This is a genomic window from Collinsella sp. TF11-5AC, assembly GCF_003436775.1.
Taxonomy (GTDB): Bacteria; Actinomycetota; Coriobacteriia; order Coriobacteriales; family Coriobacteriaceae; genus Collinsella.
The window spans coordinates 1-57,671 of the sequence record NZ_QSQO01000009.1; the positions used below are offsets into that span (position 1 = coordinate 1).

Sequence of the window (57,671 nt, forward strand, 5' to 3'; positions counted from 1 at the left end):
CGAACAGCCGATCGTGTCAAATTTGGTCTAACAGAGCCAAAGAAATTGTGAAGCCATTGAAAGGGTTAGTTATGCTGGCGTTTATGAATATGAGGTTCCTGAAACGAGGAGTGCCTTTCAGTCGGCAATTATTGCTTTGAAATATGTTGCTATTGCGGGACGTTGCCTTAATCGACAGCAGGTAAAACTAAAGGAGCCGCTTAAGGCGACTGTTAGAGAACAAATCTACTACGCAACTGGCGCTGCTCTCAATTTGCTTTTAGAAGCGGTTGATGATTCCTATGACGAAATGGTCGAAGATGTTGTTGGCCAGCTAGATTCTCCGGAAGAGGCTAGGCCAAAAATTAGAAAGTTATTATCTATGGTAGCGCTGTCGGGTTGTATCGGACAGCTGGACACGGTAGCGTCTAATGCCTGTGGACCTCTTAGTGTTCTGGGTTTCTCCAAGATTATTGACGAAAGCGATTTTTACTCGCTATTTATGCTCGCGCTATATCTGCGGTCGAACTCCGAGAAGGAGTTTTGCAACGTAGCAAAGAAATCCATTAAGACTGCGCGGGAGCATGTCGCGTGGCCTTTTATTGTGGCGATTACGGTTTTGTCTGCTGGATATATTGTCGAGCATCCTCATATGAGCAAATCTGCACGTCAATCTCTTGTTGATACTGTGTTCAATGGTAATCAGAAAGCAAAGGCGAAATTCCTGAAGTCTGCTCAGGCTTAGATAGTGATGATATGGCTTTGCGTTTGCTTGCCAGTTTACCGAAAGCGGTGATTCCATGTTCAAGGCCAAGTTTTTCTGCTCTGCTATAGGTAATCAGGTTAATGAAGATTACGTTGCAGTTGGGTCGACATATGCTGTGCTACTCGATGGAGCCTCTGGCATCACCGGCACGCGTGTGCTGCCGCATCATTCTGGTTCGGACGCTCAGTGGTTCAGTCATTTTGTTGGCGTCCGCATTTGTGAGTATTTAGACATGTCTCGTGGAATTGTCGATTCCATACGCCTCGCGGTGGAAGATTCGTGTGACTTTATCGGCAAACACGGTTTGACGGACAACGAGGAACTGTTTCCCTCCTCCACGTTGGTGGTGGTCTCTGTTTCAGGCGATTTGGTCGATATTGTCTCCCTAGGTGACTCTCCAGCGTTCATCGGTTTTAAAGACGGCTCGCTCGTGACTATGTCTGATGAGCGGATTGCGGAGCTCGACTAAACAGCAGTGGACGTGATGGTCGATCGCTCGCGTGGCAGAGCAATGACTGGGGTGCAGAAGCGTGCTGCCGTCAACGATATATTGCTTGCGAACCGTCAGCTCAAGAATAAGCCCGATGGCTATTGGATTCTTGATCCGTCTGGGGTTGCCTTGGAGCATCTCAATGTGATGCAGTATCCTGTCGAGGATGTTGATTATGTTTGCGCTATGTCCGACGGGCTGGAGCGCGCATTTGATCTGTTTGGGTTGGCCGATCCTGCGGCGTTTCTCGCTACGGCGACTCGCGAGTCGTTTGATGAGCTCCTTGTACGTCTGCGCGCTGAAGAAAACCTGGACCCAGACTTTGATCATTATCCACGGCTTAAGCTGCACGATGACGCATCGTGCTTTATGTTGCGGCTGTAGGGGATGAGGCTGGCCGCATTTGACTGGCAATTTAAAAGTAATTACTTCTGGTGTATACGTACAAATTAGCAACGAAATGGCTAGAACTGGCCAACCAAGATACGGCAATCAACCTCGGTTGGCCACATAACTAGTTGACTAATTTATGAAAGGAGTTTATTCAAAATCAACTTCAACCTGGCTCTCCTCATAAATATTAAGCTCGTTTTCGACTCTAATGCGGTTGACCTGCCAGCCCAGTGCGTTGCACTGCTGAATGAAAGAGTCGATGCGATTGACTCCGTCGAGCTCGCGAACGGTGATTACGACGGCAAACCTTTGCGGTTCATGGGACCCATCTTGATATCGTGAGGTCTTGCGTATCTTCAAACCCCAGAGAGGGTTTTCATAAGCCTTTTTTGGCCTGCTTCGATTGGTTAGGGAGTCAGATATTGACTTCGTATTGTCCCACTTCTGAAGGCTCTTTCTGGCAGTTTCTTCGTCAGTGTAGTCTTCTTTCTCTCCCTGCGTGTTTGCTTTGAGGGAACTGAGCTTGCCTTTGTTCAACCTTCCAAAATGTAAATCAAGCTCCGTGCAGGTATAGTCAACGCCTTGATCGCGATTGCATTTTGGAAAGTAACAAAGGGTTGCCCGTGCGACAGAAGGATGAGTGTTTCTGACGGCTGGAATCGGTATCTTGTAGTTGTATGTTTCGTAATCGGTGACGGTTCCCGTAATGAGGAACTTAATTTCATCGTTTCTGCTTTTAATTACATCGTTAATATGAATCGGCACTACTCCATAGCCAAGAGAGTTCATATCCGAAGGCTGATTCCAAGATTTTGACGAATCGATCAAGAGTGCCTTCGCTGACTCGCAGCTAAGGTGCATTTTGTAGATGAGATAAGCTGCTTTTCTTGCGACAAGGGGCGCTGCGAGGGATGTGCCCATTTCCTTTTTTGGTCTGTCGCTCCCATAGCAGTTGAGCGGTTCGTCTATATCTCCACCATAGTATGAAACATCGGGCTTATGCTGAAAATGGAGCACAGGACCTCTCCGAGTATATGAAGCGGGAGTTTTATCACGCCTTACCGAGTTGACTACGAGAGCGTTGACGGAGTCCGCTGGAGACCCTATTCGATCTGTTGAGCCATCGTGATTGTTTGTGCCGGCAACGACAAACAGAACATCATATTCTGCCTGCAATTTATCCAGTAGGGCGGCTTCGGGTGATATTGAATTGTGGTCGATGGATTCATCAGATCCAAGAGACAGATTCCAAACCTTGATGCCTGGGTTTTCACTCAAAATTTTACGCAGCATCGTCATAATGGTGAATGAGCTGTAGTTTCCGCCAGTTGCTACTCCAAAATGCTTGACCCTAAAATTGCCGCATCCGTCTTCCAGCCATGGGTTGCATCTCGGTCCATCGATAATTAGTGAATCGACAGATGTCCCATGAGAGGTGTCGGAAGGTCTTATTTCAACATCCTCAGGGAGCATCGACTTGTATTCAACCCAATTGTGGAAGTAAGGCAAACTTTTTTGTTCGTACGCAGTATCGATAACACCGATCACGGGTTCGGTTGAAGGAAATAGCGGTAGATTGCTTTCCCGCATTACCGTTTCAGAGCTGGCCCGTATTGGGGTATAGGAGGATAAATCGTTTATGCTCATTGCTACAAGGTATGGAGCCTTGCTTGTTAGCTCGTAGTATTGCTCTTCTGAAAGTTGTACGGTGTTATCGAGGATATCGGCTGCGGCAACGTTGAGATCGAGTTTTTGCAGCAGTGTTTTGATATCAACTTCTGTTCGGTAAAGAGTTACTAACGAGTTCGTTGGAGCCGTCGACGTTGTCTTGGTATGAACGGTGGGTGCATCGCTAATATATATTTTCTCGACATAGTGGCAGTCTCGTATTAGCTGAGAAAAGGCGCTTTTACTGATAATGGTCGAGTAGTCTCGTTTCCATTTTTTTGATTCAACTGAATCCTTTTCATCCCAAAGACTGCTCAATTTGTTCTTGTCAATGGATCCTGAGAAGTGGTTATCCACAATGCGGGCAGCTTCCCTCAGCTCATTTATCGTTGAAATTATAGTCTCTTTAGGCACGTAATGAGTCATTACGTGCCTTGCGCGGGGAGTATCGATATCTAGATAGCGAGCGCCCCTAATGGTTGCCTCGGGTTCTTGGCCTATCCCGCCCTTGAGGAGACGTCGGACTCTGTTGCTCTTTGCGACGATCTGCCTGTATTCGATTGATACAAGTATGCTCTTAATTAAAAATTCGCCACTCCATTCTTCAAGGAGCGTTTCTAGAGATGTGCCTAGCCGTTTGATTTTCGTAGAAGTGACCTTAGCTTTTGCGGGAAGCGACGGAGCTCCCGGCCCAGACGCGCCCTTTGTTTCGAAGGCACCTGAGAGACGAAGCAAATCATTCATGATTATCCTTTCAGGTTTCTGGCGATGGTGCTCCTGGATATTCCTGTCAATGCTTCAATTTCCCGAAGCGTAAACCCCTGTTTTCTTAGAACTTCAATGTCGACCTTATCCATGTCGTTTAGTTGGAGATACAGCCTGGTTAGATAGTCGGTCTCGACGGTTGGATCGGAAAAGGCGATTGAGGTTTTTATGATGTTCTTCAATTCTCCGGGATTGGGAATTGAGATACAGGTATCAAATATTTTTTTCAAAGTCCGAGAATCATATTTTATGAAGTCGTAGCGTTTGCTTTGTGACTTAATGATCAGCAGGGCTATTTCTGCCAAGTCCTCATGGCTGTATTTGTCAAAGTTAATTTGTGCGTCAAATCGGCGCAAGAGTGCCTTGTCAAGCTTGTCGTGAAGATTCGTTGTTGCAATTATGTTTGCGCAACCGTCAAGCCCATCGAGCTCTTTAAGAAGAGAACTTGTCGCTCGTCCCATTTCACGAACATCGTTTTGCCCAATCCTATCGAGAGCGAGCGCATCGATTTCGTCAAATAGAAACAGAGATTCCGAGCCGGTGTCTTTGATCTCGCTAAAGACCCTGTTGATGTTCTTGGACGTTTCGCCCAATTTGCTATCGATAATGAGATTGAAGTCAACAGAAAAAAGCTTCTTTCCCAGTATTCTTGCGATCTGTTTGACTGTTTCGGTTTTACCGGTTCCAGGGGCGCCGTAGAAAAGGACGGTATTGATTCCCATGTTTCTGTTTAGGGCGTTTATCAGTCCATGTATTTCTTGGGAGATGCATTCGGGAAGGGGTAGAGGATCGTTGTTTATAACGACCTGCTGTAGGTACTCATAAGGCTGCTCAAGCGTTTGAGGTATAAATGTCCTCGTCTGAGCGAGAAGACTCATTATATAGCCCGCGAGATCTCCATAGCCGGTATCTTCGAATTCCTTGGCGATACGCGAGGCGGTTTCATTGAAAGCGACTTCGTTGTCCTCTGAATGGAAGCGGATTAAATCAATTATATCGGCACGTTTCATGGCCTCTCCTTTCTAGGAGAATTATAACATGAGACAGAATGAGACAAACGTATAAAATATTGAATTGACTTTGAGAACCTCATACGTTATGGTACAGATGTTCGTAGCGATTCGTTGAAAGGAGGGAAGTATGCCTGTCCATCACGGCGGTAAAGTCGGTGCGGCTGCCAAAAAGCTTGCAAGCTCCAGCTCTAGCTCAAAGCAGAAGTCTTTGGCAGCAAAGACTTTGGTCAAGCACCAAATCGCGAAGCATCGCTAAGCAATGCGATATCTCTTCGAAGGAGGTGAAGGAATGTACGTGACAATTACTATCCCCAAATACCGCGTTACCAAGACCGGACGTCTGGTAAAGGTGGGGAGTACTACCAAAAAGGTTCACGTGAAGAACCGTTAGTGGTCAGGCCCTAGAGGCTGACTAAGGCCTGACAAATAAATGACTGCGACCAGTCACTTTTATCTTAAGGGGTATTCGGGCTTCTTTCAAGCTCGGGTACCCCTTAGGTGTTTCTCGCTTGTGTGCTTGTGTGCACACCTGTCCTTTATAACGATAGGCCTCTCATGAGTAATAATAAACACGTTGAAGAACGAGTGGGTGAGGGCTTGTGGGGCAGAAGTGAGTAATCGCCCTCATCGACAACGTCAATATTGCGCTTAAGAACCGTCCACTCGCATCTAGAATATTGGTGTTCGGCACCGCGATATTCTCATCGGCATCGCCCGCTGGTGCGTTCCGGCTGTCCATGCGGCCGAGACCAAGGAGGTACAGCATGGCGAGAAGGATATGAGCCAAGATGCCACTCAGATTCTGTGCGTCCGGCCCGTCGCAGAACACGATAGCCCGCGCGGCGCCAGGGAGGTGCTCAACAAAACCGCAGGTCACGATAGTTTTAAACAGCGGTTAGGTCGACCGATCTCAGGTTTTCACCAAACTTTTGGAAACGCCGAACGGAAGTATGCGGCAAATTTCGGTACCCTCGAGCACACCGCTTTTTTCATGAAAAGAAACCGCTGGTAGAAGCGTTGCCGCTTTCCAGTGTGGTCGGCATGTCTAGTATTTGCAGCATACTTCTGGTTTGAGCGGCTCTCGCAGTAGGTTTTCATGGTTCGGATGGGCTTTGGTTACACGACTTTTCCCGCAGTGACGTAATTGATGCAGGTCTCCTATCTCTTGCCGTAATATAATTACGGCAAGAGATAGGAGACTCTCATGCTTAAGCGTTTTACTGTTGATGGCTATAGGAATTTTTCGACTCGGGTTTTATTTAATTTTGCTGCTTCTCGTGATTACCAGTTTGCAGAAAATAACGTTAAAAACGGAACCGTGAAAACCGCACTTTTGATCGGCAGAAATGCGTCTGGTAAATCGAATTTCGGTTCAGCTTTATTCGACATTACACTCGGCTTTCCAGAGGCATTCGATTATTCTGACCAGGATGATCGTCTGTTTTTGAATGCTGATTGTGGGCGAGGCACGGCACAGTTCACTTATGTCTTTGAATTTGACGGTCGCGAAATCAATTACAGCTATGAGAAGACTTCTCCGACTACTTGGCTTCATGAGAGCCTATCGATTGATGAGAGTCTCATTTTCGATTTCAATAACGCACGCGGCGTTTTCGAAGAGAACCATCTTGAACGAATTGGTGCTGCTGGGATCAATTTTGAATTCTCCGATACTTCGTTGAGCCTTCTTTCATATATAACGAGCAGTCTTCCAACTAATGTTTTAGGCGTCTTGGCGGAGTTGCGACGATTTGTCTCGCGCATGAGGCTGATTCGCATGGACTTTTTTCGATTAAAAGGGTTTGAAACAAGAAGGGTGATCGACAAGATCATACGCGAGAACAAAGTTGCGGAATTCGAGTCATTTATTCGCAATTTTGGAGTCGATGAGTCTCTGATCGTTATTAAAGAGTCCGACGGCTCGCCTGTTCTGTATTTCAATCACCCTATTCGATGCATCCCGTTTGTCGAGGCATGTTCTAGCGGTACAAGAACCCTGGTTAAGTTGTTCTCTGAGCTTGAGCTTAACGAGTCGGCCAGTTTTTTGTTCATAGATGAGTTTGACGCTTTTTGTCACTTTGAGATGGCAGAGAGCCTTTTGAAGTTCTTTGCTTCAAAGGCATCGTGTCAGATTCTGTGCTCGACCCACAATACCTCGCTTGTTAAGAATGGCGTAATGAGGCCTGACTGCGTTTATCAAATCTCTGCAAAAGGGGGCATTCGAACTTTGGCCGATTCCACCGATCGCGAGTTGAGGCTTGGCAACAACATTGAGAAGCTCCTCCGTGCCGGAGAGTTTGACTAGTCATGAACAATGCGTCCGTAAAGAACGTCCTGCTCATTGTCGAAGGTGCTAAACGCGAGCCGCAGCTGATGGAGCGCATGTTTGATTCTTTTAGCCTCGCAGATGATCATCAAATTGTTCATGTCGAGATTAATGTTCATGACTTTCTAGACAAGCTCTTTCAAGAATACGGTTGCGATTTTGAGGCCGTTGATCTTAGGTCCTTTGTTGCCGAGCTTCTTCCGGATAAAGATGATGCGACAGAGCTTCTCGAATCCAGTTTTACTGACACCTTGCCCATATTTGACTTAGATCCTCAGGACAATCGGCACGATTTTAAGCGGCTTGAGCTAATGCAAGACTATTACTGCGATAGTACTGATATGGGTCAACTATATCTAAGCTATCCATCGGTTGAAGCATATCGTGATTTTGATCCCCTGAAGTATCGCTCTCTGGATGACGCCCTTGTTCCTTCAAATGTGATTTTTGGTCAGCGATCTTATAAGGACTGGGTTGCCAGGAGGGGAGATTCGCTTGCGGATATTGGGCGTATTGATGGTTTTACATTTGCTTGCATTATTGCCGTCCATGCCCTGAGGTCGCTTTGGTTAACTAATGAGCAGGTGATGCCAATTGCAAATGAGCCTCTGGCTGACTTAGCTGCGACCGTGGCGGGAATCAATCATTCTGAACTTCTGCTCAATGAGATTGATCGTCTGAACAATGATTCATTTTGCGCATGCTGCACCTGCCTTTTCTTTATTGCAAATTGGCCTAAGAGGCTTAACGACGTTTGGAACAAAGCGATTAAGAGGGGTTTGGGTATTCGATTGGTTTAAAGAGGGTCGTACCGTGCGTTGGGAGCCCGTCGACGAGGTTCGTAACGTGCGCATTGTTGGCGATGTCTCGTCGGTCGAGGTGTTTGTGAACGATGGTGCGCTTGTGTTCTCGACGCGCATCTATCCCGAGGCCTATGGCGTGACCGTTGACGCTTCGGGTGCGAGTGTGACCTATCACACGCTCGATATCTAGGCGATTCGTTGCCTATCGGCGCTATACTGCAGCCGTTGCCCACGATGCGGGGAACACCCGCATCGTGGGTTTTTGCTTATGAAGGGACGGTGCCGCGTGGACGTACAGCAGCTAGAAGAGGCCTGGGCTTTGAGGGCCGGCGCGCGTGAGGCGCGATTGGTTGCGGCCTCGCATGTGCCGGCGGCGCTGTCTCTGTTGGGGGTTGTACGTCCCGGCGATCGCCTGGTTGTGTTTGCCGATGACTTTGCCGATGCGTTTGCGCGCGGCTTTGATGGATGCGGCGTGGCTATGGTGGGGGAGCCGTCGGTTGCGGCGTTTACTGCTGCGTCCGAGGGCTTTGATGCTTCGTTTGAGGTCGAGGGGCCGCACCTGTGGTGGTTCGTCAACTCTATTGGCGGGTTTGGATTGCGCGTGCCCGATCTGCGCGCGTTAGGACGTGCCGCGCGTGAGGCTCATGCGCTGCTCGTGGTGGATAGCACCGTGGCTGGTGTCTTTGGGTGCGATCCGTTGCGCTTGGGTGCCGTGCTGTCGCTCGAGGCACTTGACCGCGTGTGCGCCGGTGAGGCTCCGCACAAGTTGGTTGCCATATCGGTCGCGCGCTCGCAGCTCAAGCGCCATCGTGTGGATGCTGCTGCCGAGTGCGCGCATGCTCTGCTTGAGGGCTGTGGCTTGGTCAAACTTGATTTGCCTGCTGATGAGGCCGGTGTGCTGGAGCGCGGGCTGGACTCGCTCGATGCCCGCATGCAGGCACATTTCGACCGCGCACGTGCGCTGGCCGAGTACTTGGCTGCCAATGAGATGGTGCACGCCGTGCGCTATCCTGGACTGAGCTCGCATCCCGACCATGCGGTTGCAACTGGAATCCTCGAGCACGGCTTTGGTCCGGCAGTTGAGTTTGACCTTATCGAGCGCAGTGCGGGCGATTTGTTCGATGCTTTGCCGGGGGAGTTTCGCACATCGCCCGCCGGCGGCGCAACGACGCGACTCTCTGCTCCGCGCGGCAAGCAGGGGAGCACCATTCGCCTCTTCGCTGGTACCGACGACCCCCTGGTTGTAGCGTCCACCCTGGACAACGCGCTCCGAAAGTAACTAATCGGGGTGTGTGTCACGAAAACGGCCTATTTACTACGTTTAAGCCATAGGGGTCGACCATACCCGCCTATTTCGAAAATTGCCAAGCTGTCTACCAGCGGTTTTATTTTCATAATGTCCGGTATGGTCGAGGGTATTCAGCTAAACGTAGTAGATGGGCCCGTTTTGTGGCACGAGCCTCAATCCGAGGGCACGGTGGACAACAATTCAGTCCCAAAAGGACTACTCTGCATTGATGCTGGCGATGAGGTCGCTGGCTTTGGTGGCGATGACGTTGTTGATGTCGGTCTGCAGCTCCTCGTAGACCGCTATGGCTCGCTCGCCGGCGGGGGTGAGGGTGGATCCGCGGGCGCCGTCGCGCTCGATGAGCTTGCAGCCCAGCTGCCCTTCAGCCTCGTTTACGATGCGCCATGCCTTGGAATACGCCATGCCCATGCTCTTGGCGGCACGGTTGAGCGAGTGTTCGTGGGCAATACCCTGCAGCAGCAAGACGCAGCCGTGGCCGAACACGCCCGGCAGGTCTTTGTCGCACGCTTGAATGACCAACTTTGCCGTCGTCTTGTACTTCATACGCTCCACGTCTCCCCGCTAAAGTGTTTGCTGGGCAAACGCAAAGCCTGCGTCAAACCCTCGTGTGCTCTTCTTAAATCATGCATTGTAGCAGTCAAAGTGCGTTAAGATACTTCCCCAGTATTGGGCGCCCAAGGTTGGGCTGGGTCCTATGAGGCCTGCAGCCGACCGGTCGCATGGAAAAAGGAGAAACATGGCTACGTTCTTTCCCGGTGAGTCCCACACGTTTTCGGAGTATCTGCTGGTCCCTGGCTATTCGTCCTCGCAGTGCATCCCCAACAACGTCTCTCTTAAGACGCCGCTAACCCGCTTTAAGCGCGGTGAGAAGCCGGCAATCACCCTGAACATCCCCATGGTTTCCGCCATCATGCAGTCCGTCTCGGGCGTCGACATGGGTGTCGCGCTCGCTACCGAGGGTGGCCTGTCCTTCATCTACGGTTCTCAGACCCCCGAGTCCGAGGCTGCTATGGTTAAGGCCGTTAAGGATCACAAGGCCGGCTTTGTTCAGTCCGATTCCACGCTGACCCCCGACATGACCATGGAGCAGGTCATCGAGCTCAAGGAGAAGACCGGTCACTCCACCATGCCGGTTACCGATGACGGCACCCCCAAGGGCAAGCTCCTGGGCATCGTCACCAGCCGTGACTATCGTCCCAGCCGCGATGACCACCAGAAGAAGGTCTCCGAGTTCATGACCCCGCGTGAGCAGCTCATCGTGGGCGACAAGAACATCAGCCTCAAGGTTGCCAACGACGTCATCTGGGACAACAAGCTCAACGCCCTGCCCATCGTTGACGACAACGATCACCTCATGGGCATCGTCTTCCGCAAGGACTACGACAGCCACAAGACCAACCCCAACGAGCTGCTCGATAACGACAAGCGCTACATGGTCGGCGCCGGTATCAATACCCGCGATTATGCCGAGCGCGTGCCGCTGCTCATCGAGGCTGGTGCCGATGTCCTGTGCATCGACTCTTCCGAGGGCTTCAGCGAATGGCAGAAGCGCACCATCGAGTGGATCCGCGCCAACTACGGCGAGGACGTCAAGGTCGGTGCCGGCAACGTCGTCGACGCTGAGGGCTTCCGCTTCCTGGCCGACTGCGGTGCCGACTTCATCAAGGTCGGTATCGGCGGCGGTTCCATCTGCATTACCCGCGAGACCAAGGGTATCGGTCGTGGCCAGGCCACCGCGCTGATTGACGTCTGCCGCGCTCGCGACGAGTACTACGAGGAGACTGGCGTCTACGTGCCCGTGTGCTCCGACGGCGGTATCGTCTACGACTACCACATGACGCTCGCCCTTGCCATGGGTGCCGACTTTATGATGCTGGGCCGTTACTTCGCCCGCTTCGACGAGAGCCCGACCGAGCGCGTCAACGTGAACGGTCAGTACATGAAGGAGTACTGGGGCGAGGGTTCTGCGCGTGCCCGCAACTGGCAGCGCTACGACCTGGGCGGCGCCGCGAAGCTCAGCTTCGTCGAGGGCGTTGACTCCTATGTTCCCTACGCCGGCTCCCTCAAGGACGGCGTGGGCGGCACGCTCTACAAGGTCAAGTCCACGATGTGCAACTGCGGGGCCCTCTCGATCCCCGAGCTCCAGGAAAAGGCACGCCTGACCCTGGTCAGCTCCACCTCCATCGTCGAAGGCGGAGCCCACGACGTTGTCGTCAAGGACTCCCAGCAGTCTGTGTCTTATCGATAAGCGGCTTTCCCAGGCACCGCATCTTGCCGTTCAAACCGTCGCTTGCGTACCTAAGTACGCGGCGCTCCTCTTTCACGGCAACCTGCGGCACCTGGAAAACCCGTTGTTTCTAGAACGGGTTGCACATAAAGGTTGAGTTTCAACCACGTTATTTAGATAAAGCGAGATGCCTGCAAGTCGCAGGCATCTCGCTTGTTGTATTTGCTATCATCAGTCGAGTCAACCTTAGGGTCGGGCGGCTTAGCTTTGTTCGCTACAAGTTCCGCACGCAAAGAAGAGCACTTGATGTGCTCTTCGTCTTGCGCAGGACTGTCCGCAGTAGCGAATAAAGCTAAGCCGACCGACCCCATTAAAGATTAAAGGAGCTGATATGTGCGATTGCACAGATCATAAGGATGAGATCCCTGCCTACGACGCGCAGGCCATTGAGTCCAAGTGGATGAAGGCCTGGGAGGACTCCAACCTCTTTGCCGTCGACACCGACGCCAGTAAGCCTAAGAAGTATGTGCTCGAGATGTTCCCGTATCCGTCGGGCGACCTGCACATGGGCCACGCGCGCAACTATACCATCGGCGATGCCATGGCCCGTCAGGCCCGCATGCGCGGCTACGACGTGCTGCACCCCATCGGCTTTGACGCCTTTGGCCTGCCCGCCGAGAACGCCGCCATCAAACACAACACGCAGGCTGCCGCCTGGACGTATAAGAACATGGACCAGGCGCTCGCCACGATGAAGCGCATGGGCTTCTCCTACGATCTGGATCGCATGGTCAAGACCTGCAGTCCCGATTATTACCGTTGGGGTCAGTGGATCTTTGAGAAGTTGTGGGAAAAGGGCCTGGTCTACCGTAAGAAGAACCCGGTCAACTGGTGTCCCACTTGTAAGACCGTTCTGGCCAACGAGCAGGTCACCGAGGGTAAGTGCTGGCGCTGCGGCACCGAGCCCGAGAAGCGCGACCTGGAGCAGTGGTACTTCAAGATTACCGATTACTCCCAGGAGCTGCTCGACGACCTGGAGAAGCTCCCCGGCTGGCCCGAGCGCGTCAAGCAGATGCAGGCCAACTGGATCGGTCGTTCCGAGGGCGCCGAGGTCGACTTTACCCTGTGCGACCAGGATGGCGAGCCCATCGAGGGCGACGAGGGTAAGATCACCGTCTTCACCACGCGAGCCGACACGCTCTTCGGTGTCTCCTTCTTTGTCCTGGCTCCCGAGTACGCGCGTCTGCACGAGCTCGTCGAGGGTACGGAGTACGAGGAGGCCGTGACCAAGATCGTCGAGGACTCCAAGCATATCTCCGCCGTCGAGCGTGCCCAGGGCACCCTCGAGAAGCACGGTGCCTTTACCGGCCGCTACGTGGTGAACCCGGTCAACGGCGAGAAGGTCCCCGTGTGGGTTGCCGACTACGTCGTGGCCGACTACGGCACCGGCGCCGTCATGGCCGTTCCCTGCGGCGACCAGCGCGACTTTGAGTTCGCCCGCAAGTACGACCTGCCGATCGTGCCGATCATCCTGGACGATGACGACCGTGCTGCCGTCGAGGCCAACGGCGAGACCATCGATACCTTCCATGCCGAGACCGTCGACTGGGATTGCGCCCACGCTGCCGAGGGCACGCTCGTCCAGTCCGGCAAGTACACCGGAATGCGCGGTGGCAAGCACTCCGAGGGCGAGGCTGCAATCGTGGCCGACCTCGAGGCCATGGGCTGCGGTCGTCGCAAGGTCGAGTTCCGTCTGCGCGACTGGCTCATCAGCCGCCAGCGCTATTGGGGCAACCCCATCCCGGCTATCCACTGCGAGCACTGCGGCATCGTGCCCGTGCCCGAGGATCAGCTGCCGGTGACGCTGCCCGAGAACCTGGACCTGGGTGCCGGCGAGACCCTCGCCGAGTGCAAGGAGTTCTACGAGACCACCTGCCCGGTCTGCGGCCGCCCGGCCAAGCGCGAGACCGATACTATGGACACCTTCACCTGCTCCAGCTGGTATTACCTGCGCTATACCGACCCGCACAACACCGAGCTGCCTTTCTCCCGCGAGGCCGCCGACCGTTGGATGCCCGTCGATAACTACATCGGCGGCATCGAGCACGCCATTCTGCATCTGCTCTACAGCCGCTTCTTTACCAAGGCGCTGCGCGACCTGGGTCTGCTGAGCGTGGACGAGCCCTTCACCAACCTGCTGTGCCAGGGCATGGTCAAGGACGAGAACGGCGACACCATGTCCAAGTCAAAGGGCAATGTCGTGCCCCCGAGCTCGGTCATCGAGCCCTACGGCGCCGACACCATGCGTTTGGCGATCCTGTTTATCGCCCCGCCCGAGAAGGACTTCGACTGGGACCCCAAGGCCGTCGAGGGCGCCAACCGCTTCATCAAGCGCGCCTGGCGTATCGTGTGGCAGCTCGTCCAGTCCGGCGACGCCAACGTGGCCTTCGACAAGTCCGCGCTCGACGAGGTTGCGATGAAGCTCTATCGCGAGCGTCACCGCACCATCGCCAAGTGCACCGAGGACTTCGATCGCGGCCAGTTCAACACCGCGATCTCGGCCGTCATGGAGCTCGTCAACGCGGCGAGCGCCTACCTCAACGCCACCGAGGGTACTGACCGCGACAAGGCTCTGTGCTACGGCGTGGCCAAGGACATCGTGAGCGTCCTGGCGCCCATCTGCCCGTTCTGGGCCGACGAGCTGTGGCACGAGGCGCTCGGCTGCGAGGGCAACGCCTACACCGCCGCCTGGCCCGAGTTCGACTTGGCCGAGTCCATCGAGGACACGGTGCAGATCGTCGTTCAGGTGCTCGGCAAGGTCCGCGGCCGCATCGACGTGGCCCGCGATGCCTCCAATGAGGAGATGCAGGCTGCCGCCGAGGCTGCCGTCGCCAAGTGGCTCGAGGGCAAGACGGTCGTCAAGGCCATCTGCGTGCCCGGCAAGCTGGTCAACCTGGTGGTCAAGTAAGCGCTGCGCGCTTAGCTGACACATAAAAGACGAGGGGCGATCCGGTTGGGTTGTCCCTCGTCTTGTGTTTTATGCCCTGCTTTGTCATTGCGTCGCACCCTCTTCTATGGGATGTGTACTAGGTCCCTAAAGTAAACGTTGCCCGTTGCCTCTTCGAACATCCAAATGTTGAGGTAGACGTCGTTGAGGTCGTTGTTCGCATTAAAGTCCGGATCGTCGAAGGTGCCCACAAAGGTGAGCATGGCGCGCGTTTCCTCGCCCGCTGCGACCTGCTGGCGCATGCGCACATCGCGGACCACGCCGTTGACGTAGGCATAGGAGTCCACATCGCCAAACATCATGTCGACACCGGTGTTGTTGGTCACCGTAAAGACGAGCGCGGCGTCGCCGTAGCCGTCGGCGTCCTTGCCCACGCAGGTAACATGGACGTTCTCGTCTGCCTCAAGGTCGATGGGGAACTGTTCTTGAGGGTCGGGACCTAAGCCCTGGGGATCGTCGATGTCATCGTCTATTTTGTCGAAGCTTACCGGGGGTTCGGTTTTCTCGATGGTTTTGGTGCTGCCGAGTTCCGGTTCGCATGGTCCGGTTTTACCATCGATGTTGTTGCAGCCCGTCAGAGCGAACGAACAGGCAGCTACGACGAGCGCGGTCGCGCAGAGGGTGCCTAGGCGTTCCATGGATCCTCCTTGCCGTAGAGATACTGGAAGGTTGTGTGGTCAATGCGTGCGGCAGGCTTTCTCGCTACAGAATGCCTCTCAGCTCTAGTCTGGCCGATGTGCGCCCAGGGATGGAATGCCCATAGGGCCCGATTCGGTCGGCACGCTGGGACGCATGGCCCGTTTTGGGACTGTTGAGGGCGCGCCGCATGGGGTTCCTCGGTCAATTGTCCTATTCTTGTGGAGAACCTGTGCGCACGCTGACCTGCAGATTCGTACTGTGCTTGCGCGTTTCCGCAGCTATTGGTATAGTTTGCTTGCAAATGAAGTTGTAATTGAAAGAAGTGGGGTTTCGGCCCCGCTTCTTTTTTGTATGGATGGAGGTGCCGCAATGGTCAAGACCAAGACCGAGCAGGCGATCATCGACGCGCTCGAGGCCGTCGCTCCCCAGCACGATGTCGACATCGTCGACGTCGAGCTCGTGGGCGCCACCAAGGCCCCCTGCGTGCGCGTGCGTATCGAGGGTGCCGAGGGTCAGAGCCTGTCTCTCAACGACGTCACGGCCAACACCAAGTGGGTCGGCGATGTGATTGAGGAGCTCGACCCTATCTCTTCGAGCTATACGCTTGAGGTGTCGAGCCCAGGCATGGCGCGCCCGCTGCGCCGCCCGTGCGACTTTGCCCGCTTTGTGGGCGAGAACTGTGAGCTCACCTCCACCGCCACTGAGGGCCGTCGCAAGTACGCCGGCAAGATTGCCGCTGCGACCGAGACCGACGTGACCCTCGAGCTCGAGGACGGCGAGTCCGTCACCCTCGATTTCTCTGATGTTAAAAAGTGCAAGTTGAAGCCCACCTACGACTTCAAGCCCGCGAAGGAAGGAAAGTAAGATGGCAGCATCCGACATGATGTCCGCCCTGATGGAGCTTTGCCAGGAGAAGCACATCGACCAGCTCTATCTGATCGACCGCCTGGAGCAGTCGCTCGCCAAGAGCTATGCCGAGATCCTGCATCTTGAGTGGGGCGCCAAGGTGACCATCGACCGCACCACCGGCAAGATCTACGTCTACCGCCTGGAGCCGATCGACGATTCCATGGACGAGGAGGGCAACTTCACCGAGTTCGAGGAGATCGACGTCACCCCCAAGAACACGAGCCGCATCGCCGCCCAGCACGCCAAGGCCGAGATCAACGCCATCGTGCGCAACTCCGCTCGCGAGCAGATCTACGAGGAGTTCTCCGGCCGCATCGGTGACCTCATCAGCGGCACCGTGCTGCAGTCCACGCCCGACTTCACGATCGTCAAGATCCGCGAGGGCGTCGAGGCCGAGCTGCCGCACTTCGACCAGCGCCGTTACGAGAACGAGCGCAACGAGCGCCCGATGGGCGAGCGCTACCTGCACAACCAGCACATCAAGGCCGTGATCATCGACGTACGCGACCCCAACTCCAACCTGCAACCGGTTCGCGGCGAGCACAGCCGTCCGCCGATTGTCATCTCCCGCACCCACCCCGAGCTCATGCGTCGTCTGTTTGAGCAGGAGGTGCCCGAGATCTATGAGGGCACCGTCCAGATCAAGTCGATCGCCCGCGAGCCCGGCCAGCGTTCCAAGGTAGCCGTCCACTCGCTCGACGACCGTCTGGATCCCGTGGGCGCCTGCGTCGGCCCCAAGGGCAGCCGTGTTCGCGCTGTCGTGGGCGAGCTCCGTGGCGAGCGCGTCGACGTCATCCTGTGGGATGCCGATCCTGCCGTCTACGTCGCCAACGCCCTGTCGCCTGCCAAGGTCACCCGCGTCCTCATCGACGAGGAGAAGGCCTACGCCGGCGTCATCGTGCCCGACGACCAGCTGTCCCTCGCCATCGGCAAGGAGGGCCAGAACGCCCGCCTCGCCGCGCGCCTGACCGGCTGGCACATCGACATCAAGTCCGAGACGCTTGCCGCCGACATCCTCAAGAACGTTCCCGTTCACGAGGAGCCCGCCGCCGACCTGATCGGTGACGAGGAGGACGAGGACGTCCGCCGCTGCGAGTACGTGTCCGAGGACGGCGTCCAGTGCCGCAACCAGGCTCGTCCCGGCTCCCGTTTCTGCGGTGTCCACGACACCGACGCCTTCGATGATGCGGAGGACCTGATCTAGCGCGCGGTCGCGCCGGGCGGGTCCCGGCGCGTCTCCCACGCTCGTTCAGTCTCTAGGCACCCAAGGTGCCAGAAAGGGTAGGTGAAGTCATATGGCAAAAGTCCGTGTGTCCACCCTGGCCAAAGAGTTCGGCATGACCTCCAAGGAACTGATGGGTCATCTCGCCGAAATGAAGATTCCCGCTAAGTCCGCGTCCTCCACTTTGGAGGACGCCTATGTCGCCATGGTCCGCAAGCAGCTCGCCTCGGTGATCGAGGCCCGCGCTCAGGAAGTCGAGGCCGCCAAGCAGGCCGAGGAGCAGGCAGCTGCCGCCGAGGAGGCCGCTCGCGCCGCCGAGGCCGAGCGCGAGCGCATCGCCGCCGAGAAGGCACGCGAGGAGGAACGCCGCCAGTTTGCCGCAGCCCAGGCTGCCGAGGAGGCTGCCCGCGCCGAGGCCGAGGCCAAGAAGAAGGCCGAGCAGGAGCGCCTTGCTCGCGAGAAGGAGGAGGCTGCCCGCGAGGCCCAGCGCCGCGCCGTTCCCGCTTCCGACTCCGGTTCGCGCTTCCGTTCGCTGCTCGACCAGATCGCCGCACAGGAGACCGTGCTCAAGGAGAAGAAGGACGCCGAGGACAAGGCCAAGGCCGAGCGCGCCGCCGAGCGCGGTAACCGTCGTGGCGGCAACAATGACCGCCGCGGTGGCCGCCGTAACGATCGTAACGCCTCCGACAACAACTCCGAGCGCAACGCCTCCGAGAGCCGTCCGCACAGCCATCGCACCAACGCCAGCAACAACGTCGCTGCCGGCATGGACTTCCCCAACCCCGATAAGCAGGGCAAGGGCAAGAAGCGCAAGGGCGGTCACAACAACGAAGAGGACCACTACAGCCGCATGGCTCGTGAGGCCGAGGAGTACAGCCGCGAGAAGGTGCTCGAGGAGGCTCGTGCTGCCGTCGAGGAGGCCTCTCGTGAGTCCACCGGTCGCCGCAAGAAGCGCAAGGAGAAGCGTGAGCGCGAGGCTGCCAAGGCTCAGGAGGAGCGCAAGATCGAGGAGGCATTGGCCCAGGGCGTGAACCCCGAGGAGCTCGACGCCATCAAGGTTTCCCAGGGCGTTACCGTCCAGGAGCTCGCCGAGGCGCTCGACGTTCCGGCCAACGACATCATCAAGCGCCTGTTCCTGCTGGGTACGCCGCTCACCATGACGCAGTCCATGTCCGACGACCTCGTCGAGCTCGTTGCCGACGACCTGGGTCGTCAGATCAAGATCATCACCCCCGAGGAGGAGAACACCTTCTCGTTCTACGACGATCCCGCCGACCTTAAGCCGCGCGCACCGGTCGTCACCGTCATGGGCCACGTCGACCACGGCAAGACGTCGCTGCTCGACGCCATCCGTCACACCGGCGTTGCTGCCGGCGAGGCGGGCGGCATTACGCAGGCCATCGGTGCTTCGCAGGTCATGATCAACGACCGCAAGATCACCTTCATCGATACCCCCGGTCACGCCACCTTTACGGCTATGCGTGCCCGTGGCGCCAAGGTGACCGACATCGTCATTCTGATCGTGGCTGCCGACGACGGTGTCATGCCCCAGACGGTCGAGTCGATCAACCACGCCAAGGCCGCCGGCGTACCCATCGTCGTTGCCGTCAACAAGATCGATAAGCCCGGCGCCAACCCCGACCGTGTGCGTCAGGAGCTCACCGAGTACGGCGTCATCCCCGAGGAGTGGGGCGGACAGAACATGTTCGTCAACATCTCGGCCAAGCAGAAGATCGGTATCGACGATCTGCTCGAGACCGTGCTGCTCCAGGCAGATGTGCTCGAGCTCAAGGCCAACCCGGACACCTTTGCCTCCGGCAACGTCCTTGAGGCCAAGCTCGACAAGGGCCGCGGCTCGGTCGCTACTGTGCTCGTGACCCGCGGTACCCTGCACGTGGGCGATACGCTTGTCGCCGGCCTCACCTACGGCCGCGTCCGCGCCATGCTCGACCCCAAGGGCCGCGCCGTCACCGAGGCCGGTCCCTCCGACGCCGTTGAGATCCTGGGCCTGCAGTCCGTGCCTAACGCCGGTGACGAGTTCCGTGTGTTCGAGGACGAGCGCGAGGCTCGCGCCCTTGCCGACGAGCGTTCGCTCAAGGCCCGTATCGAGGAGCAGAGCCGCGTCAAGCACGTCACGCTCGAGAACCTCTTCGAGACCATTGCCGACGCCGAAGTCAAGGAGCTCAACCTGATCATCAAGGCCGACGTCCAGGGTTCCATCGAGGCCCTTCAGGATTCGCTCGACAAGATGGATCAGTCCGAGGTTCGCATCAACACGATCCACTCCGCCGTTGGTGCCATCAACGAGACCGACGTCGTCCTGGCCGACGCCTCCAACGCCATCATCATCGGCTTTGGCGTCCGTCCCGACGGTAAGGCCCGCTCCGCCGCCGAGCGTGAGGGCGTCGAGATCCGTTGCTACGACGTCATCTACAAGTGCCTCGAGGAACTCGACGCTGCCCGTATCGGCATGCTTAAGCCCACCGAGGTCGAGGTCTCCACGGGTACCGCGACCGTCCTGGACACCTTCAAGGTGCCCAAAGTCGGTATCGCCGCCGGTGTCCGCGTCGAAGAGGGCGAGATCGCCGCGACCGATTCCGTGCGTCTGGTGCGCGACGGCATCGTGGTCTTCAACGGCAAGATCGCCTCGATGCGCCACTACAAGGACGAGGCCAAGAGCCTCAAGAGCGGTTCCGAGGGCGGCATTGGCCTGGAGAACTTCCAGGACATCAAGCCCGGCGACCAGATCGAGGGTTACCGCATCGACCAGGTTGCCCGTACCGAGTAGGGGGTAGCGCTATGAAGCAAACGCAGGCAACCCGCCGTCTGGGCGAGCAGCTTCGCGAGAAGCTCGGTTATATCCTGCTCTTTGAGGTTTCCGATCCGCGTCTCGACCTGGTTACTTTGACCGCGGTCGAGGTCGCGGTGGACCGTTCGTTCGCGCGTGTGTTCGTGTCGTGCGATGCGAGCCGCTACGACGAGGTCATGGAGGCGCTCGCAAGCGCTAAGGGCCGTATTCGCAGCCTGTTGGCTCGCTCGCTCGATTGGCGTGTTACGCCCGAGCTCGATTTTCGCATCGATCGCTCAACCGATGAGGCCGAGCGCATCACGCGTGCGCTGGAAAACGTTCCCGCCACGCTTGCGATCGAAAAGGACGAGGACGGCTATCCGATAGCGGATGCCGCCCAGGAGGCAGCTTTAGATGACTAATTCCGCCGACCTCGCCTCGTGCGAGTCTGCAGATATTCAGCGACGCATCCTCGAGCTCATCGAGGGTGCGTCCTCCATTGCGATTTCGGGACACACTTCTCCCGATGGCGACGCCCTGGGCTCCGTGTTGGGTCTGGGCCTCTCGCTTATGAAGTTTTTCCCTAACAAGGACATTGCCCTGCTGCTGGCAGACGATGATCCGGTTCCGCGCATCTACCGCTTTATGGAAGGCTCCGATCGCCTGGTACCGGCATCTGCGTATGCCGGCAATCCTGACCTGTTCATCTCGGTGGACGTGCCGGTCGTCGAGCGTCTCAATAATTCCGCCGAGGTGCTTCGTCGCTCCAAGCATGTGGTGTGCTTCGATCACCATCCGGCGCGCGAGGAGTTTGCCGAGCTCAGCCTGAGGCGCGTCGAAGCTGCAGCCTGCGCCATGATCATCGACCGCTTCTTGGACAATTGCGGCATTGTCGCACGTGATGGCGTTGCGACCTGCCTGCTGTGTGGCTTGGTTACCGATACCGGCCGTTTTCAGTACCAAAACGCCGATGCAGCCGCGTTCCATGCAGCCTCGCGTCTGGTTGCCCACGGTGCCGATCCGGCGCGTGTGGCACTCGAGGTTTACCAGAGCATGCGCGTTGAGTTTTTGCACCTCAAGTCCATCGTTATGGGCCGCATTAAGACAGTGGCCCACGGGCGCGTCGCGTATAGCTACGCGTACCAGAGTGACCTTGAGGCCTGCGGTGTCACCTCGGATGAGTGCGACGGTCTGGTTGACGTGGTGCGCTCGGTGATGGGCGTCGAGGTCTGTCTGTTCCTGAAGGGCATTGAGGGCGATACCAAGGTGCGCGGCAACCTGCGCTCCAAGGGCGACCTCAACGTGTCCGAGATCGCTGCTACCTTTGGCGGAGGCGGACATCCCGCTGCCGCCGGTTTCTCCAACAACGGAACGATTCTCGAGACGCTTACCGTGGCACTTCCCATGCTGGCCGAGCTGGTGGGGGAGGATCCCGCTTCGGTGACCGTCGAGCTTTAACTTTTTGGATGGTACATGGCTCGTCGTACGCCTTCTCAACTGAATATGCTGCTCGCCGTCGATAAGCCGGTGGGCTGCACGTCCCACGATGTGGTTTCGAAATGCCGGCGCGCCCTCCATGAGCGGCGCGTCGGCCATGCCGGCACGCTCGACCCCATGGCATCGGGTGTCATGGTGGTGGGTGTGGGCCAGGCCACCCGTCTGCTGGGCATGCTAACCCTCGATACCAAAAGCTATGTCGCCGACATTTCGTTTGGCGCCGAGACCAATACCGATGATGCGGAGGGCCAGGCGGTCCGCACGGTGGCTGTTGCCAACGAGCTCCGCTATCCTGCCTATGCCCGTGAGCGCTTGGCCGCTATGCTGGGTCCGCAGATGCAGGTGCCGCCGGCGTTTTCGGCTATCTCGGTCAATGGCGTTCGCGCCTACAAGTCTGCTCGCGAGGGCAATGCGGTGGACCTACCTCCGCGCCCCGTCGAGGTCTATGCCGCCGACCTGATCGCCGTGGGAGGCGAAGGTGATACGTGTGTGTGGACCGTGGCGTTCTCTGTGAGCAAGGGTACCTATATCCGTGCGCTCGCTCGCGATTTGGGCCGCGCCTGCGAGAGCGCCGCGCACATTTCCGCGCTGCGCCGCACGGCCTCCGGTGTTGTTTCCATTGGCGCTTGTCATGCGGTCGAGGAGCTTTCTCCCGAGTCCGCGCCTGGCTTTGCCCTGGATCCCATTGCGGCCCTGGGCGCCACGCGTGTTGACTTGCCGGGCAATCTTGCCGACGACCTGCTCTGTGGCCGACGCATTCCCGTTGAGCGTGCGCTTGCCGATTTCGATACCGCGAAGGCGCCTTTTGCGTTGGTGCTCGATGGGGGACTCAAGGCGCTCGCCCGCATTGAGAGTGGCCGCTTTGTCATGGAGCACGTGTTTCCGCAGGCAATCGGCGGTGTTCGATGATGTTGTCCGCTCGCGAGCTCGCGCGTATCTTTTTCGAGGGCGAGTCGGACGAGGCTCGCATCGTTACTGCCGATGCGTTTGATGAGTGCGAGCACTTGGGTGCCGCATCGATTGCCATCGGCGTGTTCGATGGTGTGCACCGTGGACACCAGGAACTCATCGAAGCGCTTGTCCGTGATGCCCGTGCCCATGGCTGCAAGGCGGTCGTGGTCACTTTCGATCCCGACCCGGACGTCGTGGTGAGCCCTTCGCCCGCTCAAAAATTGATGACGACGGCCGACCGTCTGCATGCCCTGGCTCAAACCGGGGTCGATGCAGTGGTGGCCGTTCCCTTTACGCCTGAGGTTGCGGCACTCGACCATGTCGGTTTTCTCGCACTGCTGTCACGCGTGGTCGACATTCGTTCGATTCGCGTTGGCAGCGACTTTAGGCTGGGTCGTGGCGGTGCTTCTGGTGTTGACGAGATGCGCACCTGGGGTGCCAAGCGCGGCGTTGACGTATACGGGCACGACCTGCTTTGCGAGGGCGGTGAGGCCATTTGCGCCACCCGCATTCGTCATGAGCTGGGACAGGGCCATGTGGAGCTTGCTGCTGAGTTACTCGGCCGCCCGTATATGGTGCGCGGCGGTGTTATTCGCGGCCGTCACGAGGGTTCTGGCATGGGCTTTCCCACGGCAAACCTACATGTTCCCGACGGCATTCAGGTGCCTGCCGATGGCGTGTATGAGGGCCTGGTGCTGGTCAACGACATCGTGTGGCCCGCTGCCGTCAACGTCGGACTGCCGCCGACGTATGCCGACGATGCGGCTTCTGCGCATCTCGAGGCTAATTTAATTGGTTATACGGGCGACCTGTACGGCGCTTCCGTTTCGCTGGCGTTTACGCGCTGGCTGCGTCCGTCGCGCGTGTTCGATTCGCTGGATGAGTTGATCGCGACCGTCGAGGGTAATATCGAAGATATTCGTCACAACTTGGGCGAGCAGGGGGTGAGCGTCCGTGATTAGCGATGAGGAAAAAGACCAGGTACGCGCTGCGTCCGACTTAGTCGCCATCGTGCAGGAAACGGTTGAGCTCAAGCCCCGCGGTCATGAGTTTTGGGGTTGCTGCCCTTTTCATGGCGAAAAGACTCCGTCCTTCCACATTATTCCCGCCACGCAGGTGTGGCATTGCTTTGGCTGCGGCGAGGGTGGCGACGTCTTCACCTATATCATGAAGCGCGAGAACCTGAGCTTTCCCGAGTCAATCCGTTATTTGGCCGATCGCGCGGGTATTGAGCTGCACGACACCGGAGACCGCCGCGAGCGCGGTACCAAGCGTGCCCGCATCTACGATCTGTGCGCCGAGACCGCCCAGTTCTATCACACCATGCTTATGCGCGGTAAGGACGGCCGTCCGCGCGAGTACTTTGCCAGCCGCGGCATGGGTGGCGACGTCTGCCGCCGCTACTGCCTGGGCTTTGCACCGGGCCGCAGCGCGCTGGTGTCGCACCTGTCCCAGGCGGGTTTTACCCCGCAGGAGATGATCGATGCCAACGTTGCCGTGAGCCGCGGGCGCGGGCAGCTTGCCGACCGCTTCTACGACCGCGTGATGTTCCCCATCTTTGACGAGCAGGGTCACAACATTGCCTTTGGTGGTCGCATCATGGGTGACGGCCAACCCAAGTACCTCAATACCGCCGAGACGAGCGTGTTTCATAAAAAGCGAAACCTCTACGGCTTTAATTGGGCCAAGGAGTTTATCGTCGCGCAGGATACCGCCATCGTGGTGGAGGGCTATACCGACTGCATCGCCTGTTGGGAGGCGGGGATTAAAAACGTTGTCGCCACGCTGGGCACCGCGCTCACGGAGCATCACGTCAAGACGCTCACCCGCTTTGCTAAGCGCATCGTGTATATGTTTGACGGCGATGCCGCCGGTCAAAAGGCCGCTCGCCGTGCGATTCAGTTTATCGAGCAGGATTCGATGGACCTGCGCTGCGTGGTGCTGCCCGACGGCAACGACCCCATGGAGTTCATCACGGCGCATGGTGGACAGGAGCTTCAGGCGCGCATCGACGCTGCCGAGCCGCTCATGGACTTTGTCTACCGTTCGCTGCAGGAGTCGAGTGACATCACCACGCCGGGCGGTCGTGCCAAGGCGCTGGAAGATGCGCTGACGCTTATCTATCCGCTGCGCGATAGCTATATGATCGACACATACTTTATCCAGATTGCCGATCTGCTGGGCTTGGATCTGGAGACGGTTCGCGCGAGTTCGGGTCGCGTGTTTCGCGATGTCGCCAAGCGCGAAGATGCGGAACGACGTCGTGAGCAGAACTATGAACGCCAGCGGGCGCAAGCCGAGCGCTCTGGTAGCGCGGGCGGTCGGACGTCTGGTTCGCAGGGGGCATCTCGCGGTGCTTGGGCATCGGGCGCGACGCCGCCGGTGTCCGCGCCGGTCGAGGAGGAGCCGTACGACCATGTCCCGCTCGATGCCTACGGCGCCGCGCCCGTGGAGCTCGTCGACGATCTGCCGCCGATCGATGTGCCTGATGATATGGGTGCTGTGCCTGTGACTGATGGTTCGGGCGCTCCGGCTGCGGCGGCGCCGATGGTTCTTACTGATCTTGAGCGCAAGTCCTTGGCAGGGGAGCGCGAGCTGTTGACGATGCTCACGAGCTACCCCGACCTGTTCCGCACGTATGCCGACCGCATCTGCTCTATCGAGTGGGTTGACCCACGTCACGAGTCCATCGCATGGGCCGTTCTGGCAACGCCGCCGGGAACCGATCCTGCAGCCTGCATGGATGCGGCGCGCTCGGTGTGTCCCGAGGCGGCAACGCTTGTGAGTGCCGGGCGCATCTCGGCGACGAGCAAGCACCCCACCGAGACGAACATCGTGTTTATGCTTGATACGCTCGAGCTCTACACCATCAAGCGCCGCATGCGTGCCGCACAGGCCAAGCTGCGCCAGGACCGTTCGCTCGATGATGAAGCCCGTCGCGCGCTGACCGTGCAGGCCGCGCAGGATTCGCAGCGTCAACGCGAGCTGCAAAAGTCGATCGGCGGCGTGGCGGACCCGTTCCGTTTGATCGGTCTGGAGGCCGCAGGCACCGAACAGGCCTAGATGTTGTGGTCAACCAGCGTATTCTCGCCTATATCCAGTCCTCTTTTTGGGTATAGACGTCTATGTGTGTGCTAAAGTATTGAGTCCTGTGGACTATGAAGGGAGAATCTGTGCCAAAAAAGACTGAGAGCACGGGTACTGGGCTGGAATCCTACGTTGCAAAGCTCATGGGCAACGGCTCAAACAGGACTTCGGTAACCGAGGACGAGATTCAGGTCGCCCTGAAGGATATCGATGTTTCTGACGAGCAGCTCACCGCGGTGTATTCCGCGCTGCGCAACAGCGGCATCCAGATTATCTCCGCGAGCGGTAACGACGACGCCCCCATGGACGTCGACGATGACGATAACGATACCGATACCGACGATTTCGATGACGACGACGAGCACGATTCCGGCTCGCTCGACGATCACGAGCTCAAGATGGCCCGTCAGGCCGATGCCGAGATGGGTTCTTCCAAGAGCAAGAAGAAGCGCACCGTGCGCACGTCCCGTTCACGCTCCCGCGTGCGTGGCATCGATGCCTCCACGGTGATGCTGACCGGCGATCCGGTTCGTATGTACCTCAAGGAGATCGGCAAGGTCGACCTGCTGACCGCCTCCGAAGAGGTCGATCTGGCCATGAAGATCGAGGCCGGTCTTGAGGCCACCGAGAAACTCGAGGCCGCCGATGCCGGTGAGCTCGAGCTCACGCGTGCCGAGATGCGTCGTCTTACGCGCATTGAGAACGTCGGCCTCGAAGCTAAGCAGGCACTCATCAGCGCAAACCTGCGTCTGGTCGTCTCCATCGCCAAGCGTTATGTCGGCCGCGGCATGCTGTTCCTTGACCTGATCCAGGAGGGTAACCTCGGTCTGATTCGCGCCGTCGAGAAGTTCGACTACCAGAAGGGCTTCAAGTTCTCCACGTACGCCACGTGGTGGATCCGTCAGGCCATTACGCGCGCTATCGCCGACCAGGCCCGTACCATCCGTATTCCCGTGCATATGGTCGAGACTATCAACAAGCTCGTCCGCGTGCAGCGCCAGCTCCTTCAGGACCTGGGTCGCGACCCGACCCCCGAGGAGATCGGTGCCGAGATGGACATGAGCGCCGACCGCGTCCGCGAGATCCAGAAGATCTCGCAGGAGCCCGTGTCGCTTGAGACCCCCATCGGCGAGGAAGAGGATTCCCAGCTGGGCGACTTTATCGAGGACTCCCAGGCTATCGTTCCGCCCGATGCCGCCAGCTTCTCCATGCTGCAGGAGCAGCTCACTCAGGTGCTCGACTCGCTTGCCGATCGTGAGCGCAAGGTTATCGAGCTGCGCTTTGGCCTTGTCGACGGGCATCCCCGCACGCTCGAGGAAGTCGGCCGCGAGTTTGGCGTCACGCGCGAGCGTATCCGCCAGATCGAGTCCAAGACCTTGGCCAAGCTCCGCCACCCGAGTCGCAGCAGCAAGCTCAAAGACTATATCGAAAGCTAGTCAAGCAAGAAGCGCCCTCAAGCACATCCGCTTGGGGCGCTTTCATGTAGTCATTGGGACGTTCTTGAATGACTAGTCGTTTAAGAACGTCCCAATGACTAGGTCGGAAAATTTCTTAAAAAAGTTCTTGCCCTTCGCCCAATCGTCCGTATAATAAACTTCGTTGCTTGAGAGCACGCACCTATTCCTCGGTAGCTCAATGGTAGAGCACGCGGCTGTTAACCGCGCTGTTGTAGGTTCGAGTCCTACCCGGGGAGCCAGAATTTCTCAGTCCATTTCGCTGGGCTTTTTAATTCCTCGGTAGCTCAATGGTAGAGCACGCGGCTGTTAACCGCGCTGTTGTAGGTTCGAGTCCTACCCGGGGAGCCAGGTTGTAGAACCCGTCGCTTATGCGGCGGGTTTTTTCATGCCGCGACCACTTGACTCAAACGTTGCCATATCAACATTTCGTGTCGAGGATGTAATCCCGCGACCCATCACCTCAACATGGCGCGGTCGTTGTAGAATATTGCAATGATTGCTCCCACGACATGGTGCCGTGAGCACCAGATAAGGAGATTCTTGTGTCTGAGACCATTAACGGCAGCCTGAGCGTCTCGAACGACGTTATTGCCGATATTGCCGGTTATGCCGCGATGACGTGCTATGGCGTCGTCGGTATGGCTGAGCAGCTCCAAGGCGCCGAGAGCGTGCGCCTGCTTGCCGGTCAGCGCCTCCGCAAGGGCGTGCTTGTCTCCGCCGACGAGAACGGCCTTACGGTCGATCTTCACGTCGTGCTCGAGAACGGCGTCAACATGAAGTCCGTCTGCCACAATCTTTCGAGCTCCGTTGCCTTCACCCTGCAGGAGATCGCTCAGATCGACCCCGCCAGCCTTAAGATCGGCATCCATATCGACGCGCTCAAGAGCCGTCTGAACTAGCATCCGAAAACGGAGATTCAAATACCCATGATTGCAAAGACCATTCGCACCTGTTTTCCGATCGCTGCGGCTGCCGTTTCCGACAAGGCCGAGGAGATCAACAAGCTCAACGTCTTCCCCGTACCCGATGGCGATACCGGCACCAACATGTCGCTCACGCTCGCCTCGGTGACCAAGGAGCTCTCCGCCCTTCCTGCCGACGCCGACATGGAGGCCATCGCCGGTGCCATCACCCATGGCTCCCTGATGGGTGCCCGTGGCAACTCCGGCGTCATCACCTCGCAGATTCTGCGTGGTGTGGCCGAGGGCCTTGTCTCTGCCGATGAGCCCATCACTTCCGCCAACATCGCCTATGCGTTCCGCCGAGCCGTCAAGGTTGCCTTCCAGGCAGTGCGTAAGCCCATCGAGGGTACGATCCTCACGGTGCTGCGCGACGTCTCGACCAAGGCAGACGAGTGCGAGAAGAAGAAGTTCTCGGCCGAGGACGCGCTCGACGCCATCGTCGTCGAGGCCTATCAGTCCGTCGCCCGTACGCCCGACCTGCTGCCCGTTCTGAAGGAGAACGGCGTGGTCGACTCCGGCGCCTTTGGATTTGCCATCTTCCTTGAGAACTTTGTTGCCGCCGCGCTTGGTCGCAGCACCGTTGTCGAGGATTTCTCCGCCACGTTTGACTCCGCTGGCTCTGCCCGCGACGCGGCCCTCGACCGCGTTGAGATCGAGGCCAACGACGACTGGGAGGGCTCGGAGTTCCGTTACTGCAATGAGTTCCTGTTTAAGGCAGACGCCCCGTTTGACGAGGACGAGTGCCTTAAGTTCCTGGGCTCCATGGGCGACTGCGAGCTACTCGTGGGCGCTTACCCCGATTACAAGATTCACGTGCACTCCAACACCCCCAACCTGGTGCTCGAGCATATGCTGCAGCTTGGTCAGATTTACGAGGTCTTTATCCACAACATGGAGATGGAGGCCCACGACCGTACCGCCAAGATCCACGAGGACCAGGAAAAGGCCGCCGAGCCCGCCAAGGCGCTGGGCTTTGTCGCCGTTGCCGCCGGTTCCGGCGAGGCAGACATCCTCAAGTCCCTCGGCGTCGACGTGATCGTGTCGGGTGGTCAGACCATGAACCCCTCGACTGCAGACTTGCTGGGCGCCGTTGACCAGGTCAACGCGACCTCGGTCATCATCCTGCCCAACAACGGCAACATCCGCATGGCTGCCGAGGCCGCTGCCTCAGCCTGCACCGACAAGAAGGTAGCCGTCGTTCCAACCAAGACCGTCCCGCAGGCCTTCTCCGCGCTGTTCGCGGTCCTGCCCGATTCCGAGCTCGAGGATGCCGTCGCCGCTATGGTCGACGCCATCAGCGAGGTTCGCGATGGCGAGGTCACCCGTGCCGTGCGCGATTCCAGCGCCTCCGACGGCTCGCCGATTCACTCCGGTGACGTCATGGGTATCATCGCCGGCTCCATCGACGTGGTCGGCTCCGACGTGAAGCAGGTCACGCTCGATTGCATCAACCGTATGCAGGAGGAAGAGGAGGGCGACGCGCTGACGATTCTGGCCGGCGAGGAACTGTCCGATGAGGCCTTCCAGGAGATCGTAGACGCCATTGAGGAGGCTCAGCCCGATTTGGAGATCGACGCCCATCGTGGCGAGCAGCCGCTCTATCCCGTGATCTTCTCGATCGAGTAGGCTCTGCCCATGTCCGAGCTGTGCTCCGTGCCGCGCGTCTCGGAGCGCTTTGCCCAGAGCAATGCGCTCGACGAAGATATCGCGCGACTCAAATATGTTTCAGGTAAACGTGAGGAGGCCCTTCGCCGTCTGGGAATTCGGACGGTGGGGGACCTCCTTCTCCATATCCCTCATCGTTACCTCGACTTTACTCGTTCGTGGTCCATCGAGATGGCGCCCATCGGTACCGTGTGCACTATCATCGCCACGGTCGACCGCATCGTCCAAAAGCAGCCGCGTCCGCGCATGCAGGTGACCGAGGTCTCACTCGTTGACGAGACGGGCGTGCTACAGGTCGCCTTTTTCCGCCAGCCCTGGATTGCCCAGCAGCTTAAGCAGGGCGACCGCCTGGCCGTGATGGGCAAGGTTGAGTTTGCCTACGGTTTTAAGCAGATGGCCTCGCCGCACTTTGAAAAGCTCGAGGAAGGGCGTGCCGCAGGCACTATCCTGCCGGTCCATTACGTCAGTGATGGCGTGAGCCAGGCGTGGATGCGCCGCATCGTAAGCGGCGCGCTCGAGGTCGTCGGCAATCCCTTTGATCCCATTCCGGCACGCTTACGCGTTAAGCGTCGCCTGATGAGCAATGCTCGTGCGCTTCGATCGATCCACTTTCCCTCGAGCATGGCTGAGCGCGACATCGCACGCCGGCGTCTTGCCTACGAGGAGTGTCTCTACCTGCAGCTGGCGCTGCGTCTGCGCAACGACGGCGGCCTGGTCGATGTGGTGCCCTATGCCCACACCGCGGGCGAGCACCTGGTCGCGCTCAAGCAGGCCCTGCCGTTTTCGCTGAGCGACGAGCAGGAGGCCGCGTTCCAGGATATCCTGCGCGATATGTGCGATGGCGGGCGCGTGATGAACCGCCTGCTGCTGGGCGATGTCGGTACCGGTAAGACCGCCGTTGCCGCCTGCGCGCTGGCTGTGGCTGCCGATGGCGGTACGCAGGCCTGCGTTATGGCGCCCACAGGCGTGCTGGCGCGCCAATATGCCGATAAGACCGGCCCTCTGCTCTCGCAGGCCGGCATGTCCTGGGCACTTCTGACGGGTGCCACGCCGGCCGCAGAGCGCGAGCGCATCCATGCGCAGCTGGAATCGGGCGAGCTTGACGTGCTCTTTGGCACCCATGCGGTGCTTTCGGATAACGTTGCGTTCAAGCATCTGTCGCTTGTCGTCATCGACGAGCAGCACCGGTTTGGCGTCGGCCAACGCAACGCCCTACGCGCGAAGGGCCCCGGTGCGGACCTGCTCGTTATGACGGCCACGCCTATCCCGCGCACGTTGGCGCTCTCGGTCTATGGCGACCTGGATACGAGCATCATCCGCCATCGTCCAATTCCGGGTGCCGGCGTGACGACGCGCGTCCTCACCGAGTCGAGTCGCGACCTGGCCTATGGCGCCATCCGTGAGGCGCATGAAAAGGGTCAGCAGGCCTACGTGATTTGCCCGCTCGTGGAGCCGAGTGACTCGGCCGATGAGCTGGAAGACGTGCCCGGTATTGCCCGCGACGATGAGGGCCGCGTGACGGTTCCCGTGCCGCTGCACGATACGGCGACCGAGCTCGATCGCCTGCGTCTGGCGTTGCCGGGCCTTGCCATCGAGCGCCTTCACGGTCGTATGCCAGCGGGGGAGAAGGACCAGGTTGTTGATGCCTTTAAGCGTGGCGAGATTGACGTGCTCGTCTCGACTACGGTGGTCGAGGTGGGCGTCGACGTGCCTAACGCCACCGTCATGGTCATCGAGAACGGCGAGCGCTTTGGTTTGGCTGCCCTGCACCAGCTGCGCGGTCGCGTGGGCCGCGGCAGTGTGTCGGGCACGTGCCTGGTCATGACGCACTCCAAGGGCAACGGCGGCGCGTCGGCAGCACAAGATCGCCTGCAATCGCTCGAAAAAACTTCGGATGGTTTTACGCTTGCCCAGATGGACCTGCGTCTGCGTCACGAGGGCGAAATCCTGGGTTACCGTCAGCACGGCGGCGTGACCTTGCGCTTTGTGGACCTGGACGCCGATGAGGACCTTATCGAATGGGCCCATTTGGACGCGGTCGAGCTTTTGCGGTATGCTTGCACCCTTGACTCCGTGGCGACGCGCCCCCTGCGCGATGCGGTCGCCATGCGATATCGACACATTTTTAAGGAGGTCAGCGGAGGATGAGAATCATCGGCGGTGAATGGCGCGGTCGCAAAATCGAAGAGCCGCGCGGTCGCGATGTTACGCGTCCGACGACCGACCGCGTGCGCGAAGCGTGCGCATCCATGGTCCTATCGGCCTTTGACTTTGATTTGGACGAGGTCCGCGTACTGGATGCCTTTGGCGGCTCCGGTGCCCTAGGCATTGAGATGCTCTCGCGGGGAGCCCGTTCGCTCACGACGTTCGAGATCGATCGCAATGCCGCGAGGCTCATTACCAAGAATATCGAGTCGCTCTGCCGCGATCGCGCGCGTTGGCGTGTGGTGACGGGCGATGTCCTTGCGAGCGCTTCGCGCGGCCGCGTGCCGGGCGGCCCCTTTGATCTGGTCTTGCTCGACCCGCCCTATGCTTTTGGTGCCGAGCCGGTCGATGAGCTGCTGCAGAACCTGGCCCAGCAGGGTTTGCTCACCCCGGGCGCCTATGCTCTGTTTGAGCATGCTGCCGCCGACGTGGGCGCACATCCTGCCGGCTTTGTAACCGTGCGTGAGAAACGCTATGGCATCACCTCGGTCGACCTGCTCCGTTGGGTCGGCGAGGGCGAGGATGACGATACCGTCGCCGATGCCGATGGCAGCGACGGCACGACTTTTCAGGAGGATGCTCATGAATGACACCATCAACCGCGTGATCGTCCCGGGCACCTTCGATCCCATCACGTTTGGCCATATCGATGTGATCCGCCGCGCCCGTCGCATCTTTCCCAGCGTGATCGTCGCTGTTGCCGAGTCGCAGGGCAAAAACGGCGTGGGCACCACGTTTATGCTCGATGAGCGCGTGGCGCTGGCCCGCGAGGCGCTCGGCGATATCGACGGCGTCGAGGTCCTGCCCTTTACCGGCCTCTTGGTCGACTTCGCTCGTGAGCAGGGGGCGGGGGCCGTGGTCAAGGGCCTGCGCGCCATGACCGACTTTGAGTATGAGCTGCAGCAGGCCGACCTCAACTATCGCTTGGATAACGAGCTGGAGTCCATCTTTGTCATGAGTGCTCCGCAGTACGGCTACATCTCGAGTTCGGTGGTGCGCCAGATTGCTTCGCTCGGTAGCGACGTTTCCAATTTTGTTCCGCCCAATGTGGTCAAAGCGCTCAAACATCGCTTTTCGTGACGTTTCTTATTGCCTGGTGGCATGTGGTAAACTAGCACGATGATATGTTACCTATGAAAGGAGACCGGATGCCGGGCGAGAATTTTCCTGGCGATAGGATCGTCAGCTTGGTCGATGAGCTCGAAGGGCTGATCGAGGAAGCCAAGCCGCCTTTCGGCAAGAACGCTCAGTTCAAGGTCATCGACGCCGACGTGTTCTTCAACATCCTCGACGAGATCCGCATGAGCTATCCCGAGGAGTGGCAGAAGTCCCGCCGTATCCTTAAGGAGCGCGAGGAGCTTATGGCTTCCGCCGCCGCCCAGGCCGATTCCATCATCGCCGACGCTCAGCAGCAGGCCCTCACCATTGCCGGTGAGCAGGAGATCGTCCGCCTTGCGCAGCAGCAGGCCGACGACATCCGCGATCGTGCCCAGCAGTACGAGCGCGAGACGCGTTATGCTGCCGAGGACTATGCAGAGCAGGTCTTTACGCACCTGGAGGAGAACCTCAAGAGCCTGACCGGCACCGTTACCCGTTGCCGTCAGCAGCTCAACGAGGGTGCCGCCCAACAGAATGGTCAGTGGTAATGGCTGAGTTCCCGAGCGTTACCGTCGATCTTTCCGAGCAGCTCGAGTTTCCTGGAGATTCGTATCCGCTGACCGGTAAGGTCGATGTTGCCACCTATACGGTGGGCGAGAAGGAGTACCAGCTGCAGAACGGCATTGATTACGATGTGGTCTTTACCAATGCCGGCACCGGTGTTCTGCTTACGGGCATGGTCCGCGCGCATGCAACCGGTGAGTGCGACCGTTGCCTGGAGCCCGCTTCGTTTGATATCGCCGGTGAGATCGAGGAATTCTATCTCTTTAACGAGCCCGAGGATCCCGAGGCCTACGAAGACGGCTACGAGTTACTGGGCGAGGATCGCATCGTCGATCTGGGTGAGCCCATCAACGACGCGGTTGTCATGGACACGCCGTTCGTTGTCCTGTGCAAGCCCGATTGTCGCGGCCTATGCCCCACCTGCGGCATCAATCTCAACGTCGAGCAATGCGATTGCGCCGCTCAAGCAGAGGCCGAATGGGCCGCTGCCACGGAAAATCCATTTGCAGCATTGAAGAATCTCAAGCTTGACGAGTAAAACTGTGGTAGTATCGCTACTTGCGCGTAATCGCCACACTGGATAGTTCATAAGGAAGGTCACTATGCCCGTACCTAAACAAAAGCAGGGTCGTATCCGCACTCACACCCGCCGTTCCGCCAACATGAAGATCTCGGCTGCGGCTCAGTCCACGTGCCCCCGTTGCGGCGCTGTCAAGCTCCCGCACCACGTGTGCCCCAGCTGCGGTTTCTACAAGGACCGCGAGGTTATCGTTACCGAGTAACGGTATACTCTGGATGCGATGCCGTTCCAAATGGAACCACAATGGCCGGCTCAAGGAGTCGGCCATTTTTGTATAAGGAGCATGTATATGAGTAACGTTCGCGTTTGTGTAGACGTTGTGGGCGGAGACGAGAAGCCTCAGGTTGTTCTCGATGGTATCGAGGCCGCACTTGCCGCCGATCCCGATATCGAGGTCTTGGCAGTTGGCCCCGCCGAAATCGTCAATCCCTTTGCCGCGGCCCATGCACGTGTGGAGGCTCTGGAAGCCCCTGACGTCATCGCCATGGATGACGATCCTATTCGCTCCGTGATGACCAAGCGCAAGTCCTCGATCGTGCTTGCCTGTCGCGCCATCAAAAAGGGCAACGCGGACGCGTTCTTCTCCGCCGGCTCCACCGGCGCCATGACCGCCGCTGCTACCGCATACGTGACGCCGTTTAGGTATCAGGCCGAAGGCAAGAAGCAGCCGGTGCGCCCCTGTCTGACCAATGCGTTGCCCAATCGCGCCGGCGGTCTGACGGTGCTGTGCGATATGGGCGCCAACCCCGATGTCGAGGTCGATGACATGGTGCGTTTTGCCCAGATGGGTAGCGCCTATGCCCGCGTCGTCCTGGGCATCGAACATCCTCGCGTGGGCCTGCTTGGTAACGGCACCGAGGACGAGAAGGGTTCTAACTTTACCAAGGCCTGCTTCCCTGCTATGAAGGCCGCAGTTCCGGGCTTTGTGGGCAACTGCGAAGGCACCGACCTCACCTCGGGCAATTTCGATGTCGTTGTTGCCGACGGCATGTCGGGCAATATTGCGCTCAAGGCCACCGAGGGCGCTGCCAAGTTTTTGCTTCAGGAACTCAAGGGTGCCTTTATGGCCTCGCTCGGCACCAAGATCGCCGCGCTGCTCATCAAAAAGCAGATGCGCGAGATTAAGACCAAGCTCTCTGGTGATGCCAAGGGCGGCGCGATTCTTTTGGGCCTGCGTGGCGTAGTCCTGATCGGTCACGGTGCCACCTCGGTCGAGGCTGTTAAAAACGGTACGCTCGCGGCGGCCGAAGCCGTGCGCGCGGGGCTGGTCGAGAATGTCGCCAACTCTATGGACGGTATCGTTTTATAAGAGCGAGTTAGGGCGTTGTTATGTGCCTCGCGGCGCACGTCGTGGGGTAGAATCAAAACCGTGTTTTGGTGCCGTCTGCGCGGTGCCAATCTTTTGGTATTCATGCACTATGAGAGGAAGCGCTATGGACCGCTCCGAAATCTTCGACAAGATCGCCGAGGTCGCTGCTGACGTTCTGGGCGTCGATGTTGCCGAAATTAGCGATGAGACCACCTTTGACGACCTCGATGCCAACTCGCTCGAGCGCCTGCAGCTGGTTACGGCTATCGAGGACGAGTTCAACCTCGAGATCGATGACGAGACTCTGCTCTCGCTCAACTCTGTCGCCGACGCCGTCGACGCGATCGAACACGCCAGGGAGGCCTAGGTCTTGGCTTTGTCTGAACGACTTACGCGTGCCCAGGAAATCCTGGGCCACGAGTTCAATAATAAGGTGCTGCTGCGCGCGGCGCTTACGCATCCCTCGGCAGTCGAGGGCCAGCCGGTTTCTGCCAGCTATGAGCGCCTTGAGTTCTTGGGTGATTCCATTTTGGGCGCCGTCGTCGCCCGTTCGCTCTTTGAGTCCTATCCGGAGTTTGACGAGGGCAAGCTCACGCGCCTGAAGGTGTCGCTTGTCTCGGGCGCCACGCTGTCCGAGGTTTCTCACGAGTTGGGCATCGACGACATCATCATCTTTGGTGCCTCCGAGACCGGTACCGGTGCGCGCGGCCTGCATTCGGCGCTCGAGAACGTCTACGAGTCGCTCGTGGGCGCGCTGTACCTGGACGCCGGCTGGGATGCCGCAGCGGAGTTTATCCACCGTACGCTTAAGCCACATTTGGCATCCGAGCGTGCCGAGCACCCTGCGAACCCCAAGTCGTATTTGCAGGAGTGCGTGCAGGCCGACGGCCACGAGCCTCCCGCGTACAAGCTGGTCGGCTCCGAGGGCCCTGCGCATGCGCCCACCTTTACCGCCGTGGTGTTGATCGATGGTATTCGCCAGGGTCGCGGCTCCGGCTCCTCAAAGAAGGAAGCCGAGGGAGCCGCTGCACTCGAGGCACTTGACCGCATGGGCTACACCACCAACGGCGTGATTCTCAACAAGAAGCCTGTTTAAGCGAGGAACCGTGTATCTCAAGTCCCTCACGCTCAAAGGGTTCAAGTCGTTTGCCGACCGCGCCCATATGACGTTTGAGCCGGGCCTGACCGTCATCGTCGGTCCCAACGGCTCGGGAAAATCGAACATCTCTGACTCGATTCTGTGGGTCCTGGGCGAGCAGAGCGCCAAGCAGCTGCGCGGCCAGGCCATGGAGGATGTCATCTTCTCGGGCTCGTCAGCGCGCAAGCCGGTGGGTGTCGCCGAGGTCACGCTGGTGCTCGATAACTCGGACCATATGCTGCCCGTCGACTTTGACGAGGTCGCCATCACCCGTCGTATGTATCGCTCGGGCGAAAGCGAGTACCTCATCAACTCGAGTCCGTGCCGCCTGATGGACATTCAGGACATCCTGCACGATTCGGGCTTGGGCAAGGATACGCATTCCATCATCAGCCAGGGCAAGCTCGACGCCATTTTGCAGAGCCGCCCCGAGGAGCGCCGCGCCCTCATCGAGGAGGCCGCCGGCATTTCCAAGCACAAACGCCGCAAGGAGCGTGCGCTCAAAAAGATTAAGTCGATGGACGAGCACCTGACGCGTGCCCGCGACATCAATAAGGAAATCGCCCGTCAGCTGCGACCTCTGGAGCGTCAGGTCGATCGTGCGCGCAAGTACAAAGAGCTGTCCTCGCGCGCGAACGAGCTTACGCAGATGCTAGCCGTCGACGAGCTGCGTTCGCTGCAGTCGCAGTGGAACGACTTGGAGAGCCGCTCCAAGGAAGGTGCCGCCGAGCTGGAGCTTGCGCAGTACCGCTTGGGCGAAAAGGAACGCGAGCTCGAGAAGCTCCAGGTCATGCTCGAGGAAAAGGGCCTGTTTGTGGGCGATCTGGGCGAGCAGCGCCGCCATATGCAAGACGTGGTCGGCCGCATTAACTCCGATATGCGCCTGCTCGAGGAAAAGGGCCACAACATGGTGTCGCGCCTGTCCGACATGCGCGGCCAGATCTCGAGCTCCGAGCATCAGCGTCGTCGCGTGGTAGAGGAGCTCGAGGACGCGCGTGCGCAGCTTGAGGAAGTGACCGGCGCGCACATGCAGGCCCAGGAGGACGTTGACGCCGCCGGACCTGCCGCCGCCGAGCTCCACGAGCGGCGCGTGACGCTCGACAATCAGATTTCGCAGCTTACGCATGAGCAACGCGATGTGCAGCGTGTGGCCGATAACGCGGCGCTCGAACTCGCCAAGGTGAAGGACTCGCTGAGCAACGCCGAGGTCGAGGACAACATGTATGCCTCGCGCCTGGAGCAGATCGATGACCAGCTCGAGGAAGTCACGGCCTCACTCGAGAGCCGTCGCTACCGCGCCGAGGAGCTTGAGGGTGCACTCGATCAGGCCCGTCAAGCCCAGATTGATGCGCGCGAGGCTACCGAGGTCGCCCGTGCAGCCCTTAAGGACTTGCGTGCCCGCGAGAGCGAGGCGCGCAACAAACTGTCCGAGGTGCGCTCGGAGCTTGCTAGCCAAAAGAAACTCGATGCCCGCATGGCCGACAGCTCGCCGCTCGTGAGCCGTCTGATGGGTGCGCTTGGCGATGATGTCTCGGGTCGTCTGGGCGACGTGCTCGAGGCCCCTCGTGAGCTCGAGGGCCTGGTGGAGCAGCTGCTTGCCGGCGATATCGATGCGCTGCTGTTCGACGATACGTCCGCGCTTGAGCGTGCCGGTCGTGCCGCTCTGGACCAGAAGAAGGCCTCGGGCGAGGCGCTGCTGGTGGCGCGCGGTGCGAGCGCCTCTGCTGCCGCTAAGGGCGCTGCCGGTTCCCGCCTGGTCGATCGCCTGTCCGTACGCGCCGGCTATGGCCCGGTTGTCGAGGCGCTGCTCGGCGGCTATTACGTTGTCGACGACTTGGCGGCTGCGCTGGCCGCGCCTGTCGTTGACGGCGTGACTTACGTGACCCCCGATGGCGCCCGCGTCGCCTGCGGCGGCCTGGTGCGTGTGGGCCTCGACGCCGGCGAGGCGTCGGGTGCCTTGGAGCGCAAGCGTCGCATTCGCGAGCTGGAGGGCCTGGAGCCCGATCTGGCTGCTGTGTTTGAGCATGTGTCGGATCAGGTCGTCGAGGCCAATGCGGCCGTCGAAGAGGCGCGTGCCGCTGAGGGCGATGCCGCCGGCGAGATCGCCCGTCTTGAGGGCGAGCGCCGCTCGCTGCTCTCCGAGATTGGCCGCCTGGAGCAAAGCGCCAACAACGCCGAGGTCGAGCGCGTGCGCATCTCCAAGCGCCGCGAGCAGGCCGCCGAGGCCGTTCGCGCTGCGCGCCCGCGCGTGGACGAGCTCACCCGCTCGCGTGACGAGGCCCGAGCGCAGGCAAGCGATCTTGGCCTTCAGATTGCCGAAGCCAACGACGAACTCGACCGCGTTCGCCGTGACGATTCCGAGGCCGCCGGCAAGCTCGCCGATGCCAAGGTCCGCCTGGCCCAGACGAGCGAGCGCCTTCGTTCTCTGAAGGGCCGCGTGCCCGATCTGGAGCATCGCCTGGAGGGCATCGACCGCCGTATCCGCGGAACACGCCAGGCCTCGCGCTCACTCGAGCTGCTGCGCCTGCGCGTCGATCCCATGCACGAGCGCTATTCGGCCCTGCTGGAGCGCGCGTCGGATTGGGCAGCGCGTCTGCGTGACCAGGCCTCTCTGGAGGAGGCGGACTCCGCTTCGCTCAAGAAGACCATCGAGGATGCCAAGGCAGAGGTTGCCCGCGCTAAGGAGAAGGTCGATACCGCCACCGCCACGCAAAACGAGTTTAAGGTCGCGCGTGGCAAGCTCGAGGTGCAGGTAGAGGCCGCCATTAAGGCCATTACCGCCGATGGCAACACGGTACTCGAGGAAGCGCTCATGCTTCCCGCGCCCACGGACCGCGATGCCGCCGAGCGCGAGCTCAACCAGCTTGTGCGCCAGATCAACAACCTTGGTCCCGTGAACCAAGTTGCCATGGAGGAGTACGAGCAGCTCAAGCGCCGCGCCGATTACATCGAGGAGCAGCTGGCCGATCTGGAGAGCGCGCGTAAGGCGCTCACCAAGATCACGGTGGCTATTGATCGCAAGATGCGCAAGGCGTTCCTTGTGACGTTTGAGAAGGTCGACGCGAACTTCCGCGAGATCTTCGCTATGCTGTTCCCGGGTGGCCAGGCTCATCTGGAGATGACCGATCCTGAGCATCCGGCCGAGACGGGTATCGAGGTCGTGGCGCAGCCGCGCGGCAAGCGCATCACCAAGATGATGCTCATGTCGGGCGGCGAGAAGAGTCTGACGGCACTCGCCCTGCTCTTTGCCGTGTACCGCACGCGCACGGTGCCGTTCTATGTGCTGGACGAGGTCGAGGCGGCACTTGACGACGCCAACCTGTCCAAGCTCATCGGCGCGCTCGACGTGTTGCGTTCCGATACGCAGCTCTTGGTCATTTCGCATCAGCGCCGTACTATGGAGGACGCTGACGTTCTCTATGGCGTCTCGATGCAAGCCGACGGCGTCAGCCGCGTCGTCTCGCAAAAACTCGATCGCGAAACCGGAAAGGTCGTGAATGCATAATGGGATTCTTTGACGCTCTCTCGCGCGGACTTGAGCGCAGCCGCGAGGCCCTCAACGAGGTCTTCTACTTTGGCGGCGAGGTCGACGAGGACTTTTGGGAGGACCTTGAGGATACCCTCGTTATGGGTGACATGGGCGCCGAGGTCGCCATTCAGGTCTCCGATGATCTGCGCGAGACGGCCGCCAAGAAGAACCTCAAGACCGCCCCGCAGCTCCGTCGCGCCCTGGCTGAGCAGCTCGAGCAGCATTTTGTGCCCGCCGAGCGCGATCCGTTCTCCGACACGCCGAGCTGCGTGCTGTTTGTAGGCATTAACGGCGCCGGCAAGACCACGACGGTCGGCAAGATCGCGAGCGCCATGGCCGCCCGCGGCAAGAATGTCGTGATCGGTTCTGCCGATACCTTCCGCGCCGCCGCCATCGAGCAGCTCGATGTGTGGGGTCAGCGCGCCGGCGTCCCCGTCATCAAGCGCGATCGCGGCTCCGACCCGGCAAGTGTTTGCTACGACGTGCTCGATGAGGCCGATAAGCGCGGCAGCGACCTGGTGCTGATCGACACCGCCGGCCGCCTGCACACGAGCCCCGAGCTCATGCGCGAGCTTGCCAAGGTGGTTAACGTGACGCGTAAGCGCGCCGCCAATATGGCCGCCGGCCCCATGCCCGTCTCGGTCGTGCTCGTGATCGATGCCGCCACCGGCCAGAACGGTCTGAACCAGGCGCTCGAGTTTAACGAGGCGCTGGGTCTGGACGGTATCATCATGACGAAGCTCGACGGTACGGCAAAGGGCGGCATCGCCATGGCCGTGGCCGAGAAGCTCAAGCTCCCGATTCTGCGCGTGGGCGTGGGCGAGCAGGTCGATGACCTACAGGAGTTCAATGCCAAAGATTTCTGCCGCGCCCTGGTGGGCGAGTCCAATTAAGGAGTGACTAGTGTTTGATTCTCTGAGCGATCGCCTCAATGACACATTTGACCGCCTGCGCGGCAAGGGTAAGCTGACCGAGGCCGACATCACCTCGGCCATGCGCGATATTCGCATGGCGCTGCTCGAAGCCGACGTCAACTTTAAGGTTGTCAAGGAGTTCGTCGCCAAGACCAAGGAGCGCTGCATGACCGCAGAGGTCATGGAGTCGCTGTCGCCGGCGCAAAACGTCGTCAAGATCGTGCTCGACGAGCTCACTGAGATGCTCGGCTCCACCGAGAGCAAGCTCGTCTTTAGCAACCGTATCCCCAACGTCATCATGCTCGTGGGCCTGCAGGGCTCCGGTAAGACCACGGCGGCCGTAAAGCTGGCCTACCTGCTCAAGAAGCAGGGCCGCTCGCCGCTGCTCGCCGCGTGCGACGTCTACCGTCCCGCCGCAGCCGACCAGCTAGCCACGCTTGGCGGAGAGATCGGCGTGCCGGTCTTCCGTGGCGACGGTGCACACCCGGTCGACATCGCCAAGGGCGCTATTCAGGAGGCCGTCGACCACCTGCGTGACGTGGTCATCGTCGATACCGCCGGTCGTTTGCAGATCGACGAGCAGATGATGCAGGAAGCCGTGGACATCAAGAAGGCCGTCAAGCCCGATCAGGTGCTGATGGTCGTCGATGCCATGACCGGCCAGGATATCGTCAACGTCGTCTCGACCTTCGCCGAGCGCACCGACTTTGACGGCGTGATCATCTCCAAGCTCGACGGCGATGCCCGTGGCGGTGGCGCACTTTCGGTGCGCCAGGTGACCGGCAAGCCCATCAAGTTTGTGAGCATGGGCGAGAAGCCCGATTCGCTGGAGCCGTTCTACCCCGACCGTATGGCCAAGCGAATCTTGGGCATGGGCGACGTCGTCGGCATCATCGAGAAGGCCCAGGAGGCCGCCGATGCCGAGCAGCTCGAGGCCGCCGAGCGCATGCTGCGCGAGGGCTTTACCATGAACGACATGCTCGACCAGATGAAAGCCGTTAAGAAGATGGGCGGCATGAAGGGCATTCTCGGCATGCTCCCCGGTGGCCAGCGCGCGCTCAACCAGATGGGCGGCAACCTGGACGAGGGCATCTTCGACAAGAACGAGGCCATCATTATGTCGATGACCAAGGAGGAACGCCTGCGCCCCTCCATCATCAACGGCCAGCGCCGCGCCCGCATTGCCAAGGGAGCCGGCGTAACCCCCACCGAGGTCAACGGCCTTATGAAGCAGTGGGGCGAGATGAATAAGATGATGGGCCGCATGCGCACGATGGCCAATCAGGCACAGGCCGGCGGCAAAAAGGGCAAAAAGGGTAAGAAGGGCAAGAAGATGCGCATGCCCAATATCCCCGGCCTGGATGCTATGGGTCTGGGCGGCATGGGCGGCTTGGGAATGGGCGGTCCCAAGTCCGATATGGAGCTGCTGCGCCAGATGGAAGCGCAGATGCGCAATAAGAAATAGAGCTGTAATTCCAGCTTGATATGGCAAAGGCCGCTCGGAAGCTACCGGGTGGCCTTTGCTGTTGGCTTTGTTTGTTGGGTTGCGTTTGGCGTCGCGCCCCGAGCTCGCGGTGCCGTGCCGTTAGTGGCAGCCGCAGCCCTCGTGGCCCTCGTGCTCGTGATGGCCGTGGCAGCCGCAGGAATCGCCATGCTCGTGAGTGTGCTCGTGGTCGTGGCCGTGGCAGCCGCACGTGGCCTCGCCGTTCTGTGCGAGCGTGCCGGCGATAAGGGCCTCGACGCAAGCGTCGCAGCTGCCTTGGGCACCCGCGTATACCGTGATGCCGGCTTGGGCAAGCGCGTTGATAGCGCCACCGCCGATGCCGCCGCAGATGAGCGTGTCCACGCCGCCGTTGGCGAGCAGGCCCGCAAGGGCACCGTGGCCGGTGCCGCCGGTGCCCACGACCTGCTCGCTGAGCACCTTGCCGTCCTGAATGTCGTAGATCTTGAACTGCTCGCTGCGGCCAAAGTGCATAAAGATGTTGCCGTTGTCATACGTGGTTGCCACTCTCATGGTGCCGATCTCCTTTGCTGGCCATACGGCCGTCGTTGTGGTGATGGGGGAGTACGCGATATTGCCGCCCTCGATGATGAGCGCCCGACCATTGACCAGCGCATTTGCCACCTTGCGATGCGCTCGGCTGCAAATTGCCGCCACCGTGGCGCGCGCGATGCCCATGTGCTTTGCGACGGCCTCCTGATTGAGGCCTTCCAGGTCGCATAGCCGCAGGACCTCGAGTTCGTCGACCGTCATGTCGATGGCCTCTCCGCTGGCAAGGCCATCGGGGGTAAAACCGCGATATTCGGGGATGATCCCGACGCGGCGCAATTTTTCACGTCTTCCTGCCATACACTCTCCATATCTGACATATGTCAACAATAGAATAACGACCGTGCGGATTTACGCAAGGAATTTCTGGCATATGTCAGAAAATGAGGGCTTATGTTAGGGCTGTGGGGCCGCTTGCGCCTGGGCTACAATGAATCTCGCTTATAGGCGACTGACAGGAGGGTCAATGAGCAAGGCTGATCAACAGTTTGTAGCCATGTGCCGCGATATTCTGGACCATGGCACCACCACCGAGGGCCAAAAGGTCCGCCCGGTGTGGGAGGACGGCACCCCTGCCTATACCATTAAAAACTTTGGCGTCACGGCACGCTACGACCTGCGTGAGGAGTTTCCGGCGCTTACCCTGCGTCGTACGGCCCTCAAATCTGCCATGGATGAGATCCTATGGATCTATCAAAAGAAGTCCAATAACGTGCATGACCTCAACAGCCATATTTGGGATGAGTGGGCCGACGAGACCGGCTCCATCGGCAAGGCCTACGGGTATCAGATTGGGCAGAAGAGCCATTATGCCGAGGGTGACTTCGATCAGATGGACCGTGTGCTGTACGACCTCAAGAACACGCCGTACAGCCGCCGCATTATGACGAATACCTACGTGTTTAGCGACCTGTCCGAGATGCACCTGTATCCGTGCGCCTACAGCGTGACGTATAACGTGACGCAGCGCCCGCAGGATGATAAACCGACGCTCAACATGATTCTCAACCAGCGCAGCCAGGACATTTTGGCTGCGAACAACTGGAATGTGTGCCAGTACGCCATTTTGCTGATGATGGTCGCGCAGTCGGTCGATATGATTCCCGGCGAGTTGCTGCATGTGATTGCCGATGCCCACATTTACGACCGTCATGTCGATATCGTCCGCGAGCTTATCGAGCGTCCGCAGTTTGCCGCGCCTAAGGTAACGCTTAACCCCGATGTGCATGACTTCTATGCGTTTACGACCGACGACCTGATTGTCGAGGGCTATGAGCACGGCCCGCAGGTCAAGAACATCCCCATTGCGGTGTAGGTGACGCGCATGACGTGTAAGCTTTCTGCCATTGTCGCCGTGTGCGATGACTGGGGTATTGGGTGCGAGGGCGACATGGTGGTGTCCAACCGTGCCGACATGCGTCATTTTGTGGCGTGCACCAAAGGTTGCCCGGTTATTATGGGGCGCAAGACCCTGCTGAGTTTTCCCGGCGCACGACCGCTCAAGAACCGCCGCAATATCGTGCTCACGCGCGATGAGGACTTTGCTCCCGAGGGCGTCGACGTGGTGCATAGTATCGACGAAGCGCTTGCCGCGGTTGCCGATGAACCCGTTGCCTGGGTAATCGGCGGCGGCGAGGTATATCGACAGTTTTTGCCGTATTGCGTGGAGGCCGAGGTTACGCATAACCATTGCGTGCATGACGTGGATACGTACTTTCCCGATTTGGATGCCGATCCCGCGTGGGAGATTGCGCGGCGTGACGGTGTTGCCACGATTGCCTCGGGCGAGGGAGACGAGGGTGTCGATTATGAGTTCGTGACGTATCGTCGCGTTGAGGCGTAAATCGTCTGGCGTGAACGGTATCATCGGGTTGTTTGAATGCATGGGGCGGCGCTTAGCGTCGCCTCGTTTGGTATAGATGTGCTGTAAAGAAGGGTGCGGGCTGGCTGCTATGACTGATGCCGTTGAGGTGCTGCGAATCGATTCGCTCGAGGACGAGCGGCTCGATGCCTACGTGCGACTGACCGAGCGTGAGCTTCGCTGCGTGCTGGAGCCGCAGAAGGGCATTTTTATCGCCGAGAGTGCCAAGGTCATCGAGCGTGCGGTTCGCGCCGGATACCAGCCGGTGAGCTTTCTTCTGGGCGAGCGCTGGCTCGACCAGATGATGCCGCTGTTTGAGCGCCTGATTGTGCGCGAGGGCGCGGGTCCGGTTCCTGTGTTCGTTGCCTCCATGGAGCTTATGGAGCAGCTGACGGGCTTCAATGTGACGCGCGGTGCGCTCGCGGCATTCCGTCGTCCACGTCAGATTCCGGTAGCCGAGTTCTTGGGTGGCGTCGTCGATGCGGCGGGGGAACGCCCGGTGCGCGTGTGCGTGCTCGAGGGCATTGTCGACCACACCAACGTCGGCGCGATTTTCCGCTCGGCGGCTGCGCTGAACGTCGATGGCATTTTGGTGAGCCCTACGTGCTGCGATCCGCTGTACCGTCGCTCGGCCCGCGTGAGCATGGGCACGGTGTTCCAGGTGCCCTGGACACGCATTGGCAGCGAAGCGCGCGTATGGCCGCATGATGGGCTGGCGGCGCTACACGATGCCGGCTTTTCGTGTGCCGCTATGGCGTTGACGGATGATTCGGTGTCGCTGGACGATCCCGCGCTCCAGGAGATTGACCGCCTGGCAATCTTTATGGGCACCGAGGGTGCTGGCTTGGGCGCCAAGACCATTGCAGGCTGCGACCGCGCCGTGCGTATTCCGATGGCACATGGGGTCGATTCACTCAACGTGGCCGCGGCAAGCGCTGTTGCCTTTTGGCAGCTGTGCCCGCATGTGAGCAACGAGTACCACTACCAGCCGGGGCTGTATCACTAGGCAGATAGTTAGCACCGGGCTCTGGTTCGGGGCGTTTCGGCCGACGTCGGTCGGTGCTAAGCTGGTATTGGCTTTGGTCTTAAATTGCCGTTTTGTTGTTTGACGTACGCTGGTGGGGAGGGCGTGTGGCTAAGAAATCTACGGCTATCGATGTAACGCAGGGTGTCATTTGGCAACAGCTGCTGTCGCTGTGCGTCCCTATCTTCTTTAGCTCGTTTTTTCAGCAGGCTTACACGCTTATTGGTACGTATATCGTCGGCCAGTTTGGCGGCAAGCTCGCGCTGGGTGGCATTCAAGCCACGATGGTGCTCACCGAGCTCTGCATTGGCTTTTGCGTTGGCGTTGGCGCTGGCTGCGCGGTCATTACCGGTCAGTATTTTGGTCGGCACGATGATGAGCGATTGAGTCGTTCGGTCCATACGGCCATGACGCTCGCGCTGGTGGGCGGTATCGTTTTCTCGATTCTTGGCATAGTGTTCGTTGAGCCCATGCTGGTACTTATGAACACGCCGCATGAACTATTGGCCGAGGGCGTGGCCTATGCTCGTTGCTATTTTGCCGCCATGGTTGCGGCGCTGCTGCTTAATATGGGAACCGCACTGCTGCGTGCCGTGGGGGATACGCGCGGTCCCGCTGTGATCATTGCCTCTGGCTGCCTTGTTAACGTGGTGCTGGATATCATCTTTGTTGCTGTGTTGCATATGGAGGCGCTGGGCTGCGGCATCGCGGTAGCGCTGACCATTTGCTCCAATGCAACGATGATCGTGTTGCGCATGATGCGCGCTCCGGGTGCATGGCGTCTTTCGCTGTCTAAGCTCGGCATCGATCGCGGTATTTGTAAGAGTATGATCTCGTGCGGTCTGCCACTCGGTTTTCAATCGGCTGCCTATTCGATCTCGAACGTGCTGATCCAGATGTCGGTCAACTCGTTTGGTGCCGATGTCACCACGGCATGGGGTCTATCTGGGCGCCTGGATGGCATTATCTGGATGGTGACCGAGGCGCTCGGCGTATCGATCACTACGTTCTCGGCGCAGAACTTTGGCGCGCGTAATTACGAGCGCATGCGCAAGGGCTACCACACGTCGCTCGTGCTTTCGTTTGCGCTGATCGGTGGCCTCTCTGCCGTGCTGATGGTGTTCTCGGGCCCGTTGTCGCGTCTGTTTGTCGACGATGCTTCGATTTCGGCGTACACCACGACGATTCTTCATTTCATCGCGCCGTTCTACGCGATCTTCTCGATTATCGAAAATGCGTCGGGCTCCATTCGCGGCGCCGGCGTGAGCTTGCAGCCCATGCTGCTCACGATTTTTGGCACCGTCGTGCTCAGGGTGATCTGGGTGTTTGCGATTATGCCGTTCGATCCGTCGCTTGAGCACCTGCTGCTGGTTTACCCCGTAACCTGGCTCATCACGGCCACGATGTTTACCATCTACCACCACAGCGGCAACTGGCTCGGCCGCGCCACCGCCTAATGATCCGTTTTCCTCCGTCCCCTTCGGATCATTTAGTATTCGATGCCTTGGCGGGCTAGGAGGCCTTCGTCGAAGTAGTGTTTGACGGGGCGCATTTCGGTAACTAGGTCGGCAAGGTCGGCGAGGGGCAGCAGGCCGCGGCCGGTGAGCACGAGCTCCGTGGTGGTTGGTTTCATCGCGATCAACGCTTCGACATCTTCGCGCGTCACAAAGCCCCGTCGCATGGCCTCGCCGAGTTCATCCAAAATCAGAACGTCGACCTGTGATATCTGCTCGCGCGCCAGCTCCATGATCTGTGCAGCGCAGGCTTCGGGTGTGTCGCGGTTGGCTTGTACGATGCGTAGCCCCAATCGAGGAGCTGCGTCATGTTCGGCGCAGTGCAGCTTCTTGGCAAACTGAAGCATGAGTACGTTAAGTCCATAGCCCGTGGCGCGCAGCGCGAGCCCCAGCGCAGCCGTCGTCTTGCCCTTGCCGTCGCCCGTATAGATTTGAACCTTGCCGACTCCCAGTGATGCCATCTCTGTCCTTTCGTGCCCGGCGTCGGTTTATCGCCGTCCGGGTTGGGTATTCTAGAAAACATTATCAACCCCAGTAGATGGAGTTCAAGCAGATGGAGATGGATGACAATAAACGTAGACGGAATATGATCCTCTACGTGCTCATCGCCTTCGTCGTCTACCTCGTGCTCTCGACCGTTCTGTTCCCCAACATCGGTCACACGCAGCAGATTACGAAGACCGATTACTCGACGTTTGTCAAAGCGCTCGATAAGAAGAGCGTCGACAAGGTCGAGTACAACACGGACGATTACACGATTTATTACACCAAGAAGGGCGAGGACGAGAATATCGCCTACAAGACGACCGGTGTGCCGAATGACGCGGGCTTTACCGATCGCGTGCTTGAGTCCGGTGCTTCGCTTGAGTCGGTCGTTCCCGATAAGAACTCGGGCCTGATGACCTACTACCTGCTCACCCTCATTCTTCCCATGGTGATTTTCTTCCTGATTGGCTGGTGGCTCAACCGCCGCATGAAGAAGGCCATGGGTGATGACGGTCCGTCGATGAACTTTGGCGGCGGTGGTTTTGGCGGCGGTGGACTGGGCAAGTCCGGCGCGCGCGTGATCGCCTCCAAGGACGTGGGCGTGACCTTTAAGGATGTCGCCGGCCAGGAAGAGGCCAAGGAGTCCCTCAAGGAGGTCGTCGACTTTCTGGAGAAGCCGCAGCGCTACGAGGAGATCGGCGCCAAACTGCCACGCGGCGCTCTCCTTGTCGGCCCTCCGGGTACCGGTAAAACCCTGCTCGCCAAGGCTGTGGCCGGCGAGGCGGGCGTGCCGTTCTTTAGTATTTCTGGTTCTGAGTTTGTTGAGATGTTTGTCGGCCGCGGCGCCGCTAAGGTTCGCGACCTGTTTAAGCAGGCCAAGGAAAAGGCCCCGTGCATCGTCTTTATCGACGAGATCGATACCATCGGTAAGAAGCGCGATGGCGGCGGCTTTAGTGGCAACGACGAGCGCGAGCAGACGCTCAATCAGCTGCTGACCGAGATGGATGGATTCGATAACCACAAGGGTATCGTCGTCCTCGCTGCGACCAACCGTCCCGACAGCCTTGATCCGGCCCTGCTGCGCCCCGGCCGCTTTGACCGCCGCATCCCCGTTGAGCTGCCCGACCTGACCGGCCGCAAGAACATCCTCGAGCTGCACGCCAAGAGCGTTAAGACGCAGCCCCCGATCGATCTGACCGCGATCGCCCGCGCCACGCCCGGTGCTTCGGGTGCCGATCTGGCCAACATCATCAACGAGGGCGCCCTGCGCGCCGTCCGCGAGGGTCGCAAACGCGCGACTCAGGATGACTTTGAGGAGTCGGTGGAGGTCGTCATCGCCGGCCAGCAGCGTAAGTCCACGGTGCTGTCCGACCACGAGAAGCAGGTCGTCTCCTACCACGAGATCGGCCACGCCATCGTTGCCGCACGCCAGAAGGGCTCGGCACCGGTTACCAAGATCACGATCGTTCCCCGTACGAGCGGCGCTCTGGGCTACACCATGCAGGTCGAGGAGGACGAGCGCTTCCTGACCACGCGCCAGGAGGTGCTGGACAAGCTCGCCGTCTATTGCGGTGGCCGTGCTGCCGAGGAGCTCATCTTTGGTGAGATGACGACCGGCGCGGCCAACGACATCGAGCAGGCCACCAAGCTCGCCCGTAACATGGTGACGCGCTTTGGTATGTCCGATGAGTTTGGCATGATGGCGCTCGGTACCGTCCAGAATGCGTACCTCAACCAGGACACGTCGCTTACCTGCGCTCCCGGTACGGCGGAGCGTGTGGACGCGATTGTCGCCAAGCTGATTGAGGATGCGCACGATCGTGCCCTGCAGATCCTCAAGGAGAACAAGTTTAAGCTCCACGAGCTGGCTCGTTATCTGTACAAGAAGGAGACGATCACGGGCGAGGAGTTTATGAATCTTCTCACGCGCGAGAATCCGCTGATGCCAAAGCAGCAGTAACACTAGTTGCGCTGTGTCAATCGCCCCATTTGAGTGTCCATCTCAAATGGGGCGATTTTGCGTGAGGAGAGTTGTTATATGAAGATCGTGGTAAGTGCCTGCTTGATGGGCGAGAGCTGCAAGTATAACGGGCTCGACAATTACCATCGCGAGCTGGTTGAGGCTTGCGAGCGCACGGGGATCGAGGTCCTGTTGGTATGCCCGGAGGTCTTTGGCGGCCTTCCCACACCGCGCAAGCCGTCCGAGATTGTGAGCGGCGAGGTCCGTACCTGCGAGGGCGTCTCAGTCGATCGCGAGTTTCGCCTGGGTGCCCAACGTGCGCTCGATATGTGTGAGCAGGCAGGCGGCCCGTCCGAGATCGCTGCGTGCGTCTTGCAGGATCGTAGCCCCTCGTGCGGTGCGGGTCGCGTCTACGATGGCACCTTTAGCGGTACGCTCACCGTGGGCAACGGTATTTTTGTCGACCTGCTGCTGCGCCACGGGTACCGTGTGATTCCGGCTAGCGAGTTCGATCCCAGCATGCTGGAACATTGTCCATAGCACTCGAACCCAACACTTCCTCACGGGTGACCGTTTTGGCATCATCCGTGAAGTTGATATTGAGTACGACCCGGTCATCAAGGACGTAGACCGAGTTGACAGGCGCCGCACCCAGGCAGCCCCTCCCCGCGGCCCTCGCGCAGGAACGCGTACACGGTCCTCTCGTCTCTTGCGCCCCCCGGAACTGTCCACATCAGTGTAGCCAATCCAGTCCGCCAAGGGCTGCAGCCCGGACAACGCGGCGATGGAGGGCTTCTTCGGCCTGCTCAAGAAGGAGTTCTGGCATGGCAGGGACTGGTCGGACTGGACCCCGCCCGCTTCATCGAGGAGCTCGGGGGCTGGATCGGCCGATACAATACGGAGAGGCGCAGCGATGCGCTCGGTGGCCGCTCGCCGGCCGAGTTCCGCTCCGCGCTGGGAAGGGCCGCGTAACGGTCCAAGAAATCGTCCGCAGTTCCCATTCCTGCCCCTTTGGGACAGCTTCTTGTTGGGGCTTGCCCGCCCCAAACCCTGCTAGGAACGAGTACAGCAAACTGGAATTATCAAATTAGTCTTTGCAAATAACCTTTGAACCTTCACCATCAATTACAATTCCCTGACGGTTGTTAATTGGGCATAGATTCAAATCCGAAAACTCAGTCATTATTTTCTCGGTAGCTTTCTTAAATGGTGCTGTAAGATAATGCGGAACTATATAGAAATCAATCAAATCAAGCCCTGCATCATCTTCCTGTGAGTAGTCCTCCGGCTTTTCATCCATTTGCTCGATATATTGGATGCTTGGAGCGCATACAATCGCACCTGCCGATTCACCAATCATCAGTTTTCCCTTTGCCAATTCTTTCTTCAACAGCTCATCCGTTCCCGTTTTACGGAGCTGGTCTATAAGGAAAAAAGAATTTCCGCCGGTAAAATAGATCACATCCGCATCTTCAAAAAGAGACTGTATCGTTGAATAAGCCTCCGTTGAAATATCAATTTCAGTTACGATTGCTCCCAACTTTTTGAATAATTTTCGAGCCGAGCCGACATAACCGGTGTAGCCTTCACGCAGCGAAGCTGTTGAAATAAATGCGACTCTTTTATTTTCAATTTCTTCCTTTATCAGACTTCCTACACTTGAAAAGTGAGAACATAAAAACAGTTTCATCAATATTCTCCTTTATATCTAAATTCTTATTTGTTGAACTAAGCCGTGTATACCATACTCTCCAATGAAAGAACGCCCTGATATAGCGAAATTTTGCCGTTTTCCTGCGTACGTGTGTACACACTCCACAGGAATTCTAAGGGGCCTGCCCCCTTAGCACACGGACTTTGGAACAAAGTCTAGTGTGTTATGCCTTGCCAGAGGTGTACAGGCTCCCGGTATGCACGTACGAAGCAATTGCCATCAATGCGCCATATAAGTGGCGATCAAGTTCGCATAAAGCGACCTTGATCCCGCAAAACAAAAGGCAGGATACCATCACCACGATGATACCCTGCCTCTGTTCGTTCCTGTTTACCGTTCCGAGTAGTCCTTCCGCAGAATTTCCGATAAACAAAAAACGTACCCGAACCCTTTCTCGTAAAGAATCGGGTTCGAGTACGAACTGAATGCTGGAGCAATAAAAAACCACCAGAAAGGTGCCTGTCCCCTTTGTGGTGGTTTTGGGCCAGTCCTAGAGCGTGTGGCCGTAAGCGTCGGCAGCCTTGATGGCGGCGGCGAACTTTTCGTCGGTGAAGGGCTCGGGGTTTCCCTGCTTCCACTCGTTGGTGGCGTGCGCGAACTCGCACAGGGCGGGGATGTCGGCCTCGGAAAGGCCGACCTGCTCAAGCGTCACGGGCAGCCCCATCTGCTTGTTAAAGGCGGCGTAGCGCTCAAGGTTCTCGGTATCGCCCGTATAGGCAAACAGCACGAGCACGCCCAGGCTCACGACCTCGCCGTGCAGGTAGGAGCCCTCGCGCGGGATGCTGCACGTGGCGTTGTAGAACGCATGCGCCACGCTCGAGTTGTAGTAGTAATCGTTTTGGTTAGTCAGGTTGGAGACATAGCCCGTGTTGACCACGATGTCGAGCGCGATCTGCTTGACGGCTTCGGTCGACAGGTTCTGGCGAACGTCCTCAAGACCCTGCACGCCATAGGTAAACAGCGGCTCGGAGCAGGTGTGTGCGAGCGCCAGGCCAAGACCTGCGGTGTGCTCCAGGTTGCCGGCGCTCGTGGCGTACTCGACCTCGGGCTGCTTGGACAGGGCATCGCCCACGCCCGCCCAGAAGTACTCCGCCGGAGCCTCGGCGATGATCTTGGGGTTGATGAAGATGTGCGCGGGGCGGTTTGGGTACGAATAGCCCTCGAGCGAGCCGTCGTCGTTGTAGACAACGGCAATGGCGGTCGCGGCCGAGCAGTTGGAGCAGATCGTCGGTACCGTAAAGACGATCTTCTTGAGCTCGATGGCCGCTGTCTTGACGGTGTCGAGCGCCTTGCCGCCGCCGCATGCGATGAGCACATCGGCTTCTTGGCAGGCAGGGGAGTTCACAACCTTGGCGATATTGGCGCGCGTACTGTTGGTGCCGTAGACGCGCGTCTCCAGAATCTCGACGTCGGTGCCCTCCAGCGCCGCTTCGATACCGGGAAGCGCCGCTGCCAGTGCTCGTTTACCACCGATAATCGCGACCTTGGTCGCTCCGTACTCGTCCAGTGCGCCGGGCAGCTCGTCAAAGCAGTCCTCGCCGACGGTGTAGTCGCTCATTCCAATCGTGCGCATAGCAGCCTTCTTTCGTTAGATAAAGTGCTTTCAGGTATTTTGCTCCAAGAGAAGGCTCACTGCCGCGAGAAATTTCGAACGTATAAAACCAGTGTTGAGGGTTTTTTGCCGGCGTTGACCGTGCTACCATACAGCGCATAAGCGTTGATGGGGACGAGTAGTCGGCCGTCCGCATGCTACAGAGAGCGGGGAGCGCTGAGAACCCGTGCATGCGACCGATGAAAATCACCCCGGAGCTGCGGTCCCAACGGACGTGCCGCGCAGGTTCGTCTTAGTAGACATCGCCGAGATGGTCGTCGATACAGACCAGCCGAGTAACGGATGCGAGCGCGCGAATACGCGGGCGAGGGCATCTAAGCTGGGTGGTTAAGCGAAGAGCTTTTGCGGGCGTGCAGCCCGTTTGTGGCGCTTCGTCCCAGCTTGTAGGGACGGGCGCTTTTTTTGGTGCCCAACGGGCGTGTGCGCCCATGACAAGAAAGGGGTACCGTGGCAAACGAGTACAAGCAGACGATGAATCTGCCCAAGACCGGTTTTCCCATGCGTGCCGGTCTTTCCAAGTCCGAGCCCAAGCGGCTCAAGGACTGGCAGGACAACAAGGTCTACGAGCAGGTTCTGAAGAAGAACGAGGGTCACAAGAAGTTCGTGCTGCACGACGGTCCTCCGTACGCCAACGGCCCGATCCACATCGGCCATGCCATGAACAAGATCTCCAAGGACATGATCAACCGTTACTGGATGATGCAGGGCTATGAGGTTCCCTATGTCCCCGGTTGGGACTGCCACGGTCAGCCGATTGAGCACAAGGTCGAGGAGAAGCTCGGCACCGAGAAGTTCAACCAGACCTCCACGGCTAAGATCCGTGAGCTCTGCAACAAGTTCGCTGTCGAGAACATCGAGCTGCAGAAGGCCGGCTTCCGTCGTCTGGGTGTGCTCGGCGACTGGGACAATCCCTACCTGACGCTCTATCACCAGCATGACGCCGCCGACATCGAGGTCTTCAAGGCCATGTTCGATAAGGGTATGATCTATCGCGGCCACAAGCCGGTTCACTGGTGCAAGCACTGCCACACCGCGCTGGCCGAGGCCGAGATTGAGTACTCCGACGAGACGAGCCCGTCCATCTTCGTGCGCTTTGAGATGACTTCCAAGCCCGCCGGCCTCGAGGACTTCGACGGCCCGGTCGACTTCATCATCTGGACGACCACGCCGTGGACCATCCCCTCCGACCAGGCCGTTTCCCTTAAGCCCGGCGCCGCCTATGTCGCCGTTGAGCACGAGGGCCGTGCCGAGGTCATGCTCGAGGACCTGGCTCCCAAGTGCTGCGAGGAGTTTGGCTGGGAGTACACCCCGGTTATGGTCGACGGCAAGCCCTATGTGGTTCCCGCCGAGACCTTCCACCACATCCACTACAAGCAGCCGATCTTTGACGGCGTTGAGGGCGTGGCGCTGCTGGCCGATTACGTCGGTGTCGATGACGGTACTGGTATCGTCCACAACTCGCCCGGTCATGGCGTCGACGACTACTTTGCCTGCCTCAAGGATGGTATCACCGACATCTGCATGCCGGTCGATGACGACGGCAAGTTCTACACCGGCGAGGAGTTTGGCACCGGCGGCCCCTTCAGCGGTATGGACACCGATGAGGCCAACCCGCACATCATCGAGTTCCTGCGCGAGCGTGGCACCCTGGTCCTCGAGAAGAAGATCACGCACAGCTATCCGCACTGCTGGCGCTGCAAGCACCCGGTGCTCTTCCGTGCTACCGACCAGTGGTTCGTCTCGATGGACAAGACCGGCTTGCGCGAGCAGGCTGGCAAAGAGGTCCGCCAGAACGTCAAGTGGTATCCGGCCCACGCCGCCAACCGCATTGGCGCCATGGTCGAGCAGCGTCCCGACTGGTGCATCAGCCGTCAGCGCAACTGGGGTGTGCCTATCCCCAGCTACACCTGCGCCGACTGCGGCGAGAAGGTCATGAACGACGCCACGCTCGACGCCGTCATCAAGCTCTTCCACGAGAAGGGCTCCGACGCCTGGTTCACCGACGCTCCTGAGAGCTATCTGGGCGAGGCCTGCGTCTGCCCCAAGTGCGGTGGCCATCACCTCAAGGCTGATAAGGACATCCTTGACGTGTGGTGGGACTCCGGCGTGTCTTGGAAGGCCGTCTGCGAGTACCGTCCCGAGCTGGAGTACCCGGCGGACGTCTACCTCGAGGGCTCTGACCAGCACCGCGGTTGGTTCCAGAGCTCACTGCTCACCTCGGTGGGCGCCAACGGCCACGCTCCGTACAAGGCGGTCGTCTCGCAGGGCTTCACCCTCGACGGCCAGGGCCGTAAGATGTCTAAGTCACTCGGCAACGTCATCGACCCCAACAAGGTCTGCGACGAGATGGGTGCCGACATCATCCGTCTGTGGGTCGCCTCCGTCGATACCAGCTCCGACGTCTCCATCGACCACGAGATTCTCGCTCGTACGTCCGATGCCTACCGTCGTTTCCGCAACACGCTGCGCTTCCTGCTCTCCGAGCTCGAGGGTCAGTTTGAGCCCGAGACCGACGGCGTCGCCTTTGCCGACCTGCTGCCGCTCGACAAGCTCATGGTCGCCCGCCTGACCCAGGTCCAGGCCGAGGTCGACGATGCCTACGCCAGCTACGAGTTCCCGCGCGCCTACCGTGCGCTTTACGACTTTGTGGTTACCGAGCTCTCCAACGTGTATCTCGACGCCCTGAAGGACCGTCTGTACTGCGAGAAGCCCGGTTCGCTCGAGCGTCGCAGCGCCCAGACCGTGCTGGCTGAGCTTTTCTCGATGCTCATGCGCGACCTGCAGCCGATCTTGTCCTACACGGTCGACGAGGCCATGGCCTATGCGCCCGCCGGCTGCGTCGATCACCAGAAGTACGCCGCGCTGCTCGATTGGTACAAGTCGCCCATCACGGTCGACGAGGCCAACGAGTTTGAGGGCGTGCTCGAGGCTTCACTCGAGCTCCGCAGCGTCGTGACCAAGGCCCTTGAGGATGCCCGCTCCGCCGGCACCTTCACCAAGAGCCAGCAGGTCCGCGTCAAGGCGGTCGTTCCCGCCGAAATGTATGCGCTGCTGACCGGCGACAAGGCCGTCGACCTGGCCGAGTTCTACATCGTCTCCGATGTTGAGCTTACCCAGGGCGAGGAGCTTTCTGTTGCCATCGATGCTGCCGAGGGCGAGTGCTGCGACCGTTGCTGGAACTACCGCACCACCGTCGGCGAGTACAACGGCCACGTTCACATTTGCAAGAGGTGTGCGAATGCCCTTTAAGGCACGGTAACTCGGCATTTTAGTTATAGGGAGAATTTGACGCCTTCGGCCCATTTGCTCCGCTGAAGAAAAGCGACATTCCGTTATCCGGAATGCCGCTTTCTTTTATGCTGGTTATTTATCTGACGTTAACGAATGTGTCGTGCGCTCTGCGTGTGGCAATATAAGATGGTTATTTGCGTTAAACGGCATTTGATTATCTGAGGGTAGGGGATTTCTTTGGGTCGTGGTGCGGATATGACGCCGCCTTTGCGTTGGCGGTTGGGTGTTGCTGGTAGCGTGGCGTTGGCCGTGCTGCTTGTTGACCAGCTGACCAAGCTTGCGGTTCGTGCCGTCGGCGATGCTCTGCATGTGACTATTATCCCCGGTGTGATCGACTTCCTTTTCGTGCGTAACATCGGTGCTGCCTTTAGCATGGGCGAGGGACATGGCCTCGCGTTTGCCGTGCTGGCGTTTGTCGTTATCGTTGCGATCGCGGTGTACTTGCTTCGCGCGCCCCAGCTTGCTCGCTTTGAGGTTGTGGGCATGGCTATGGTCGTGGGCGGCGCCATTGGCAATGCGATCGACCGTCTGGCTTTTGGCTTTGTGACCGATTTTATTGCCACCACCTTCATCGACTTCCCCGTCTTCAATGTTGCCGATATCGGCATTACCGTGGGCGTCGTGCTCGCCCTCTTTGGCTACATGTTCTTGAGCCCCGCGGCCCGTGAGGTCGATGCGACCGCCGAGCTTAACGCCCGTGACGAGGCCCGCGCCAAGCGCAAAGCCAAGCAGCGTGGGGAGCGTGCCCGCAAGATTCGCGAAAGGAATGAGCGCTAATGGCCGACATCCATATCCTTGTTGCCGATGATGCCGCTGCTCAGCGTCTTGACGCCTATCTAGGTGCCAACGACGGCTGTCCCACACGCTCTGCCTGCGCGCATCTGATTGAGGGCGGCGCC

General features: G+C 59.0%; 49 protein-coding genes and 2 tRNA genes (1 of these 51 running past the window's edge). 43 read left to right on the top strand and 8 right to left on the bottom strand.

Annotated elements, in window-relative coordinates:
- Positions 1–136: 136 nt before the first annotated feature.
- From DXD16_RS05455 to DXD16_RS05465, 3 genes are read left to right on the top strand one after another with little or no spacing between them, the layout of a single operon-like run.
- Positions 137–724, top strand: a complete 588-nt coding sequence (locus tag DXD16_RS05455; protein WP_117655387.1) for a hypothetical protein — start codon at positions 137–139, stop codon at positions 722–724.
- A gap of 55 nt (positions 725–779) precedes the next feature.
- Positions 780–1,214, top strand: coding sequence for a hypothetical protein (locus DXD16_RS05460; RefSeq protein WP_117655388.1), 435 nt, complete (start codon positions 780–782; stop codon positions 1,212–1,214).
- Positions 1,215–1,229: 15 nt separating this feature from the next.
- Positions 1,230–1,619 (top strand): hypothetical protein, encoded by a 390-nt coding sequence (locus tag DXD16_RS05465; RefSeq protein ID WP_147326455.1) that lies wholly within the window; start codon positions 1,230–1,232, stop codon positions 1,617–1,619.
- Positions 1,620–1,775: 156 nt separating this feature from the next.
- Here the strand turns inward: DXD16_RS05465 and DXD16_RS05470 are convergent, their stop codons facing one another.
- The gene (locus DXD16_RS05470; protein ID WP_117655390.1) at positions 1,776–4,040 is read right to left on the bottom strand and encodes a S8 family peptidase; all 2,265 of its coding nucleotides are present in this window, start codon (positions 4,038–4,040) and stop codon (positions 1,776–1,778) included.
- 2 nt (positions 4,041–4,042) lie between these two features.
- Positions 4,043–5,071 carry an AAA family ATPase gene (locus DXD16_RS05475; protein WP_117655391.1) on the bottom strand — a complete coding sequence of 343 codons (1,029 nt, stop codon included), beginning with the start codon at positions 5,069–5,071 and terminating at the stop codon, positions 4,043–4,045.
- Positions 5,072–6,278: 1,207 nt separating this feature from the next.
- On the opposite strand from DXD16_RS05475, the gene DXD16_RS05485 reads away from it, so the two are divergent.
- From DXD16_RS05485 to DXD16_RS05495, 4 genes are all read left to right on the top strand, one after another.
- Positions 6,279–7,379: an ATP/GTP-binding protein gene (locus DXD16_RS05485; RefSeq protein ID WP_117655393.1), complete on the top strand. Its 1,101-nt coding sequence runs from the start codon at positions 6,279–6,281 to the stop codon at positions 7,377–7,379.
- A 2-nt stretch (positions 7,380–7,381) separates the two neighbouring features.
- Positions 7,382–8,200 carry a hypothetical protein gene (locus DXD16_RS10195; protein ID WP_147326456.1) on the top strand — a complete coding sequence of 273 codons (819 nt, stop codon included), beginning with the start codon at positions 7,382–7,384 and terminating at the stop codon, positions 8,198–8,200.
- A 13-nt stretch (positions 8,201–8,213) separates the two neighbouring features.
- Positions 8,214–8,393 (top strand): GH32 C-terminal domain-containing protein, encoded by a 180-nt coding sequence (locus tag DXD16_RS05490; RefSeq protein WP_233502627.1) that lies wholly within the window; start codon positions 8,214–8,216, stop codon positions 8,391–8,393.
- A gap of 96 nt (positions 8,394–8,489) precedes the next feature.
- A complete protein-coding gene (locus DXD16_RS05495; RefSeq protein ID WP_158551604.1) occupies positions 8,490–9,482 on the top strand; it encodes a PLP-dependent transferase in 993 nt (330 codons plus the stop codon).
- A gap of 225 nt (positions 9,483–9,707) precedes the next feature.
- Here the strand turns inward: DXD16_RS05495 and DXD16_RS05500 are convergent, their stop codons facing one another.
- Positions 9,708–10,055, bottom strand: coding sequence for a winged helix-turn-helix domain-containing protein (locus tag DXD16_RS05500; protein WP_117655395.1), 348 nt, complete (start codon positions 10,053–10,055; stop codon positions 9,708–9,710).
- A gap of 193 nt (positions 10,056–10,248) precedes the next feature.
- Here DXD16_RS05500 and DXD16_RS05505 point away from each other — a divergent pair, with 193 nt between their 5' ends.
- Both DXD16_RS05505 and leuS read left to right on the top strand, forming a co-directional pair.
- Complete coding sequence (locus tag DXD16_RS05505; RefSeq protein ID WP_089571691.1) at positions 10,249–11,760, top strand: IMP dehydrogenase; 1,512 nt, start codon at positions 10,249–10,251, stop codon at positions 11,758–11,760.
- A gap of 370 nt (positions 11,761–12,130) precedes the next feature.
- On the top strand, positions 12,131–14,707 hold the full coding sequence (gene leuS / locus DXD16_RS05510; RefSeq protein WP_117655396.1) for a leucine--tRNA ligase: 2,577 nt from the start codon (positions 12,131–12,133) through the stop codon (positions 14,705–14,707).
- Between the two features lie 104 nt (positions 14,708–14,811).
- On the opposite strand, the gene DXD16_RS05515 is transcribed toward leuS, so the two are convergent.
- Positions 14,812–15,384 (bottom strand): hypothetical protein, encoded by a 573-nt coding sequence (locus tag DXD16_RS05515; RefSeq protein WP_117655397.1) that lies wholly within the window; start codon positions 15,382–15,384, stop codon positions 14,812–14,814.
- Between the two features lie 370 nt (positions 15,385–15,754).
- On the opposite strand from DXD16_RS05515, the gene rimP reads away from it, so the two are divergent.
- From rimP to ffh, 25 genes are all read left to right on the top strand, one after another.
- Positions 15,755–16,249: a ribosome maturation factor RimP gene (rimP, locus tag DXD16_RS05520; RefSeq protein WP_117629483.1), complete on the top strand. Its 495-nt coding sequence runs from the start codon at positions 15,755–15,757 to the stop codon at positions 16,247–16,249.
- A 1-nt stretch (position 16,250) separates the two neighbouring features.
- Positions 16,251–17,498, top strand: a complete 1,248-nt coding sequence (gene nusA / locus DXD16_RS05525; RefSeq protein ID WP_117629484.1) for a transcription termination factor NusA — start codon at positions 16,251–16,253, stop codon at positions 17,496–17,498.
- A 91-nt stretch (positions 17,499–17,589) separates the two neighbouring features.
- Positions 17,590–20,304 (top strand): translation initiation factor IF-2, encoded by a 2,715-nt coding sequence (gene infB, locus DXD16_RS05530; protein ID WP_117629485.1) that lies wholly within the window; start codon positions 17,590–17,592, stop codon positions 20,302–20,304.
- Positions 20,305–20,315: 11 nt separating this feature from the next.
- Positions 20,316–20,726: a 30S ribosome-binding factor RbfA gene (gene rbfA, locus DXD16_RS05535; protein ID WP_117629486.1), complete on the top strand. Its 411-nt coding sequence runs from the start codon at positions 20,316–20,318 to the stop codon at positions 20,724–20,726.
- Complete coding sequence (locus DXD16_RS05540; RefSeq protein ID WP_117655398.1) at positions 20,719–21,762, top strand: bifunctional oligoribonuclease/PAP phosphatase NrnA; 1,044 nt, start codon at positions 20,719–20,721, stop codon at positions 21,760–21,762. The genes rbfA and DXD16_RS05540 overlap by 8 nt, the downstream gene beginning before the upstream one ends.
- A gap of 15 nt (positions 21,763–21,777) precedes the next feature.
- Positions 21,778–22,710: a tRNA pseudouridine(55) synthase TruB gene (gene truB, locus DXD16_RS05545; RefSeq protein ID WP_117655399.1), complete on the top strand. Its 933-nt coding sequence runs from the start codon at positions 21,778–21,780 to the stop codon at positions 22,708–22,710.
- Positions 22,707–23,714: a riboflavin biosynthesis protein RibF gene (ribF, locus tag DXD16_RS05550; RefSeq protein ID WP_233502629.1), complete on the top strand. Its 1,008-nt coding sequence runs from the start codon at positions 22,707–22,709 to the stop codon at positions 23,712–23,714. Before truB ends, ribF begins: the two co-directional genes overlap by 4 nt.
- Positions 23,707–25,815, top strand: coding sequence for a DNA primase (dnaG, locus tag DXD16_RS05555; protein ID WP_117655400.1), 2,109 nt, complete (start codon positions 23,707–23,709; stop codon positions 25,813–25,815). Before ribF ends, dnaG begins: the two co-directional genes overlap by 8 nt.
- 110 nt (positions 25,816–25,925) lie before the next feature.
- Complete coding sequence (gene rpoD / locus DXD16_RS05560) at positions 25,926–27,275, top strand: RNA polymerase sigma factor RpoD (protein WP_055286388.1); 1,350 nt, start codon at positions 25,926–25,928, stop codon at positions 27,273–27,275.
- A gap of 185 nt (positions 27,276–27,460) precedes the next feature.
- Positions 27,461–27,535: transfer RNA gene (locus tag DXD16_RS05565), tRNA-Asn, on the top strand.
- A gap of 34 nt (positions 27,536–27,569) precedes the next feature.
- A tRNA-Asn gene (locus tag DXD16_RS05570) sits at positions 27,570–27,644 on the top strand.
- A gap of 194 nt (positions 27,645–27,838) precedes the next feature.
- Positions 27,839–28,195 (top strand): Asp23/Gls24 family envelope stress response protein, encoded by a 357-nt coding sequence (locus tag DXD16_RS05575; RefSeq protein ID WP_022093773.1) that lies wholly within the window; start codon positions 27,839–27,841, stop codon positions 28,193–28,195.
- A gap of 27 nt (positions 28,196–28,222) precedes the next feature.
- A complete protein-coding gene (locus DXD16_RS05580; protein ID WP_117655401.1) occupies positions 28,223–29,884 on the top strand; it encodes a DAK2 domain-containing protein in 1,662 nt (553 codons plus the stop codon).
- Between the two features lie 9 nt (positions 29,885–29,893).
- Positions 29,894–32,071 carry an ATP-dependent DNA helicase RecG gene (locus DXD16_RS05585; protein WP_117646442.1) on the top strand — a complete coding sequence of 726 codons (2,178 nt, stop codon included), beginning with the start codon at positions 29,894–29,896 and terminating at the stop codon, positions 32,069–32,071.
- Positions 32,068–32,718: a 16S rRNA (guanine(966)-N(2))-methyltransferase RsmD gene (gene rsmD, locus DXD16_RS05590; RefSeq protein WP_117646443.1), complete on the top strand. Its 651-nt coding sequence runs from the start codon at positions 32,068–32,070 to the stop codon at positions 32,716–32,718. Before DXD16_RS05585 ends, rsmD begins: the two co-directional genes overlap by 4 nt.
- Positions 32,711–33,208 carry a pantetheine-phosphate adenylyltransferase gene (coaD, locus tag DXD16_RS05595; protein ID WP_117629285.1) on the top strand — a complete coding sequence of 166 codons (498 nt, stop codon included), beginning with the start codon at positions 32,711–32,713 and terminating at the stop codon, positions 33,206–33,208. Before rsmD ends, coaD begins: the two co-directional genes overlap by 8 nt.
- Positions 33,209–33,276: 68 nt before the next feature.
- Positions 33,277–33,774: an ATPase gene (locus DXD16_RS05600; RefSeq protein ID WP_040358176.1), complete on the top strand. Its 498-nt coding sequence runs from the start codon at positions 33,277–33,279 to the stop codon at positions 33,772–33,774.
- Complete coding sequence (locus DXD16_RS05605) at positions 33,774–34,328, top strand: DUF177 domain-containing protein (RefSeq protein WP_117637762.1); 555 nt, start codon at positions 33,774–33,776, stop codon at positions 34,326–34,328. The genes DXD16_RS05600 and DXD16_RS05605 overlap by 1 nt, the downstream gene beginning before the upstream one ends.
- Before the next feature lie 64 nt (positions 34,329–34,392).
- Positions 34,393–34,572, top strand: a complete 180-nt coding sequence (rpmF, locus tag DXD16_RS05610) for a 50S ribosomal protein L32 (RefSeq protein ID WP_022094017.1) — start codon at positions 34,393–34,395, stop codon at positions 34,570–34,572.
- 87 nt (positions 34,573–34,659) lie between these two features.
- Positions 34,660–35,679, top strand: coding sequence for a phosphate acyltransferase PlsX (gene plsX / locus DXD16_RS05615; protein WP_117655402.1), 1,020 nt, complete (start codon positions 34,660–34,662; stop codon positions 35,677–35,679).
- Positions 35,680–35,803: 124 nt separating this feature from the next.
- Complete coding sequence (locus DXD16_RS05620) at positions 35,804–36,046, top strand: acyl carrier protein (protein ID WP_117635126.1); 243 nt, start codon at positions 35,804–35,806, stop codon at positions 36,044–36,046.
- Positions 36,047–36,049: 3 nt separating this feature from the next.
- Positions 36,050–36,775, top strand: a complete 726-nt coding sequence (gene rnc / locus DXD16_RS05625; protein WP_117655403.1) for a ribonuclease III — start codon at positions 36,050–36,052, stop codon at positions 36,773–36,775.
- A 10-nt stretch (positions 36,776–36,785) separates the two neighbouring features.
- Entirely contained in the window at positions 36,786–40,322 is a 3,537-nt protein-coding gene (smc, locus tag DXD16_RS05630; RefSeq protein WP_117655404.1) for a chromosome segregation protein SMC, read from the top strand.
- Positions 40,322–41,239, top strand: a complete 918-nt coding sequence (gene ftsY / locus DXD16_RS05635) for a signal recognition particle-docking protein FtsY (RefSeq protein ID WP_089571706.1) — start codon at positions 40,322–40,324, stop codon at positions 41,237–41,239. Before smc ends, ftsY begins: the two co-directional genes overlap by 1 nt.
- A 10-nt stretch (positions 41,240–41,249) precedes the next feature.
- A complete protein-coding gene (gene ffh, locus DXD16_RS05640; protein ID WP_117655405.1) occupies positions 41,250–42,725 on the top strand; it encodes a signal recognition particle protein in 1,476 nt (491 codons plus the stop codon).
- Between the two features lie 120 nt (positions 42,726–42,845).
- Here ffh and DXD16_RS05645 read toward each other — a convergent pair whose 3' ends face one another.
- Positions 42,846–43,610: a DUF134 domain-containing protein gene (locus tag DXD16_RS05645; RefSeq protein WP_117655406.1), complete on the bottom strand. Its 765-nt coding sequence runs from the start codon at positions 43,608–43,610 to the stop codon at positions 42,846–42,848.
- 166 nt (positions 43,611–43,776) lie between these two features.
- On the opposite strand from DXD16_RS05645, the gene thyA reads away from it, so the two are divergent.
- The 4 genes from thyA (at position 43,777) to DXD16_RS05665 (ending at position 47,652) form a co-directional block, all read left to right on the top strand.
- Positions 43,777–44,625 carry a thymidylate synthase gene (gene thyA, locus DXD16_RS05650; RefSeq protein ID WP_089571709.1) on the top strand — a complete coding sequence of 283 codons (849 nt, stop codon included), beginning with the start codon at positions 43,777–43,779 and terminating at the stop codon, positions 44,623–44,625.
- Between the two features lie 9 nt (positions 44,626–44,634).
- Positions 44,635–45,153, top strand: coding sequence for a dihydrofolate reductase (locus DXD16_RS05655; RefSeq protein WP_117655407.1), 519 nt, complete (start codon positions 44,635–44,637; stop codon positions 45,151–45,153).
- A gap of 109 nt (positions 45,154–45,262) precedes the next feature.
- Positions 45,263–46,177, top strand: a complete 915-nt coding sequence (locus DXD16_RS05660) for an RNA methyltransferase (protein ID WP_117655408.1) — start codon at positions 45,263–45,265, stop codon at positions 46,175–46,177.
- A gap of 125 nt (positions 46,178–46,302) precedes the next feature.
- Positions 46,303–47,652 (top strand): MATE family efflux transporter, encoded by a 1,350-nt coding sequence (locus DXD16_RS05665; RefSeq protein WP_117655409.1) that lies wholly within the window; start codon positions 46,303–46,305, stop codon positions 47,650–47,652.
- A gap of 32 nt (positions 47,653–47,684) precedes the next feature.
- On the opposite strand, the gene DXD16_RS05670 is transcribed toward DXD16_RS05665, so the two are convergent.
- A complete protein-coding gene (locus tag DXD16_RS05670) occupies positions 47,685–48,170 on the bottom strand; it encodes a cob(I)yrinic acid a,c-diamide adenosyltransferase (protein WP_117635135.1) in 486 nt (161 codons plus the stop codon).
- Positions 48,171–48,262: 92 nt separating this feature from the next.
- On the opposite strand from DXD16_RS05670, the gene ftsH reads away from it, so the two are divergent.
- Positions 48,263–50,155 carry an ATP-dependent zinc metalloprotease FtsH gene (gene ftsH / locus DXD16_RS05675; RefSeq protein WP_199408124.1) on the top strand — a complete coding sequence of 631 codons (1,893 nt, stop codon included), beginning with the start codon at positions 48,263–48,265 and terminating at the stop codon, positions 50,153–50,155.
- A gap of 78 nt (positions 50,156–50,233) precedes the next feature.
- Positions 50,234–50,695, top strand: coding sequence for a DUF523 domain-containing protein (locus tag DXD16_RS05680; protein WP_117655410.1), 462 nt, complete (start codon positions 50,234–50,236; stop codon positions 50,693–50,695).
- A gap of 547 nt (positions 50,696–51,242) precedes the next feature.
- Here DXD16_RS05680 and DXD16_RS05690 read toward each other — a convergent pair.
- Positions 51,243–51,845 carry a Type 1 glutamine amidotransferase-like domain-containing protein gene (locus tag DXD16_RS05690; RefSeq protein ID WP_117655412.1) on the bottom strand — a complete coding sequence of 201 codons (603 nt, stop codon included), beginning with the start codon at positions 51,843–51,845 and terminating at the stop codon, positions 51,243–51,245.
- A 514-nt stretch (positions 51,846–52,359) separates the two neighbouring features.
- A complete protein-coding gene (locus DXD16_RS05695) occupies positions 52,360–53,442 on the bottom strand; it encodes an iron-containing alcohol dehydrogenase family protein (protein WP_117655413.1) in 1,083 nt (360 codons plus the stop codon).
- A gap of 510 nt (positions 53,443–53,952) precedes the next feature.
- On the opposite strand from DXD16_RS05695, the gene ileS reads away from it, so the two are divergent.
- The 3 genes from ileS to DXD16_RS05710 form a co-directional block, all read left to right on the top strand.
- Positions 53,953–56,730 carry an isoleucine--tRNA ligase gene (ileS, locus tag DXD16_RS05700; RefSeq protein WP_369831467.1) on the top strand — a complete coding sequence of 926 codons (2,778 nt, stop codon included), beginning with the start codon at positions 53,953–53,955 and terminating at the stop codon, positions 56,728–56,730.
- Positions 56,731–56,967: 237 nt separating this feature from the next.
- Complete coding sequence (gene lspA / locus DXD16_RS05705; RefSeq protein ID WP_117564159.1) at positions 56,968–57,549, top strand: signal peptidase II; 582 nt, start codon at positions 56,968–56,970, stop codon at positions 57,547–57,549.
- A protein-coding gene (locus DXD16_RS05710) for an RluA family pseudouridine synthase (protein WP_117564133.1) crosses the window boundary here: on the top strand, positions 57,549–57,671 show its 5' portion. It continues 891 nt past the right edge of the window; only the first 123 of its 1,014 coding nucleotides appear in the window; it begins with the start codon at positions 57,549–57,551; the stop codon falls past the right edge of the window. Before lspA ends, DXD16_RS05710 begins: the two co-directional genes overlap by 1 nt.

Excerpts from the sequence above, each read along its gene's own strand:
- DXD16_RS05470 (WP_117655390.1), bottom strand. The coding sequence starts at position 4,040 with ATGAATGATTTGCTTCGTCTCTCAGGTGCCTTCGAAACAAAGGGCGCG.
- DXD16_RS05605 (WP_117637762.1), top strand. The coding sequence starts at position 33,774 with ATGGCTGAGTTCCCGAGCGTTACCGTCGATCTTTCCGAGCAGCTCGAG.
- infB (WP_117629485.1), top strand. The coding sequence starts at position 17,590 with ATGGCAAAAGTCCGTGTGTCCACCCTGGCCAAAGAGTTCGGCATGACC.
- DXD16_RS05655 (WP_117655407.1), top strand. The coding sequence starts at position 44,635 with ATGACGTGTAAGCTTTCTGCCATTGTCGCCGTGTGCGATGACTGGGGT.
- DXD16_RS05465 (WP_147326455.1), top strand. The coding sequence starts at position 1,230 with ATGGTCGATCGCTCGCGTGGCAGAGCAATGACTGGGGTGCAGAAGCGT.
- DXD16_RS05600 (WP_040358176.1), top strand. The coding sequence starts at position 33,277 with ATGCCGGGCGAGAATTTTCCTGGCGATAGGATCGTCAGCTTGGTCGAT.
- thyA (WP_089571709.1), top strand. The coding sequence starts at position 43,777 with ATGAGCAAGGCTGATCAACAGTTTGTAGCCATGTGCCGCGATATTCTG.
- truB (WP_117655399.1), top strand. The coding sequence starts at position 21,778 with ATGGCTCGTCGTACGCCTTCTCAACTGAATATGCTGCTCGCCGTCGAT.
- DXD16_RS05660 (WP_117655408.1), top strand. The coding sequence starts at position 45,263 with ATGACTGATGCCGTTGAGGTGCTGCGAATCGATTCGCTCGAGGACGAG.
- DXD16_RS05690 (WP_117655412.1), bottom strand. The coding sequence starts at position 51,845 with ATGAAACTGTTTTTATGTTCTCACTTTTCAAGTGTAGGAAGTCTGATA.
- ileS (WP_369831467.1), top strand. The coding sequence starts at position 53,953 with ATGAATCTGCCCAAGACCGGTTTTCCCATGCGTGCCGGTCTTTCCAAG.
- DXD16_RS05500 (WP_117655395.1), bottom strand. The coding sequence starts at position 10,055 with ATGAAGTACAAGACGACGGCAAAGTTGGTCATTCAAGCGTGCGACAAA.
- nusA (WP_117629484.1), top strand. The coding sequence starts at position 16,251 with ATGGCAGCATCCGACATGATGTCCGCCCTGATGGAGCTTTGCCAGGAG.
- coaD (WP_117629285.1), top strand. The coding sequence starts at position 32,711 with ATGAATGACACCATCAACCGCGTGATCGTCCCGGGCACCTTCGATCCC.
- lspA (WP_117564159.1), top strand. The coding sequence starts at position 56,968 with ATGACGCCGCCTTTGCGTTGGCGGTTGGGTGTTGCTGGTAGCGTGGCG.
- leuS (WP_117655396.1), top strand. The coding sequence starts at position 12,131 with ATGTGCGATTGCACAGATCATAAGGATGAGATCCCTGCCTACGACGCG.
- rimP (WP_117629483.1), top strand. The coding sequence starts at position 15,755 with ATGGTCAAGACCAAGACCGAGCAGGCGATCATCGACGCGCTCGAGGCC.
- DXD16_RS05515 (WP_117655397.1), bottom strand. The coding sequence starts at position 15,384 with ATGGAACGCCTAGGCACCCTCTGCGCGACCGCGCTCGTCGTAGCTGCC.
- DXD16_RS05645 (WP_117655406.1), bottom strand. The coding sequence starts at position 43,610 with ATGGCAGGAAGACGTGAAAAATTGCGCCGCGTCGGGATCATCCCCGAA.
- ftsH (WP_199408124.1), top strand. The coding sequence starts at position 48,263 with ATGGAGATGGATGACAATAAACGTAGACGGAATATGATCCTCTACGTG.
- rsmD (WP_117646443.1), top strand. The coding sequence starts at position 32,068 with ATGAGAATCATCGGCGGTGAATGGCGCGGTCGCAAAATCGAAGAGCCG.
- rpmF (WP_022094017.1), top strand. The coding sequence starts at position 34,393 with ATGCCCGTACCTAAACAAAAGCAGGGTCGTATCCGCACTCACACCCGC.
- DXD16_RS05580 (WP_117655401.1), top strand. The coding sequence starts at position 28,223 with ATGATTGCAAAGACCATTCGCACCTGTTTTCCGATCGCTGCGGCTGCC.
- ftsY (WP_089571706.1), top strand. The coding sequence starts at position 40,322 with ATGGGATTCTTTGACGCTCTCTCGCGCGGACTTGAGCGCAGCCGCGAG.
- DXD16_RS05680 (WP_117655410.1), top strand. The coding sequence starts at position 50,234 with ATGAAGATCGTGGTAAGTGCCTGCTTGATGGGCGAGAGCTGCAAGTAT.
- DXD16_RS05485 (WP_117655393.1), top strand. The coding sequence starts at position 6,279 with ATGCTTAAGCGTTTTACTGTTGATGGCTATAGGAATTTTTCGACTCGG.
- plsX (WP_117655402.1), top strand. The coding sequence starts at position 34,660 with ATGAGTAACGTTCGCGTTTGTGTAGACGTTGTGGGCGGAGACGAGAAG.
- DXD16_RS05585 (WP_117646442.1), top strand. The coding sequence starts at position 29,894 with ATGTCCGAGCTGTGCTCCGTGCCGCGCGTCTCGGAGCGCTTTGCCCAG.
- DXD16_RS05670 (WP_117635135.1), bottom strand. The coding sequence starts at position 48,170 with ATGGCATCACTGGGAGTCGGCAAGGTTCAAATCTATACGGGCGACGGC.
- DXD16_RS05695 (WP_117655413.1), bottom strand. The coding sequence starts at position 53,442 with ATGCGCACGATTGGAATGAGCGACTACACCGTCGGCGAGGACTGCTTT.
- DXD16_RS10195 (WP_147326456.1), top strand. The coding sequence starts at position 7,382 with ATGAACAATGCGTCCGTAAAGAACGTCCTGCTCATTGTCGAAGGTGCT.
- DXD16_RS05505 (WP_089571691.1), top strand. The coding sequence starts at position 10,249 with ATGGCTACGTTCTTTCCCGGTGAGTCCCACACGTTTTCGGAGTATCTG.
- ribF (WP_233502629.1), top strand. The coding sequence starts at position 22,707 with ATGATGTTGTCCGCTCGCGAGCTCGCGCGTATCTTTTTCGAGGGCGAG.
- DXD16_RS05540 (WP_117655398.1), top strand. The coding sequence starts at position 20,719 with ATGACTAATTCCGCCGACCTCGCCTCGTGCGAGTCTGCAGATATTCAG.
- DXD16_RS05475 (WP_117655391.1), bottom strand. The coding sequence starts at position 5,071 with ATGAAACGTGCCGATATAATTGATTTAATCCGCTTCCATTCAGAGGAC.
- DXD16_RS05620 (WP_117635126.1), top strand. The coding sequence starts at position 35,804 with ATGGACCGCTCCGAAATCTTCGACAAGATCGCCGAGGTCGCTGCTGAC.
- rbfA (WP_117629486.1), top strand. The coding sequence starts at position 20,316 with ATGAAGCAAACGCAGGCAACCCGCCGTCTGGGCGAGCAGCTTCGCGAG.
- DXD16_RS05460 (WP_117655388.1), top strand. The coding sequence starts at position 780 with ATGTTCAAGGCCAAGTTTTTCTGCTCTGCTATAGGTAATCAGGTTAAT.